This window comes from Mycobacterium sp. pV006 (assembly GCF_041287115.1).
Classification (GTDB): Bacteria; Actinomycetota; Actinomycetes; order Mycobacteriales; family Mycobacteriaceae; genus Mycobacterium.
Genome location: NZ_JBGGKT010000025.1, coordinates 1 through 43,810 on the forward strand (window position 1 = coordinate 1; position 43,810 = coordinate 43,810).

The 43,810-nt window shown below is 68.0% G+C and carries 50 protein-coding genes and 1 pseudogene; 29 read left to right on the forward strand and 22 right to left on the reverse strand.

Annotated elements, in window-relative coordinates; all coding sequences use genetic code 11:
- Window positions 1-80 precede the first annotated feature (80 nt).
- Window positions 81-452: pseudogene (locus ACAG25_RS23535) on the forward strand (chloride channel protein); the annotation flags it as partial.
- A 67-nt stretch (window positions 453-519) separates the two neighbouring features.
- Window positions 520-1,290 carry a superoxide dismutase family protein gene (locus ACAG25_RS23540; RefSeq protein WP_370490898.1) on the forward strand — a complete coding sequence of 257 codons (771 nt, stop codon included), beginning with the start codon at window positions 520-522 and terminating at the stop codon, window positions 1,288-1,290.
- Between the two features lie 7 nt (window positions 1,291-1,297).
- Here the strand turns inward: ACAG25_RS23540 and ACAG25_RS23545 are convergent, their stop codons facing one another.
- The 4 genes from ACAG25_RS23545 to ACAG25_RS23560 all read right to left on the reverse strand — a co-directional run bounded on the left by ACAG25_RS23545 (window position 1,298) and on the right by ACAG25_RS23560 (window position 3,005).
- On the reverse strand, window positions 1,298-1,606 hold the full coding sequence (locus tag ACAG25_RS23545; RefSeq protein WP_370490899.1) for a hypothetical protein: 309 nt from the start codon (window positions 1,604-1,606) through the stop codon (window positions 1,298-1,300).
- A gap of 93 nt (window positions 1,607-1,699) precedes the next feature.
- Window positions 1,700-2,458 (reverse strand): DUF427 domain-containing protein, encoded by a 759-nt coding sequence (locus ACAG25_RS23550; RefSeq protein WP_370490900.1) that lies wholly within the window; start codon window positions 2,456-2,458, stop codon window positions 1,700-1,702.
- 9 nt (window positions 2,459-2,467) lie between these two features.
- Window positions 2,468-2,767, reverse strand: coding sequence for a DUF732 domain-containing protein (locus tag ACAG25_RS23555; protein WP_370490901.1), 300 nt, complete (start codon window positions 2,765-2,767; stop codon window positions 2,468-2,470).
- 85 nt (window positions 2,768-2,852) lie between these two features.
- Window positions 2,853-3,005, reverse strand: coding sequence for a hypothetical protein (locus ACAG25_RS23560; RefSeq protein ID WP_370490902.1), 153 nt, complete (start codon window positions 3,003-3,005; stop codon window positions 2,853-2,855).
- A gap of 194 nt (window positions 3,006-3,199) precedes the next feature.
- On the opposite strand from ACAG25_RS23560, the gene ACAG25_RS23565 reads away from it, so the two are divergent.
- Together ACAG25_RS23565 and cynS are read left to right on the forward strand one after the other, a co-directional pair.
- Complete coding sequence (locus ACAG25_RS23565; RefSeq protein WP_370490903.1) at window positions 3,200-4,057, forward strand: formate/nitrite transporter family protein; 858 nt, start codon at window positions 3,200-3,202, stop codon at window positions 4,055-4,057.
- The gene (gene cynS, locus ACAG25_RS23570) at window positions 4,054-4,503 is read left to right on the forward strand and encodes a cyanase (RefSeq protein WP_370490904.1); all 450 of its coding nucleotides are present in this window, start codon (window positions 4,054-4,056) and stop codon (window positions 4,501-4,503) included. Before ACAG25_RS23565 ends, cynS begins: the two co-directional genes overlap by 4 nt.
- Before the next feature lie 13 nt (window positions 4,504-4,516).
- Here the strand turns inward: cynS and ACAG25_RS23575 are convergent, their stop codons facing one another.
- Complete coding sequence (locus ACAG25_RS23575; RefSeq protein ID WP_370490905.1) at window positions 4,517-5,365, reverse strand: sigma-70 family RNA polymerase sigma factor; 849 nt, start codon at window positions 5,363-5,365, stop codon at window positions 4,517-4,519.
- Between the two features lie 129 nt (window positions 5,366-5,494).
- On the opposite strand from ACAG25_RS23575, the gene ACAG25_RS23580 reads away from it, so the two are divergent.
- Window positions 5,495-5,854, forward strand: a complete 360-nt coding sequence (locus ACAG25_RS23580) for a DoxX family protein (protein ID WP_370490944.1) — start codon at window positions 5,495-5,497, stop codon at window positions 5,852-5,854.
- 3 nt (window positions 5,855-5,857) lie between these two features.
- On the opposite strand, the gene ACAG25_RS23585 is transcribed toward ACAG25_RS23580, so the two are convergent.
- The 3 genes from ACAG25_RS23585 to ACAG25_RS23595 all read right to left on the reverse strand — a co-directional run bounded on the left by ACAG25_RS23585 (window position 5,858) and on the right by ACAG25_RS23595 (window position 8,071).
- The gene (locus ACAG25_RS23585) at window positions 5,858-6,106 is read right to left on the reverse strand and encodes a hypothetical protein (RefSeq protein WP_370490906.1); all 249 of its coding nucleotides are present in this window, start codon (window positions 6,104-6,106) and stop codon (window positions 5,858-5,860) included.
- A gap of 69 nt (window positions 6,107-6,175) precedes the next feature.
- Window positions 6,176-7,507 (reverse strand): MFS transporter, encoded by a 1,332-nt coding sequence (locus ACAG25_RS23590; RefSeq protein WP_370490945.1) that lies wholly within the window; start codon window positions 7,505-7,507, stop codon window positions 6,176-6,178.
- Between the two features lie 213 nt (window positions 7,508-7,720).
- Window positions 7,721-8,071, reverse strand: a complete 351-nt coding sequence (locus ACAG25_RS23595; protein ID WP_370490907.1) for a DUF732 domain-containing protein — start codon at window positions 8,069-8,071, stop codon at window positions 7,721-7,723.
- Window positions 8,072-8,316: 245 nt separating this feature from the next.
- Between ACAG25_RS23595 and ACAG25_RS23600 the strand changes: the two genes are divergently transcribed.
- The 4 genes from ACAG25_RS23600 to ACAG25_RS23615 all read left to right on the forward strand — a co-directional run bounded on the left by ACAG25_RS23600 (window position 8,317) and on the right by ACAG25_RS23615 (window position 10,989).
- Entirely contained in the window at window positions 8,317-8,655 is a 339-nt protein-coding gene (locus ACAG25_RS23600; protein WP_370490946.1) for an STAS domain-containing protein, read from the forward strand.
- Between the two features lie 141 nt (window positions 8,656-8,796).
- A complete protein-coding gene (locus ACAG25_RS23605; protein ID WP_370490908.1) occupies window positions 8,797-9,036 on the forward strand; it encodes a CsbD family protein in 240 nt (79 codons plus the stop codon).
- A gap of 96 nt (window positions 9,037-9,132) precedes the next feature.
- Window positions 9,133-9,468, forward strand: a complete 336-nt coding sequence (locus ACAG25_RS23610; protein WP_370490909.1) for an STAS domain-containing protein — start codon at window positions 9,133-9,135, stop codon at window positions 9,466-9,468.
- 432 nt (window positions 9,469-9,900) lie between these two features.
- Complete coding sequence (locus ACAG25_RS23615) at window positions 9,901-10,989, forward strand: YncE family protein (RefSeq protein WP_370490910.1); 1,089 nt, start codon at window positions 9,901-9,903, stop codon at window positions 10,987-10,989.
- Window positions 10,990-11,006: 17 nt separating this feature from the next.
- On the opposite strand, the gene ACAG25_RS23620 is transcribed toward ACAG25_RS23615, so the two are convergent.
- The gene (locus ACAG25_RS23620; RefSeq protein WP_370490911.1) at window positions 11,007-12,227 is read right to left on the reverse strand and encodes a lipid-transfer protein; all 1,221 of its coding nucleotides are present in this window, start codon (window positions 12,225-12,227) and stop codon (window positions 11,007-11,009) included.
- Between the two features lie 76 nt (window positions 12,228-12,303).
- Here ACAG25_RS23620 and ACAG25_RS23625 point away from each other — a divergent pair, with 76 nt between their 5' ends.
- Together ACAG25_RS23625 and ACAG25_RS23630 are read left to right on the forward strand one after the other, a co-directional pair.
- Complete coding sequence (locus ACAG25_RS23625; RefSeq protein WP_370490912.1) at window positions 12,304-13,374, forward strand: dihydrodipicolinate reductase; 1,071 nt, start codon at window positions 12,304-12,306, stop codon at window positions 13,372-13,374.
- Window positions 13,375-13,392: 18 nt separating this feature from the next.
- Window positions 13,393-14,259 carry a patatin-like phospholipase family protein gene (locus ACAG25_RS23630; RefSeq protein ID WP_370490913.1) on the forward strand — a complete coding sequence of 289 codons (867 nt, stop codon included), beginning with the start codon at window positions 13,393-13,395 and terminating at the stop codon, window positions 14,257-14,259.
- Here ACAG25_RS23630 and ACAG25_RS23635 read toward each other — a convergent pair.
- Together ACAG25_RS23635 and lpqV are read right to left on the reverse strand one after the other, a co-directional pair.
- The gene (locus ACAG25_RS23635) at window positions 14,248-15,222 is read right to left on the reverse strand and encodes a patatin-like phospholipase family protein (RefSeq protein ID WP_370490914.1); all 975 of its coding nucleotides are present in this window, start codon (window positions 15,220-15,222) and stop codon (window positions 14,248-14,250) included. The two genes, ACAG25_RS23630 and ACAG25_RS23635, sit on opposite strands and share 12 nt — an antisense overlap.
- A 64-nt stretch (window positions 15,223-15,286) precedes the next feature.
- Window positions 15,287-15,694, reverse strand: a complete 408-nt coding sequence (gene lpqV, locus ACAG25_RS23640; RefSeq protein ID WP_370490915.1) for a lipoprotein LpqV — start codon at window positions 15,692-15,694, stop codon at window positions 15,287-15,289.
- 114 nt (window positions 15,695-15,808) lie between these two features.
- On the opposite strand from lpqV, the gene ACAG25_RS23645 reads away from it, so the two are divergent.
- Window positions 15,809-16,318, forward strand: a complete 510-nt coding sequence (locus ACAG25_RS23645) for a cysteine dioxygenase family protein (RefSeq protein ID WP_370490916.1) — start codon at window positions 15,809-15,811, stop codon at window positions 16,316-16,318.
- Window positions 16,319-16,324: 6 nt separating this feature from the next.
- Window positions 16,325-16,693, forward strand: a complete 369-nt coding sequence (locus ACAG25_RS23650; protein WP_370490917.1) for a rhodanese-like domain-containing protein — start codon at window positions 16,325-16,327, stop codon at window positions 16,691-16,693.
- Here the strand turns inward: ACAG25_RS23650 and ACAG25_RS23655 are convergent.
- The 3 genes from ACAG25_RS23655 to ACAG25_RS23665 are packed head-to-tail and all read right to left on the reverse strand — an operon-like array spanning window position 16,690 to window position 20,210.
- Window positions 16,690-18,378 (reverse strand): alpha/beta hydrolase, encoded by a 1,689-nt coding sequence (locus ACAG25_RS23655; RefSeq protein WP_370490918.1) that lies wholly within the window; start codon window positions 18,376-18,378, stop codon window positions 16,690-16,692. The two genes, ACAG25_RS23650 and ACAG25_RS23655, sit on opposite strands and share 4 nt — an antisense overlap.
- Window positions 18,379-18,387: 9 nt before the next feature.
- A complete protein-coding gene (locus ACAG25_RS23660; RefSeq protein ID WP_370490919.1) occupies window positions 18,388-19,167 on the reverse strand; it encodes an enoyl-CoA hydratase in 780 nt (259 codons plus the stop codon).
- Between the two features lie 2 nt (window positions 19,168-19,169).
- Entirely contained in the window at window positions 19,170-20,210 is a 1,041-nt protein-coding gene (locus ACAG25_RS23665; RefSeq protein ID WP_370490920.1) for an enoyl-CoA hydratase/isomerase family protein, read from the reverse strand.
- 174 nt (window positions 20,211-20,384) lie between these two features.
- Between ACAG25_RS23665 and ACAG25_RS23670 the strand changes: the two genes are divergently transcribed.
- Window positions 20,385-21,230, forward strand: a complete 846-nt coding sequence (locus tag ACAG25_RS23670) for a Bax inhibitor-1/YccA family protein (protein WP_370490921.1) — start codon at window positions 20,385-20,387, stop codon at window positions 21,228-21,230.
- A gap of 643 nt (window positions 21,231-21,873) precedes the next feature.
- Here ACAG25_RS23670 and ACAG25_RS23675 read toward each other — a convergent pair.
- Window positions 21,874-23,091, reverse strand: a complete 1,218-nt coding sequence (locus ACAG25_RS23675) for an acetyl-CoA C-acetyltransferase (protein WP_370490922.1) — start codon at window positions 23,089-23,091, stop codon at window positions 21,874-21,876.
- A gap of 56 nt (window positions 23,092-23,147) precedes the next feature.
- Window positions 23,148-24,152, reverse strand: coding sequence for an SGNH/GDSL hydrolase family protein (locus ACAG25_RS23680; RefSeq protein ID WP_370490923.1), 1,005 nt, complete (start codon window positions 24,150-24,152; stop codon window positions 23,148-23,150).
- Window positions 24,153-24,344: 192 nt separating this feature from the next.
- On the opposite strand from ACAG25_RS23680, the gene ACAG25_RS23685 reads away from it, so the two are divergent.
- The 4 genes from ACAG25_RS23685 to ACAG25_RS23700 all read left to right on the forward strand — a co-directional run bounded on the left by ACAG25_RS23685 (window position 24,345) and on the right by ACAG25_RS23700 (window position 28,513).
- Window positions 24,345-25,415 (forward strand): alpha/beta hydrolase, encoded by a 1,071-nt coding sequence (locus ACAG25_RS23685; protein ID WP_370490924.1) that lies wholly within the window; start codon window positions 24,345-24,347, stop codon window positions 25,413-25,415.
- Window positions 25,416-25,444: 29 nt separating this feature from the next.
- Entirely contained in the window at window positions 25,445-26,839 is a 1,395-nt protein-coding gene (locus ACAG25_RS23690) for a cystathionine beta-synthase (protein ID WP_370490925.1), read from the forward strand.
- 113 nt (window positions 26,840-26,952) lie between these two features.
- Window positions 26,953-27,420, forward strand: a complete 468-nt coding sequence (locus tag ACAG25_RS23695) for an RDD family protein (RefSeq protein ID WP_370490926.1) — start codon at window positions 26,953-26,955, stop codon at window positions 27,418-27,420.
- 25 nt (window positions 27,421-27,445) lie between these two features.
- A complete protein-coding gene (locus ACAG25_RS23700) occupies window positions 27,446-28,513 on the forward strand; it encodes a hypothetical protein (RefSeq protein WP_370490927.1) in 1,068 nt (355 codons plus the stop codon).
- An 89-nt stretch (window positions 28,514-28,602) separates the two neighbouring features.
- Here the strand turns inward: ACAG25_RS23700 and ACAG25_RS23705 are convergent, their stop codons facing one another.
- Complete coding sequence (locus tag ACAG25_RS23705; protein ID WP_370490928.1) at window positions 28,603-29,784, reverse strand: acyl-CoA dehydrogenase family protein; 1,182 nt, start codon at window positions 29,782-29,784, stop codon at window positions 28,603-28,605.
- A 33-nt stretch (window positions 29,785-29,817) separates the two neighbouring features.
- Between ACAG25_RS23705 and ACAG25_RS23710 the strand changes: the two genes are divergently transcribed.
- Window positions 29,818-30,999 carry a cystathionine gamma-synthase gene (locus tag ACAG25_RS23710; protein WP_370490929.1) on the forward strand — a complete coding sequence of 394 codons (1,182 nt, stop codon included), beginning with the start codon at window positions 29,818-29,820 and terminating at the stop codon, window positions 30,997-30,999.
- Here ACAG25_RS23710 and ACAG25_RS23715 read toward each other — a convergent pair.
- The 3 genes from ACAG25_RS23715 to ACAG25_RS23725 form a co-directional block, all read right to left on the reverse strand.
- A complete protein-coding gene (locus ACAG25_RS23715) occupies window positions 30,996-31,661 on the reverse strand; it encodes a GPP34 family phosphoprotein (protein WP_370490930.1) in 666 nt (221 codons plus the stop codon). The genes ACAG25_RS23710 and ACAG25_RS23715 overlap by 4 nt on opposite strands.
- The gene (gene greA, locus ACAG25_RS23720; RefSeq protein ID WP_370490931.1) at window positions 31,658-32,152 is read right to left on the reverse strand and encodes a transcription elongation factor GreA; all 495 of its coding nucleotides are present in this window, start codon (window positions 32,150-32,152) and stop codon (window positions 31,658-31,660) included. The genes ACAG25_RS23715 and greA overlap by 4 nt, the downstream gene beginning before the upstream one ends.
- A gap of 220 nt (window positions 32,153-32,372) precedes the next feature.
- Window positions 32,373-32,795, reverse strand: a complete 423-nt coding sequence (locus tag ACAG25_RS23725) for a DUF4307 domain-containing protein (protein ID WP_370490947.1) — start codon at window positions 32,793-32,795, stop codon at window positions 32,373-32,375.
- 120 nt (window positions 32,796-32,915) lie between these two features.
- Between ACAG25_RS23725 and mca the strand changes: the two genes are divergently transcribed.
- From mca to ACAG25_RS23740, 3 genes are read left to right on the forward strand one after another with little or no spacing between them, the layout of a single operon-like run.
- Window positions 32,916-33,788 carry a mycothiol conjugate amidase Mca gene (gene mca, locus ACAG25_RS23730; RefSeq protein WP_370490932.1) on the forward strand — a complete coding sequence of 291 codons (873 nt, stop codon included), beginning with the start codon at window positions 32,916-32,918 and terminating at the stop codon, window positions 33,786-33,788.
- Window positions 33,785-34,099, forward strand: a complete 315-nt coding sequence (locus ACAG25_RS23735) for a hypothetical protein (protein ID WP_370490933.1) — start codon at window positions 33,785-33,787, stop codon at window positions 34,097-34,099. The genes mca and ACAG25_RS23735 overlap by 4 nt, the downstream gene beginning before the upstream one ends.
- A 30-nt stretch (window positions 34,100-34,129) precedes the next feature.
- Window positions 34,130-34,498: a nuclear transport factor 2 family protein gene (locus ACAG25_RS23740; RefSeq protein ID WP_370490934.1), complete on the forward strand. Its 369-nt coding sequence runs from the start codon at window positions 34,130-34,132 to the stop codon at window positions 34,496-34,498.
- Here the strand turns inward: ACAG25_RS23740 and ACAG25_RS23745 are convergent.
- A complete protein-coding gene (locus ACAG25_RS23745) occupies window positions 34,495-35,235 on the reverse strand; it encodes a hemolysin III family protein (protein WP_370490935.1) in 741 nt (246 codons plus the stop codon). The two genes, ACAG25_RS23740 and ACAG25_RS23745, sit on opposite strands and share 4 nt — an antisense overlap.
- A gap of 55 nt (window positions 35,236-35,290) precedes the next feature.
- Between ACAG25_RS23745 and ACAG25_RS23750 the strand changes: the two genes are divergently transcribed.
- From ACAG25_RS23750 to ACAG25_RS23770, 5 genes are all read left to right on the forward strand, one after another.
- Complete coding sequence (locus ACAG25_RS23750) at window positions 35,291-36,085, forward strand: (2Z,6E)-farnesyl diphosphate synthase (protein WP_370490936.1); 795 nt, start codon at window positions 35,291-35,293, stop codon at window positions 36,083-36,085.
- Window positions 36,086-36,087: 2 nt separating this feature from the next.
- Window positions 36,088-37,437 carry a hypothetical protein gene (locus tag ACAG25_RS23755; protein WP_370490937.1) on the forward strand — a complete coding sequence of 450 codons (1,350 nt, stop codon included), beginning with the start codon at window positions 36,088-36,090 and terminating at the stop codon, window positions 37,435-37,437.
- Between the two features lie 122 nt (window positions 37,438-37,559).
- The gene (locus tag ACAG25_RS23760) at window positions 37,560-37,970 is read left to right on the forward strand and encodes a hypothetical protein (protein WP_370490938.1); all 411 of its coding nucleotides are present in this window, start codon (window positions 37,560-37,562) and stop codon (window positions 37,968-37,970) included.
- A gap of 48 nt (window positions 37,971-38,018) precedes the next feature.
- Window positions 38,019-38,432: a hypothetical protein gene (locus ACAG25_RS23765; protein WP_370490939.1), complete on the forward strand. Its 414-nt coding sequence runs from the start codon at window positions 38,019-38,021 to the stop codon at window positions 38,430-38,432.
- Window positions 38,433-38,522: 90 nt separating this feature from the next.
- Complete coding sequence (locus tag ACAG25_RS23770) at window positions 38,523-40,022, forward strand: FAD-dependent oxidoreductase (RefSeq protein WP_370490940.1); 1,500 nt, start codon at window positions 38,523-38,525, stop codon at window positions 40,020-40,022.
- On the opposite strand, the gene coaA is transcribed toward ACAG25_RS23770, so the two are convergent.
- Window positions 39,994-40,932 (reverse strand): type I pantothenate kinase, encoded by a 939-nt coding sequence (gene coaA, locus ACAG25_RS23775; RefSeq protein ID WP_370490941.1) that lies wholly within the window; start codon window positions 40,930-40,932, stop codon window positions 39,994-39,996. The genes ACAG25_RS23770 and coaA overlap by 29 nt on opposite strands.
- Before the next feature lie 30 nt (window positions 40,933-40,962).
- On the opposite strand from coaA, the gene ACAG25_RS23780 reads away from it, so the two are divergent.
- Window positions 40,963-42,171, forward strand: a complete 1,209-nt coding sequence (locus ACAG25_RS23780; protein ID WP_370490942.1) for a DUF885 domain-containing protein — start codon at window positions 40,963-40,965, stop codon at window positions 42,169-42,171.
- 19 nt (window positions 42,172-42,190) lie between these two features.
- Window positions 42,191-43,654, forward strand: a complete 1,464-nt coding sequence (locus tag ACAG25_RS23785; RefSeq protein WP_370490943.1) for a glycine hydroxymethyltransferase — start codon at window positions 42,191-42,193, stop codon at window positions 43,652-43,654.
- Window positions 43,655-43,810: the final 156 nt, after the last annotated feature.

Here is a 43,810-nt window from a genome sequence, read left to right on the forward strand (position 1 = left end):
ATTCAGATCATCCTCGGGAAGGTGCGCCCACTTTCACGCCCCCTCACCGAGGCTCATCCACAGGTTCTGATCATTGCTCCTTCGTCGCCGGTCCGCTGTCGTACGCCGCAGCCGTTCCCGGCGGCCTGTTCGCACCGTTACTGGCCGTGGGCGCGCTGTGGGGCTTGATCTTCGTCGGTGCTTTCGGCGCCGTGTGGCCCGATGACGTCTCAGATCTGGCCATCCCGATGGCCCTGACGGGAATGGCCGCGTTCTTCGCCGCCTCGGTGCGGGCACCGGTCACGGGCATGGTCATCGTGATCGAGATGACGGCGACCACCGCGGTCGCCGTTCCGATCCTGGCTGCGACCGCCGCCGCCGTCCTGGCAGCACATCTGCTGGGGTCACGACCGATCTACGACAGCTTGCGGGCACGCTTGGCTCCGGAAAGCCCGCCCGGACCACCTCGATGATCTCGGGCTCACGCGGCCACCCGAAGAAATCCGTTTCATGATCAGTGAGGGTGGGTACGGGGCGGCCATGAACAAGCATGTCACCGTCGCCATCGCTTCCATCGCCGCTCCCGCCGCCATCCTCGCCGGCTGCGCCAATCAATCGGCGGACGACGAGTCCGCCACGACGACCACCACCACAGGGTCCTCTGAGCAGGCCCTCACCACTCAGCTCACGACCGCCGACGGCACCGCAGTCGCCGACGCCACCATCGACTTCACCGAAGGCTTCGCCACCGTCACCATCGAAACCGTCGACGACAGCACACTGTCCCCGGGATTCCACGGTCTGCATCTGCACCAGTTCGGTCGATGCGAGGGAGCGGACTTCGCGTCAGCCGGCGAGCACTTCCAGGCGCGGGGCAACACCGGAATGCCCGCCAGTGGCGATCTGCCGCCGCTGCTGGTCCGATCTGACAACGGCGGCAAGCTCGTGGCCACCACCGACGCCTTCACCGAAGAGGACCTCACCGGCCCCAATGGCTCGTCGATCATCCTCCACGAAGGCGCTGAACTGCCCGGTGCCACCGAGGGTGCCGACGTGCGACTGGCCTGCGGAGTGTTCAGCCCGGCCACCGCCGCGGCGACCGAAACCACGACCACCACGTCCGTCGTCACCGAGACCGTGCCGCCGGCACCCGCACCCGCGCCGGTGCCCGGGGGAGAGACCACCACCACACCGGCGTCGCCGGCACCGGAGGGTTCGCCGACCCCGACCACGACCACGGTCACCGAAACCACCGCCCCGACGACCACCACGACGACCGCACCTGCGGCGCCAGCCCCACCGGAGGGCTGATCGCCGCTCAGACGGCCGCGGCGAGAAACGCCAACAGCGCGAACACCACCAGGATCAGGCCGGCCAGCACAACGAATGCGCCCATCGCGGCCTTTCGGTCGGCCTGATCGGCGTCCGAGCTGGCCGCGACCCTGACCGACGTTTTCATGGTGGAGAACAGGTCCGACCATGCGATACGGCCCAGACCCCGCCGCGTGGCGGTCGTGTCGCGCAACGGCCGGTCGGGAACCGAACCCGCTCCGTTGCCGTAAAGCACCAGCCCGATCGCGATCACCGCTACGGCCAACACCAGAACCGCCACGCCGAATCCCACCATCTCGCGTCCTCCTGAATCACCCGGATCGTCGGAGAAGTCATACCCGCGGGGGATTCGAAGCGAACGCGCCCAGCGCAGGGTTTCCCGGAGAGGTCAGCTGAAGTGCGTCTGGGGCCGAGACAGCCTGATCCCATCAACGGTGATGTCGACCTTCTCGTTGTAGAAGGCGACGAGTCCGGCGATGGCGCCCACGGCGGGCAACGGCGTCTCGTAGCTCCACGCCAGGTCGGAATGCACCGTGTCCCCGACGCGCACCGACCAGTACCGCGACGTCGTTCCCTTGTAGGGGCACACCGTCTGCGTGTCCGAGTCTTCGAGGTGGGTGAACGAGACATCCGTCCGGTCGATGTAATACCTTGTCGGCAGGCTGGTTTCGAAAAGCAGCACCGGTGCGTGCGTGTCGGCCAGCGTGATTCCCTCGAGTTCGACGACGACGTGACGGTGCGACCGTAGGGCATCGACACGGGCATAGGGATTGCGCGGATGCTTGAAGATCGGCTCGTCCTCCTCGAACCAGTCCAGCGCCTCCCAGTCGAAGCGCACCAGCCCTGCCACGGGCCCGTCCCCGGCGTCGAACACCCGCGCCGCCGAACCGATCGTGCGTCCGCCGGCCCGCACCGTGTACAACCGCGACGCCCCGAACTGGACGCGTTGGGGGTGATCCTCGTCGACCAGACAATCCTGCGCCACGTCGGTCAGCGGGACGTAGTAGTGCGGGTAGTAGGGGATCTCCCACACGTACCGTGCCGCCGTCGAGTCGAACACCAGTTCACCGCCGCAGAATCCGCGTACCCGCCGCGGTGAGGGTTCGACCCGGCCGCGCTCGGTGGCGCTCGGCGGGCAGTCGGTCACGCTCGACGCCTAGGCCGGGCAGTACGACTCGGTCGCCGCCTCGACGAATAGTCCGCTCTGCTCGGCGGTCCAACCGGCGGGCCCGATGATCTCGACTGCCACCTGGTTGGGCGCCTGACCCGCCGACACGTATTCGCAGATCGCGGTCGCGAGGTCGATCGCATCAGCTGTGCTGGCGTACGGAATCCCTCTGGTGTCGATGGCGTCGAGGAACACGTCGTCGGGGTCGTCGGCCACCGCCGGAATCGCCAGCGCAACGGCGACGGCGCCCGCCGCCACGGCCGCACCGAAGAGATGTCGCCCCCGCATGCCAGACCCCTTCCCAGACGTTGCCGGCAACTGTCCAGGGTACGTCGGGAGCCGCGGTTCCACCCGCGTTTTCGCTGGTCTGGGGTCAATTCTCGTCCGGGATCTGATGACGGGTCTGGCTACGCGCCGGTGCGTCGGGATCGTCGTCGGCGTGCTCGAGCTTGCGCTGCAGTTCCTGCTGCTCAGCAGTAGCTTTTGTGGCGTCTTCGGGCGTCGGGGGGATCCTGCTCTGCTCCACGCGGACCTCCATGATCGTTGGGTTGCGACGAGGACGGAGTTGTCCGATCGGCCCCGGCCGAAACCCGCGGATCGCACAACGGGGCCGGACGCACAGTGAGGAAGCGGCAACAAGGTCGCAGCGGTGGCGTCGCGTTCCGGAAATGTCGCCCGGGGAGTCTTCCGGGAGTAATCGACTCCCCGGAAGGTTCAGCCATGTCATATGTGAGTCCGTCGGACTTCGTCCACAAGATGGTCGACGCCGGCGAGGCCAAAGCCACGATGTCGACCCGCGACACCCTGATCCGCGCCTACATGGCCGGGGCCATCTTGGCGATGGCCGCCGCGTTCGCCGTCACCATCACAGTGCAGACGGGCAACGCCCTCCTCGGCGCGGTGTTGTTCCCGGTCGGGTTCTGCCTGCTCTACCTGCTTGGCTTCGACCTGCTGACCGGGGTGTTCACGCTCGTTCCGCTGGCACTGCTGGACAAGCGGCGCGGGGTGACGGTGCGGTCGATGCTGCGCAACTGGGGCTGGGTGTTCATCGGAAACTTCGCCGGCGCGATCACCGTCGCGCTGATGATGGCGATCGTGTTCACCTACGGGTTCAGCATCGACCCCAACGAGGTCGGAGTGCGCCTGGGCGAGATCGGACACAGCCGCACCGTCGGCTACGCCGAACACGGAGCCGCCGGGATGCTGACGCTGTTCATCCGCGGGGTGCTGTGCAATTGGATGGTGTCCACCGGGGTAGTGGCCGCGATGATGTCGACGAGCGTCTCCGGCAAGGTGATCGGGATGTGGATGCCCGTCATGCTGTTCTTCTACATGGGCTTCGAGCACTCGATCGTCAACATGTTCCTCTTCCCGTCCGGGCTCATGCTCGGCGGCGACTTCTCCATCGCCGACTACTTGGTGTGGAACGAGATCCCCACGGTCATCGGTAATCTCGTGGGCGGACTGACGTTCGTCGGTCTGACCCTCTACGCCACCCACGCCCGCACCAGCCCGTCGCGGATGTTGTTGGCCGACGCGCCGCAGCCGGCGCCGCGGCGCGAGGAGGTCAGCGCATGACCCCGATCATGGCCAAGGCCGATGCCGCGGATTTGATCGTCGCTGCGCGCATTCGGAAGAAGCTGACGTGGGCCGAGATCGCCAAAGAGGTCGACGCTCCGTTGGTGTGGTGCGTGGCCGCGCTCCTGGGTCAGCATCCGATGACCGTCGAACAAGCCGAAAAGATCTGCACCCTAATGGATCTCGACGCAACTGTGGCCGAGAGTCTGCAACTGCAACCCGCACGGGGGATCGATCCGACGCTGCTGTCGGACCCCACCATCTACCGATTCCACGAAGCGCTGTCGGTCTATGGGCCGGCGCTCAAGGAGCTCATCCACGAGGAGTTCGGCGACGGGATCATGAGCGCGATCAACTTCAACGTCGATATCACCCGCCGCTCCCATCCCGACGGTGACCGGGTGGTGGTCACCCTGGACGGCAAGTTCCTCGACTACCGGTGGTGACGCACAACGTCGGTCACACGAGTGCGAAACGATCGGTCCGCCGCACGGGCCGGATGGTGATCGCGGTGACGAGGTCCCCGCTGGTCTGGACCTCGATGACCGCCTGCGGGTGACCGCCGGGGGCCACGACGTCGACGATGCGCCCGGCGACCCGCAATGCCGTGCTGGCCGCGATGCGCGCGACGAACAACCGGGTCTCTTCGGCGACCGCGGATGCGCCGCGGACCGTCGGCGCGGTGCCCGCGGGCAGCAGCGCCGGATCGGCATGCCGGACACAGTCGGGGGCCATCAAAGCGATCATGCGTGCCATGTCGCCGCCGCGCGCGGCACGAAGGAACTCCTCGACGATCTCGCGGTGGGCGCGCTCCTCCGGCGGCGCCGTTCGGTGCGGGTCAGCCGCGCCGATGCGGGTGCGTGCCCGGCTAGCGTGCTTCTTCGCCGCCGCCGGTGTGCCGCCGAGGATGCCGGCGATGTCATCGAAGGGAATCCGGAACAGGTCGTGTAGGACGTAGGCCAGTCGCTGGGCGGGCGTCAATGCGCCGAGTACCACCAGCAACGCCCGGGATACATCCTGCCGGTGCAGCACCTCCTCGTCGGCGGCCGTCGCTGCCTCGTCCGGGTGTCCGAGCGTGTCGACGAGGTGCTGGCGGCGCCGACGCTCGCGCAGCTGGTCGAGGCACACCCTGCTGACGACGACGGTCAGCCACGCCGCCGGGTTTTCGACGTCGTCGTCGTGGGCCTTGTGTGCGCGCAGCCACGTCGTCTGTACGGCGTCCTCGGCATCCTGCGCCGACCCCAGAATCCGGTACGCGAGCGACAACAGTCTCGGTCGCGCCTGCTCGAAATCGTGTGTCGAGATCACCGTGTCACCTTCTCCGGTCCCTGAAACGTCGTACCAGTGCAAGGAGTCGACGAGACGAGACGAAAGGACGTGCGACGTGACGAGCATACCGAGACGACCCGGTCGGGGGTGGCGACTGTGCCCGACGTTCTGACGTGGACGCTGGCGGCGCTGACGGTCACCTGCGCCGTGGCCAATATCGCTGTCGCGGTGGCGGATTGGGGGAAGGCATCGTTCGTGATGGCGAACTCGGCGGAGGTGGGCGTGCGAGTCGAGGCCATCCCGTACCTGGCGGCCCTGAAAATGGCTGGTGGGCTGGGCCTTCTGGCCGGCTTCGCGCTCACTCCGTGGCTCGGGTTGGCTGCGGCGGTGGGGCTGGTGTTGTTCTTCGTCGGTGCTGTGACGGTGCACGTGCGCACCGGAGTGCTGCACAACATCGGGTTTCCGGCGGCCTACCTACTGCTCGCGGTGGCCGCCACCGCATACTTCGGCGTGGTGGTCGGGGGCTAGGTGTCAGATCCGGATGACCGACCTGATCCGGATCTGCTCGGTCTCGCACCGGCGGCAGGTCAGCGACCGGATCTTCAGTCGTACGTTCGCGATTCGCAGGGCTCGCTGACACATCGGATAGGGGCACCCGCAGGAGAGTCGAACCCACCATTGTGCGGGGTGGGCCAGGGGGCCGCAGAAATTGCGGCAGCTGCACAGGATTTCGGGCTCGAAGTCGAGTTCTGCCAGCGACGGCTCGAGCAGTGTGGTCACGGCCTCTGAATCTAAAGTGAAGGTCGAGACTTTTGCGGGAGGCGCGCGCGAGAAATCTGTGCGGCCCCCTCAGCGTCGGCCCGAGACGTGCGCGGCGGCGTCCCGGGGCAGTCGCAGAGTCTCCACCACCGTCACGGCCAGCAACAGCCCCAGGGCTGCGAAGGTCCAGGAGTAGGAGGTCAGCGTGGTCAACAGCAGAGCGGCGAACGCGATACCCAGCCCGGACGCGAGTTCCTGGACCGTGGCATTGAGTGTGTTGGCGTGGGTCAGCTCGTCATCGTCGACATCGGCGAAGGCCAGACTGTTGTAGGCGGTGTAACCGATCGAGCGCAGTGCGCCGCTGACGTAGAGCACCGCCGCGATGACGACGATCGGCAGATCGGGCCGCAGAGCGGCGAGCACGCCGAACCACGCCACCGACACCAGACCGTTGACCAGCAGCACCTGCCGGATGCCGAAGCGGCGCATCAGCGGCGTGGTCAGCGGCTTGATCGTGAGATTTCCGACGAACAGTGCGGTCACCATCAGACCGGCCGCCCACGCCGACCACCCGAACTCGAGTTGGAACAGTAGCGGCAGCAGGAACGGCACCGCCGTGATCACCATTCGGTAGAGAGAACCTCCGGCGACGGTGATTCGCAGGGTGCGGACGCGCAGGACGGCCAGGCGAAGAAGCGGGTTGGCGGCGCGACGCAGGTGCCAGATCGCGGCGGTCAGGCAGCCCACCGCCAGCGCCATACCGCCGCCGACCAGCGCCCACGGGGTGCCGTCGACCCGGACGTGGTCCAGCGCGACCAGCGCCGCCGCGATCCCGATTCCCACCAGCGTCAAGCCGCGCCAGTCGAAAGGAGCGACCGGCGTGGCGGCCTGCCCTCGAATCAACTTGAACGCGAACAACAGTCCGACGACACCGATCGGGATGTTGATGATGAAGATCCACCGCCACGACCCCGCCGTGGCGATGGCGCCGCCGAGCGCCGGAGCCAGCACCGGAGCCGTCAACGCGGGCCACGTCAGCAGCGCGATCGCACGCACCAGATCGCTCTTGGCGGTGCTGCGCAGCACCGCCAGCCTCCCGACGGGCACCATCATCGCGCCGCCGACGCCTTGCAGTACGCGCATGGCCACCAGCATCGGCAGCGAGGTGCTCGCCGCGCATCCCACCGACGCCAGCGTGAACACCGCGATCGCCGTGATGAACACCGGTCGCACGCCGAACCGGTTCGCCAACCAGCCACTGGCCGGGATCAGCACCGCGACGGTCAACAGGTAGGCCGAGATGGCGATGTTGACGTCCACCGGTGCGACGCCGAACGACGCGGCGATGGCCGGAATCGCAGGGGCGATGATGGTCGCGTCGAGGATCTCCATGAACATCGCACCGGCGACTAGCAACGCCAACCCCCGCGGGTAGGTGAGAGCTGTCGTTGCGCCGGACACGGACGTTGAACCTAGACCGTTTCGTGCCGGCTTCCGCGGCGGACCGCAGCCCGGAACCCGGTCGGTTCGCTTCGATTGACCGCCCCGAACAGCGGAGGACGTATCGGTCGCTCAGTTGTCACCACAGTGATTTTTAGTGCCCCGGGAGCAACGCACTCCCGGTCGTCCGGTGGGTCAGGCCCCGACGACGGACCGGTACATGGGGCAGTACGCGGCCACGGCGCCACGGACCATGGCAGTGGCCCCGTTCGTGTCGAGTCCCTCGCCTTGGAGGGACTGCACCAGGTCGCTGCGGATGCGGGCGGGGTCGACGCTGTTGGCCGCCCCCTCGGCGACGATGCCGCAGATGCCGTTACCGGCTTCGACCGCCTGTTCCTCGGACCCGAAGTTCACCCCGAGTTGCTCGAGCAGCGCCAGGAACGCGGCATCGGTCTCGGTGGCTACCGCGTTGGATGCGCCGCCGACGGCGAGGGCCGATGCGGTGGCCGCGACGAAGAGCGACGAGACGAGGTGACGCACGCGCATACCGGCCTCCCGGGTCCAGGGTCTGCCGTGGATGCTATTCGGTGCAGCTGTGCGTGCTCGTGAACCGGATCGTTGTCGGCGCGGCGCGAAACACGAGGTTGAGGATCACGATCAGGTAAGCTCGGACACAACGTCGAACATCTGCGTGATTCTCGGGTGTCGGCCGACGGGTTCAGACCGAAGCCTTCCGAACATCAGTTTCGTGGTTATTTGTCGCGGAACCGCACGAGATGAGGCTTCACACTTTGCAGCAATTCACCGCACACGAGGTTGACGGCGTGCAGGTCGTCGCAGCGGTCGGTGCTGTCGACATGCTGACAGCACCGCATCTACAGGAAGTCATCGACGCGGCTGTCGAGGCGAAGCCCGCCGGACTGGTCGTGGACCTGACCGACGTGGACTTTCTCGGTTCGGCCGGCATGCAGGTCCTGATGGTGACCTTCAACCGGGTGGGGGCGGACACCAAGTTCGCCGTCGTCGCCGACGGCCCGGCCACCAGCCGTCCGCTGAAGATCACCGGTATCTCCGACTACATCGAGATCTTCGCTACCCGCGATCTGGCGCTCAAGACCTTCGCCGAGTAAACCTGTACCGCCGCGGCGCAGATAACGGAATGTTTGCGTTTTCGGCTGTTCGGGAACAGAAGGCTCGCGTTACCGCCATGCTGGTTCCCGGACACGGCTTACGGGTCGCCGGGCAGGAGTACTGCGAAAAGGAGCACTTCGATGGGTGACAACAACTCGGGTCCGGAAGAAGCAGTCAAGGGCGTCGTCGAGGGCGTGAAGGGCAGGGCCAAAGAGGTCGTCGGCGTCGTCACCGGCCGCGATGACCTGCAGCGCGAGGGCAAGGCGCAGCAGGACAAGGCCGATGCGCAGCGCGAGGCCGCCCAGAAGGAAGCCGAGGCCGAGAGTGCGCGGGCGGCGGCGAAGGCCAATGAAGAACGTCAACGGGCCGAGCAGTCATAGGCCGATGGGCAGCTCGCTGACGCGATGACTGTCACGTCCATACGCAGCAGGTCAGCCGACTGCCGAAGCTTCTCGATAGCGTCGACAGAGTTGGTGGTGGCCGCTCGCGCCAAGGGACGTGGATCCAGCCGGGAAACCACGGTCTCGGTGGCGGGCGAGGTCGACGCCGGCAACGCCAAGCGTTTCGCCCACAGCGTCCGGGAGGCCGCCGGACAGTGCGCGACACTCGTGCTCGATCTGAGCAAGGTCCACTTCATGGCCTTCGACGGAGCCTCCGCGTTGTATGCGCTCAGCGCGCATCTGGGTCGCGAAGGTGTGAGTTGGTGTGTGGTCGGCAGTCCGTCGGTGCGCCGCGTCCTCCAACTGTGCGACCCGGAAGGATTGATCCCGCTCGCGGCCGTGTCACCGATCCGAGACGCCGAACCGGCCTGACCGAATTGTGACCGGGTCGAGCGTCCACAGCGAATTGTGACCTGAGCGTGGTCGGGGGCGTTCCTGCTGTGGTGTGTATTCGCGAAACAGGCGCGTAACGGTCGCTGTGATCTAGCGCTCACTTTGTCTGGCAAACCTAAGAATTTGTTATCGAAAGGTTTGATCAGCACGGTTGGCGACTCATTGCCGCGTACCCGATCGTCGCAGTTCAAGGCCCCTGGCGCGGTTGCTGAGAACCGGAGCGGGTAATCGGACCAAGAATTTCTTAAGCGATGCCTGAGAAGTGTTGTGCCGCTTGTCGATAACGGGAAACCAGCTGTTCGTGACCTTGAAATTCCGTGGTTAGAGTGGCTTCAAGGTCGCTCCCCTCAGGGGGCCAGGACAGCAGATCTAGGCCGGATGCACTTCATGCCGGCGGAGGTACTACAGCAGATGGCAAACTTTGCGCTGCCCAATGGGCAGAACCGGCGGCACCCCGCCGCTTCCCGATCCACGACAGCCCGCACGGACGCGGGCTGCGACTCGGGCGGAACCTTCGAGCAGCGGCTCCCGGTCGGCTACGGCCCGATCGGTGAGATCGCCACCGGAGGCCGCGTCATGGCCGTCGCGAACAACGCGACCGGCACCGTCTCGATCTTCGACGCCGACACCCTCGCCGGTATCGGCGCGTTGCGCGTCGGCGGCGAACCCACCGCCGTCACCGTCACCGATGACCGCGCCTACGTCAGCATCGCCTCGCAGACACACGACGTCGTCTCGGCGATCGACCCGCACACCTGCGACGTCGTAGCCACCTACCGGCTGCCCTCCGGTGTCACCGCGCTGGCGGCCAGCCCGGACGGCAAGCGGGTGTACGCCGGTCGCACCGACCCCGAGCAGATGGTCGGCTCCACGCTCGACCGCGTCGAACTCTCGGTCATCGACACCACCGCCGAGCAGGTCGGCACCATCGACATCGGCTCCGGCCCGGCAGCCAACATCGACGCAATCCAGGTCGATCCCCGCACGAACCAGATCTACGTCGCCGTCACCGACGACCGCAGCAGTCAACTCGTCATCGTCGACGCCGACACGACGCGGGTGCGCCGTGTGATCCCGGTCGGTCCGCCGATCCGGGACATCGCCTACGGAGGTGACGCGGTCTACGTCCTGACATCCGACCGCGCCGTCGGCGGCGCGCTCTACGTCATCGACCTCAGCACCCACCGCGTCAGCGATTTCGTCGCCCTCGGCGGCGCACCCACCCAGCTGTCGCTCAGCCCGGACGAGGCCCGCGCCTACGTCGTCGACTACGACCGCGTCATCGTGGTGTGCGCACTGAGCCTCGAGATCATCGACAGCCTGCGCACCGACGCGCGCCCCTCCTGCGTCGCCCAGAAACGCGACGGCTCACAGCTGTTCGTCGCCGACTACTCGGGTTCGGTGAACATCTTCGCCGTCGAGTCGACGCTCGAAGAGCTCTATACGCAGATCGTCGCCACCGACGCGATCGCCTTCGGCCTCCAGCCGCTCACGGCCTGAGTGTTCGCCAGAGCTGTCTAGCGCTCGGCACGCTGGTAGGCGGTCACCACCGCCGCACCGCCGAGGCCGATGTTGTGCTGCAACGCCGCGGTCACGCCGTCGACCTGACGCTTGTCGGCGGTGCCGCGCAGCTGCCACGTCAGCTCGCTGCACTGGGCCAGACCCGTCGCGCCCAGCGGATGTCCCTTGGAGATCAGCCCGCCCGAGGGATTGACCACCCAGCGGCCGCCGTAGGTGGTGTCGTTGTCGTCGATCAGCGTGGGCGCCTCGCCCGGGCCGCACAGCCCCAGGGCCTCGTAGAGCAACAGCTCGTTGGCCGAGAAGCAGTCGTGCAGCTCGATGACCTGGAAGTCCTCCGGTCCCAGACCTGACTGCTGGTAAACCTGTTGCGCGGCTTTGACGTTCATGTCGTAGCCGATGATGTTGGCGGCGCTGCCGTCGAACGTCGAGGCGAAATCGGTGGTCATCGCCTGACCGACGATCTCCACGGCCTGCCCGGCGAGCCCGCGCTTGGCGACGAAATCCTCACTGGCCAGCACCACCGCCGCCGATCCGTCCGACGTCGGTGAGCACTGCAGCTTGGTCAACGGGTCGGAGATCATCTTGGCCGCCAGGATGTCGTCGAGGGTGTACTCGTCCTGGAACTGCGCGTACGGGTTGTTCACCGAATGCTTGTGGTTCTTGTAGCCGATCTTCGCGAAATGCTCGGCGGTGGTGCCGTACTTCTTCATGTGCTCGCGCCCCGCGGCGCCGAACATCCACGGCGCCACCGGGAACTGCATCGCGTCGATCTCATTGAGCGCCACGATGTGTCGCTTCATCGGGGACTCGCGGTCGTCGACGCTGCTGGCCAGCGAACCGGGCTGCATCTTCTCGAACCCGAGCGCCAGCACGCAGTCGGCCAAGCCGCCGCGGATGGTCTGCGCACCCAGATACAGCGCCGTCGACCCCGTCGAACAGTTGTTGTTGACGTTGACGATCGGAATGCCCGTCATCCCCAACTCGTAGAGCGCGCGTTGCCCCGACGTCGAGTCGCCGGAGCAGTAACCGACGAAACCCTGCTCGATGTCGGTGTACTCGACGCCGGCATCGGCCAACGCCTTGGTGCCCGACTCACGGGCCATGTCCGGGTAGTCCCAGCCTTCTCTGCGGCCGGGCTTCTCGAACTTGGTCATGCCCACGCCGACGACAAATACACGGCCCATGTTGCTCGTCCCTTCGCTGCTGTACGTCTGCATGGAACCTAGCGTGCCCATTCGGTCCCGCGGTGGCCGACTGCTGAGATAGACCTGAACGCGACAGTGAGGAGACGCAATGGCGCTGCGGGTGGTGCAGTGGGCGACCGGTGGTGTGGGTGTCGCGGCGATTCGCGGGGTGCTCGACCATCCCGCGCTCGAACTCGTCGGATGCTGGGTGCATTCCGAGCGCAAGGCAGGTCTCGATGCCGGGGACATCGCAGGTGTCGGGGCGCTGGGTGTGACGGCCACCAACAGCATCGAGGAGATTTTGGCGCTGGAGGCCGACGCGGTCATCTACACCCCGTTGTTGCCGAACCGCGACGAGGTCACCGCGCTGCTGCGTTCCGGCAAGAACGTCGTGAGCCCCGTCGGATGGTTCTATCCCTCGGAGAAGGAGGCGGCGCCGCTGCGGGCCGCCGCGCTGGACGGGAACGTCACGCTGCACGGCACCGGCATCGCGCCCGGCGGCATCAGCGAGAAGTTCCCGCTTCTGCTGTCGGCCATGTCGACCGGTGTCACCTTCGTCCGGGCCGAGGAGTTCTCCGATCTGCGCACCTACGAGGCGCCCGACGTGCTGCGCCACGTCATGGGTTTCGGGGACACACCCGAGAAAGCGCTGTCGGGCCCGATGCAGAAGCTGCTCGACGGCGGGTTCATCCAGTCGGTGCGCATGATCGTCGACGAAATGGGTTTCGCCGCACAACCTTTGGTGCGTTCGTCGCAAGAGATCGCGGTGGCCTCGGCGCCCATCGCATCGCCGCTGGGCACGATCGAGCCCGGGCAGGTCGCCGCGCGCCGGTTCCACTGGGAGGCCCTGGTCGGTGACGATGTCGTGGTCCGGGTGACGGTCAACTGGCTGATGGGTGAACAAAACCTGGACCCGCCATGGGATTTCGGCCCTGAAGGGCAACGCTATGAGATGGAGGTGCAGGGTAACCCGGACTTCACCGTCGTGGTCAAGGGTTTCCAATCCGAGTTCGGTGACGACGGACCCGAGTCGGGGATCGTGGCCACCGCGGCGCACTGCGTGAACTCCGTGCCGGCCGTGTGCGCCGCGCCGCCGGGGATCAGCACCTACCTCGATCTGCCCTTCCTCAGCGGCAAGGCCGCACCGGGCATGGGCGGGGTCCACCCCTCCTCGGCCTGACATGGCAGCATGCTGTTGATGACCGACACCAAACGTGCTCTGGTGCTGGCCGGTGGAGGGCTGGCCGGTATCGCGTGGGAAACCGGTGTACTGCTCGGCATTCACGACGAAGCCCCTCATGCCGCCGCCGCGCTGCTCGGGAGCGACGTGCTGGTCGGCACGTCGGCGGGTTCGGCGGTCGCCGCGCAGATCAGCAGCGGAGTGCCGCTCGAGGAACTGTTCGCGCGGCAACTGTCCGACGAGGGCGGCGCCCACGAGATCCACCCCGGCGTCGCGATCGAGACGATCACCGGGCTGTTCCTCGATGCCATGCAGACCCCCGGAGCCACCAAAGAGCAGAAGCTGCAGAAGATCGGCGCGGTCGCCGCCGACGCCGACACGGTCACCGAAGACGTGCGCCGCGCCGTCATCGAGCACCGGTTGCCGTCCCACGACTGGCCCAGCCGCACCCTGCGCGTCACCGGAATCGACATCACCACCGGGGAACTCGTGGTCTTCGACAACGAGACCGGCGTCGGACTCGTCGACGCCGTCGCCGCGAGCTGCGCCGTACCCGGTGTGTGGCCACCGGTGACCATCGGCTCCCGCCGGTTCATGGACGGTGGGGTCGGCAGCACGGTCAACATGAGCGCCGCGCAGGACTGTGATACCGCCGTCGCGTTGGTGCCGTCCAGTGCGCAGTCGCCGTCCCCCTGGGGTGTCGGGACCGTCGAGGAGATCCAGGCCTTCCCAGGTGCGACGCTGGCCATCTTCGCCGACGACGAGTCGCTGCAGGCCTACGGCCCCAATCCCCTCGACCCGGCCTGCCGGGCACCCGCGGCGCAGGCCGGGCGGGTGCAAGGCCGCCGGGAGGCGCACCGCGTCGCGGCGTTCCTAGGAACGTGAGACGCGCGTTTCCAGGGTGTCGAGCCCGGTCGCGGCCAGTTCCTGCCCGATTTCGATGACCTCGGCGGCGCGGTGGAAGTCCAGGCTGCGGCACACCGTGCGCGGTACCTCGATCAGCAGGTCGGGAGGGTAACCGGCCAGCGTGTGACGAGCCAGCGCCGCCTGGGCGATGTCGATGACCCGGTTCATCACGTCGAAGCTGCCCAGGCGGGGCACTGACGGAATGTCGCCGGCTTCGACGGTGTCCTCGACGGGTTCGTCATCGCCGGTCATGAACCGGCCCAGTACCGCGCGGCCGGTCTGGGTCTCCAGCAGGGATTTCGCGGCCTTGCTGTCGAGCAACGAAGACCGGGTGCGCCACATGCGGTTCAACCATTCCCCGCTGGGCCGGGTCTCGTGCTCGTCGCGATGGGGGTCGGGATCGTCACCGGAGAGGCTGACCGCCAATGTCGCGTCGGCGACGACGGCGGCGATCGGCGCCATGGGAATCGGGTCGAGGATGCCGCCGTCGGCCAACAACCGGCCATCGAGGACGTGCGGCGTGATCAGGCCGGGGATGGCGATGGACGCCCGGATGGCGTCGTCGACCGGTCCGCGCTGCATCCACACCGATTTCCCGGTGATCAGGTCGGTGGCCACCGACGTGTACGGGACCGGCAGCTCCTCGATGGTGATGTCACCGACGATGTCACGCACGGCTTCGAGGATCTTCTCGGCGCGCAACACCCCGGGTGCCGTCAACGACGGATCGAGCAGCCGCAACACCGCGCGCTGGGTCAAGGCGGTGGCCCACGAGGTGAACTCCGCCAACTTGCCGGCGGCCTCCAAACCGCCGACGAGGGCACCCATCGACGACCCCGCGATGCCGACGATCTCGTGGCCGCGCTCGTGCAGTTCGTTGATCACCCCGATGTGGGCGTAGCCGCGGGCTCCGCCGCTGCCCAGTGCCAGTGCGACCCGCATGTATGCATTCTGGCCGAGTGGCCCCGACGGTGTGCGCGGAGTTAGTTCACCCCGTGATCCGAAGTCATCCGCACAGGTCGTCGGCCGCTGCCTCCACCGCCACGATGACCGCCGACTGCTGGCCCGGCGTCAGCTCGGGCCACGGTTTCTCGAACAGGCCCTTACCCACCGGACCGCCCTGCTGGAGCGTCTTGAGGTACGGCTCGACCTGCGCCGCCGGGTCGCCGCCTCGCTCCTGCATCCACGTTTTGGCTGCTCGGCAGGCCTGGAAATAGTCGTCTTCGGTGGAGTCGGCCGGCGCGGCGACAGCCGTGGTGACGCCGTCGGGCGAGACGCCGGGCGCGCTGGAGGCGGCCGGCGACGACGTCGTGGTCGTCGGCGCCGGCTGTTCCGGTGTCGGTTCCTCGCTCGACCCGCACCCGGCCAGCATCAGCGTGACCACCCCGGCCAGAGCGACGGCGCATCTCCGCATGCCGCCAATCTATGCAACACTGGCGCCCATGAGGAACGAGACCCGGTACCTGGAGTGTTGTCCGGCCTGACCGCCGACCCCCGTACCCGTTCTCGTCACCCCTGGAGACCCCTCATGGTTCTCGCGCCCACCCGGCTGCGTCTGCCCGATCTTCTGCATGTCACCGACCGATTCGCCGACGACGTCCTCGGCGGCGACTATGACCACCTGTTCCCGCCCGGTGGCCTGCCCCGTGCCGACCGCTGGTTCACCCGCCTGCACGGCAACGACGAACTCGACGTCTGGCTGATCAGCTGGGTGCCCGAACGCGCGACCGAACTGCACGACCACGGCGGCTCGCTGGGCGCGCTGACGGTGGTCAGCGGCGCCCTCCGGGAAACCCGTTGGGACGGTGAGGCGTTGCGTGACCGCACGCTGGTCGCCGGTGACCAGGCCGCGTTCCCGCTCGGCTGGGTGCACGACGTCGTGTGGCACCGCGACAGTGTCACGGTGAGCCCGGCGCCGACGTTGAGTGTGCATGCGTACTCACCACCGCTGACTGCGATGTCGTATTACGACGTGACCGCCGAGAATGCGTTGCGGCGTAATCGGACTGAGTTGACGGACGGACCGGAGGGACACTAACTGGTCATGGGTAGCCGAATCGACGCCGTACTGGACGACGCGCGCTCCCGCCTGACCCGGTTGACGGCCGAGCAGGTACCCGCCGCGCTGGACCGGGGCGCGCTGCTGGTCGACATCCGCCCGGCTGCGCAGCGCGCCGCCGAGGGAGAGGTGCGTGAGGCGCTGGTGATCGAGCGCAACGTGCTGGAGTGGCGCTGCGACCCGACCAGCGACGCCCGGATCCCGCAGGCCGCCGGTGACGACGTGGAGTGGGTGATCCTGTGCTCGGAGGGTTACACCTCCAGCCTGGCGGCCGCGGCCCTACAGGACCTGGGTCTGCACCGGGCCACCGATGTCATCGGCGGCTACCACGCACTCAAAAAGGTTCTTGTCTAGGTGTTTTCGTCGCTGTGCAGCATTCCGCGCAGCCGTTCGGTCTTCTCCTGTGTCCACCCCGGCGGCTGCAGGATCTGGGCCCACGCGTCGGCGACGTCGCGGACGTAGACGTGGCCGTGCCCGTCGGGCACGTCGACTGCGACCGCCATGTCGGCCGACACCTGCAGGAACGTCACCACCGGGATCCACTCCATGTCCGGGGACACGTCGATGCCGCGTTTCTCGTGCAGCCAGTCCGGCCGGGAGAACAGCAGATCGGGGTTCCACCACGCGATCGGATCCGAGGCGTGCTGCAGATAGACCACGCGCGGGCTGCCCCACACCGAGTCCGGCCGCTGGAGGTCGTCGGGCTCGGCGACGAATCGCACGTTCGCGCCGTCGTCGTAGATCGGCAACCACTGCGGCGAACCCGGATCGCGGTTGAGCGTCAGGTCGTTCCACACCGTGTTGTTGAACGTCGGGCCGCTGAACAACGCCCCGTCGGTGCGGGCGATCAGGTTGTTCAGCGCCAGGAACGGGGCTTCGCCGCCGAAGGATCCGAGACTTTCGCCGAACACCACCAGCTTCGGCCGTTGCGCCTCGGGCATCTCCCGGATCAGCGCGTCGACGGCTTCGAACAGGGCCTGACCGGCCTGCCGGGCGTTCTCGTTGTCGACCAGGAACGACAACCAGCTCGGCAGGAACGAGTACTGCATCGACACGATCGCGGTGTCGCCGTTGTACATGTACTCCAGCGCGGTGGCCTCGGCCTCGTTGATCCATCCGGTGCCGGTGGTGGTGGCCACGGCCACCACGGCGCGCTGAAGTGCGCCGGTGCGCTGCAGTTCCCGCGCGGCCAGCTCTGCGGTGGCCTTGATGTCGTCGGCGGAGTGCAGACCCGCGTAGGCCCGGATCGGCTCGATCGCCGGTTCGCCGTTGAACTCCGTCAGTTCTGCGACGGTGGGGCCGCCCGAGACGAAGATCCGCCCCTGGTGTCCCAGCGACTCCCACGACGCCAGTGACTCGGGACCACCCGAACGCAGAACCGACTGTGGCGCAGCGAAATCCGGGTCGGTCTCGTCATTGACCGCGGCGAAGGTCTTGTTGATGGTGTCCATCGCAAAGCGCACCACCACGCCGTTGAGCAGCGCCACCGACAACGCGACCACCAGGGCCACCGCGACCACTGTCGAGACCCGCGGCGGCGCAACGCGATTGAGCTGACGGACCAGGAAGCGCACCAGCAGTCGCAGCGCCTGCCCGATCTCGACGAGTACGAACAACGTCACCAGTGCGATGGCACCGGCCAGCGGGTAGTCCCAGAACCCCAACCGCGGCACGCCCATCAGGTCGCGGACGTCGTCCTGCCACCGGTGGAACCAGAAGATGGCCAGCACCATCCCGATGGCGCCGACCACGACGAGGACCAGCCAGGCCCACCGCGGCGCGGGCGGGCTGGAGTCCTTGGAACGCAGGTAGCGCACCAGCCACACCGCGAACACGCCGATGCCGTAACCGATTGCGCCTGCGCCGCCGCTGACGAGACCCTGGAACAGCGGGCCGCGTGGGAGCAGTGACGGGGTGAGCGAGAAGTACAGGAACACCAGACCCATCGCGGTGCCGGTGAACGTGTAATGACGAATCCACCAGGCACTGCGGGGCGCAGCGCTCTTCTCGGTCGTCGGAGCCTCGACGGTGTCGGTCACGCCCGAACTTTAGCGGTGGGAGAAGTTCGCTTCCCGCTTCTCGGCGAAAGCGTTCATGCCCTCGGTCTGGTCGTCGGTGGCGAACGCCGAGTGGAACAGGCGCCGCTCATAGAGCAGCCCTTCGGCCAGCGTCGACTCGAACGACCGGTTGACCGCCTCCTTGGCCATCCGCGACGCCGACAGCGACATCCCCGCGATGGTCCGGGCGACCGCCTTGGCTTCGTCGAGCAGTGCATCGGCGGGCACCACCCGCGAGACGAGGCCGGCCCGTTCGGCTTCCTGAGCGTCCATGTTGCGGCCGGTCAGGATCAGGTCCATGGCCTTGGCCTTGCCGATCGCGCGGGTCAGCCGCTGCGAACCGCCCATGCCCGGCAGCACGCCGAGCTTGATCTCGGGCTGGCCGAACTTCGCGCTGTCGGCGGCGATGAGGATGTCGCACATCATCGCCAGTTCGCAGCCACCGCCCAGGGCGTACCCCGCCACCGCCGCGATGGTGGGGGTGCGGGTGGCGGCGAACTTGCCCCAGAGGGCGAAGAAGTCGGAGGAAAAGACGTCGGCGAACGACAGGTTGGCCATCTCCTTGATGTCCGCCCCGGCGGCGAAGGCTTTCTCGTTACCGGTGATGATGATCGCGCCGACCCCCGGGTCGGCGTCGAGTTCGGCTGCCGCGCTGGTGACTTCGTGCATCACCTGACTGTTGAGCGCGTTGAGCGCCTTGGGCCGGTTCAACGTGATGAGCGCGACGCGGTCTTCGCGGGTGAGCAGGATGGTCTCGTAGCTGTCGGTCATGGTCACTCCTGTTCGAACGTCAGATCGGGCTGTGCCGGCGCGAAGTACGCGTCGACGTCGGCTGTGGTGACGGCATCCAGCGTCGCCGGCGACCACTTCGGGTTGCGGTCCTTGTCGACGAGCTGAGCACGGATGCCCTCGACGAGATCATGCGACTGCAGTGACGCGCAGGAGGTCCGGAATTCCTGCACCAGTACCTCTTCGAGGGTCGCCGCTTCGGCGGCCTGGCGGACCGCCCGCAGGGTCACCGACAGCGCGACGGGGGAGCGGGTCGAGATCAGGTCGGCCGCTTCGGGGGCGGGTCCGCCCTGCGCGCGCAGCGCCGCGACGATGTCGGCGACGGTCTCCTTGCCGTAGCACTCGTCGATCCAGGACCGTTCGGCCATCAGGGGACTGGCCGGCGGCTCCTGCGCATGAGCGGCCAGCGCGGCGTCGACCCCGTCGTCGATGATCGCCCGGGTGAACGCATCGAGGTCGGCGTGCGGAACGAAGTGGTCGGCGAAGCCCATCGCGATCGCGTCGGCGCCGGAGAACGGCGCGCCCGTCAGCGCGGCGTGCAGACCGAGGTGGCCGGGGGAGCGCGCCAGGATGTAGGTGCCGCCGACGTCGGGGATGAAGCCGATGCCGACCTCGGGCATCGCCATCTTGGTGGTGTCGGTGACGACGCGGACACTGCCGTGGGCACTGATGCCGACACCGCCGCCCATCGTGATGCCGTCCATGATCGCCACGTAGGGCTTCGGGTAACGGCCGATGTAGGCGTTGAGCAGGTACTCGTCGTGCCAGAAGCGGCGCGACTCGGCGCCGCCGGCCTTGGCGTCGTGATAGATCGCGACGACGTCGCCGCCGGCGCACAGCCCGCGCTCACCGGCACCGGAGATCATCACCGCGCGCACGGAGTCGTCGTTCTCCCATTGCTTCAGCGCGTCCGCGATCGCGGTGACCATCGGATGGGTCAGCGAATTGATCGCCTTGGGACGGTTGAGCGTGATGCGCCCGATGCCGTTCTCGACCGTTACTAGGACATCCTCGTTTTCGACCACAATTGCAATGTAGATCGTCCGCCGCGCGCAGGCAGGCCCGGGTAAGGTTTCCTGTGAAGCTCCTGGGAATCGATCCCCGACATCGGGAACCGTCCGGGAACCCCGCTCGTTGAGAGGGTGTTCGTCTCCGGCGACCACACGCCACAGGACATAACAGAAGGAAAGGAACCGACGGTGCGCGAAAGCAGCAACCCGGTATTTCGCTCGCTCCCCAAGGGGCAGCAAGGCGGATACGCGCAATTCGGTACCGGAGCCGCCGGCTACGGTGCGCAAGCGGTACACGCCGATCCCTATGTGACCCAGTATCCCGATCAGCAGCAGACCGGCGTCTCGCGTCCGATGACGATCGACGACGTCGTGACGAAAACCGGCGTCACGCTCGCGGTGCTGACCGCCGTCGCAGTCGTGTCCTACTTCATCGCCACGGTGAATCCGGGCCTGGCCATGATGCTGGCAATGGTCGGCGCCATCGGCGGCCTGGTCCTGGTTCTGGTCGCGACGTTCGGTCGCAAGCAGGACAACCCGGCGATCGTCCTCAGCTACGCCGGCCTGGAAGGCCTGTTCCTGGGCGCGATCTCGTATCTGTTCGCCAACGTCGTCTCCAACGGCGGCTACTCGATGATCACGCAGGCGATCGTCGGCACCCTCGGCGTGTTCTTCGGCATGCTCGTCGTCTACAAGACCGGTGCCATCCGCGTCACCCCGAAGTTCACCCGGATGATCGTCGCCGGCATGTTCGGTGTGCTGGCCCTGATGCTGGTCAACTTCCTCGCCGCGATCATCGGCGGCGGCGACGGCCTGGGTCTGCGCAGCGGCGGCATGCTGGCCATCGGCTTCTCGCTGCTGTGCATCGGCCTGGCGGCGTTCAGCTTCCTGATCGACTTCGACGCTGCCGACCAGATGATCCGCGCCGGTGCGCCGGAGAAGGCGGCCTGGGGCGTCGCTCTCGGTCTGACCGTCACCCTGGTCTGGCTGTACGTCGAGATCCTGCGACTGCTCAGCTACTTCAACCAGGATTAGCCTCTACGCGAAAAGGGCGCCCACTGCGGTGGGCGCCCTTTTTCGTGCCTAGGCTGGCGGCTTGCTCGCGCGCTCGCTCGGAAGGGTTGGTCGCGGACAGAATGCGTGCGCCGGCGGCTTGCTCGCGCCGACTGTGCGCTGAGGGCGGTAGATCGGTCGTTTTGCCGCCGTGGGCGCACGCTCGGCGCAGCCGTCCGCCCTGTGCGCACGCTCGGTGATCCGGGGCGCGGGCTATGGGTAGTGGGTCGGCGGCTGGTTTGCGCCGAGTGTGCGGTGAGGGCGAAGAATCGGCGGTTTGGCCGCCCTGTGCGCACGCTCGGCGCGACCGTTCGCCCTGAGCGCACGCTCGGTGATCGGGGGCGCGGGCTATGGGCAGGCGATCGCGGCTTGCTCGCGCCGACTGTGCGGTGAGGGCGGCGAATCGGCCGTTTGGCCGCCGTGGACGCACACTCGGTGCGACCGTTCGCCGCGTGCGCACGCTCGGTGATCGGGGGCGCGGGCTATGGGCAGTGTGTCGGCGGCTTGCTCGCGCCGACTGTGCGGTGAGGGCGAAGAATCGGCCGTTTGGCCGCCGTGGGCGCACGCTCGACGCGACCGTCCGCCTTGTGCGCACGCACGCGGGCGATCGGGCTATGGCAGGCGACTACGAGAGCCGCTCCACCACCATCGCCATACCCTGGCCGCCGCCGACGCACATCGTCTCGATTCCGAACGTCTTGTCGTGCGTGGCAAGGTTGTTCAGCAGCGTGGCGGTGATCCGCGCGCCGGTCATCCCGAACGGGTGGCCCAAAGCGATCGCGCCGCCGGACACGTTGAGCTTGTCTTCGTCCATGCCCAGCTCGCGCGCCGATCCCAGCACCTGGACGGCGAACGCCTCGTTGATCTCGTACAGGTCGATGTCGGAGATGCTCATCTTCGCGTTGGCCAGCGCCTTCTTGACCGCCTCGATCGGGCCCAGGCCCATGATCTCCGGCGAGAGGCCCGAGACGCCCGTCGAGACGATCCGCGCCAGCGGGGTCAGACCCAACTCCTTGGCGCGTACGTCGCTCATGATCACCACGGCGGCAGCACCGTCGTTGAGCGGGCACGCGTTGCCCGCGGTGATCGTGCCGTTGGGGCGGAACACCGGCTTGAGCTGGCTGATCTTCTCGTAGGTGGTTCCCGCGCGCGGGCCGTCGTCCTTCGACACCACGGTGCCGTCTGGCAGGGTCACCGGCACGATCTCACGCTCGAAGAAGCCGTTGTTGATGGCCTCCTCGGCGCGGTTCTGCGAACGCACGCCCCAGCGGTCCTGATCCTCGCGGCTGATACCGGTGAACGCCGCGACGTTCTCGGCGGTCTGGCCCATCGCGATGTAGATGTCGGGCAGCAGGCCGTCTTCACGCGGATCGTGCCATTCGGACGCGCCCTCGGCGGCCTTCGCCGTCCGCGCCTGTGCGTCGGCGAACAGTGGGTTCTTGGTGTCCGGCCAGCCATCGGCGGTGCCCTGACCGAACCGCGACACCGTCTCCACCCCGGCCGAGATGAACGCGTGGCCCTCGCCGGCCTTGATCGCGTGGAACGCCATCCGCGTGCTCTGCAACGACGACGAGCAGTACCGGTTGACGGTGGTGCCGGGCATGAAGTCGTAGCCCAGTTGCACGGCGACCACCCGGGCGATGTTGTTGCCCGCCTCCCCGGCGGGCTGGCCGCAGCCCATGATCAGGTCGTCGATGTCACGGGGATCCAGAGCAGGCACCTTGTCGAGCACTGCCTTGACCATCTGCGCGGCGAGATCGTCGGGACGCATGGACACCAGCGATCCCTTGTTGGCGCGCCCGATCGGCGAGCGGGCGGTGGCGACGATGACGGCTTCGGGCATGACGGCTCCTCCGGTGCGGCGATGCGGACTAGGACGAACCTAGCTGCCGGGCACCCCTACGCGTGCGCGGGTACCGTCCCCACCCCACCCAGCACCGGGGCGGGCACGCCGGTCGACCGGCGCCACAGCCGACTCACGCCGCTCAACCGGCGCAGCAGCGGCCCTTGTCCTGCCGAACGGGAGCGCAGTGCCGCCTCGGGCGGAGTGTCGGAGTTGCACTCGTCCAGGGCGGCGCACAACGCCGGCAGCAGCTGCTTGGCGGCCAGCGAGTAGCCGGCGGCCGACGGGTGGAACATGTCGTCGGAGAACAGCAGTTCGGGGGTCTGGTAGAAGTGCGGCGCGAGCAGGTCGGCGAACGGCACGGGGACACCGCCGGCGGCGCGCACCGCAGCGGCCTGGGCCCGCGCCAGCCGCAGGCCGCGGGCGCGCACCCACGACCGCAGTGGTTGCGGGATCGCCTTGATGACACCGAAGTCCGGGCAGGTACCGACGACGACGACCGCGTCGCTAGCGCGCAACCGGCGCACGGCCTGACCGAGACGCCGTGCCGACGGGCCGATCCCGTTGGGCCGGGTGATGTCGTTGGCGCCGATCATGATGACCGCCGCGTCCGGGGGTCGGCCGGCCACGAACATCGCGTCGATCTGCCCGGAGAGTCCCTTGGAGGTCGCGCCGACGATCGCCTTGGTGCTCAGCCGGATGCGCTTCCCGGATTCCTCGGCCAGGCCGCGCGCCAGGAGCACGCCGGGGACCTCTTCGGCGTCGCCGCAGCCGTAGCCGGTGGCCGTCGAATCGCCGAAGATCATCAGGTGCAGGTCGAACGGCACGCCGCGCTGCCAGCGCTCGACAGGTCCGCCGCCGGGGGAGTACACCCCGTCGGCGCGCGGCGGGATGTCCCAGGCCTTGGGGATCACCTGCCGCGCCTTGTCGGCCTGGCCGGTCAGCAGGTTGCGCGCCCCGACATAGGCCGATCCGGTCGAGGCGAGGGTGGCCGCGACCGCCCAGAAGAACGTCGAGCGGCGCGGTAAGCGACCGCCAGGAGCACGACCTGAGCTGCCCACGCGGCCAGTCTAGAGAGGTTCGACGCCGATCCTCGCGCGTCCTGCACGGTGGGCCGGTCACGGTGCGGTATCAAGTCCGAGTGGTTTGCGTTTAACCCATTGTGATTAGGGTTACATCTGTCAAGCTAAGTTAGAAGACAAGCTGAGTAAATCGGCTTATCTGGCACTACAACGGCGTAGGAAGTGGTGGCGATGACGGCACCGAGCAAGGTCCCCAGCACAGCTCATATCGGCGTTCGTGCAGGTCGGAATCTGAAACCGCGCCGCCTTCCGGTCAGTGACGGCGCGCCCGTCGAAGTTGTCGAAGACGGTCCCAGCATCGCCGGCCGCATGCTCGGACTGGCCGCATCGCTAACCATCAAACCGTTCCTGACGGTCGGCAGCTATGCGCCGAAGCTGCCCTGGCCCTGGGGCGTCGTCGACTTCGCGGCGCGGGTCCTCAAGCCGGCCCCCGGCACGGTGCGCGCCACGATCTCGCTGCCGCACTGCAACGCCCAACTGGTGCGTGCCTCAGGTGTCCTGCCGGCCGACGGCAACCGCAGCGTCATCCTGTACCTGCACGGCGGGGCGTTCCTGACGTGCGGCGTCAACACGCACGGACGCCTGGTCACCGCCCTGTCCGGATGCGCCGACGCACCCGTGCTGGTGGTGAACTACCGGATGATCCCCAAGCACTCCGTGGGGACGGCGCTCGACGACTGCTACGACGGCTACAAGTGGCTGCGCGAGCTCGGGTACGAACCCGACCAGATCGTGCTGGCCGGTGACTCCGCCGGCGGCTACCTGGCCCTTTCGCTGGCCGAGCGTCTGCAGGCCGAAGGCATCGACGGCTACCAGCCGGAGACGCCCGCCGCGGTGGTGACGATGTCGCCGCTCTTCGAGATCGACAACGAGAGCCGCGCCGAGCACCCCAACGCGCGCACCGACGCGATGTTCCCGCCCAAGGCATTCCACGCGCTCGTGGAGCTCATCGAGGCCGCAGCGGCGAAACGGACCGTCAACGGCAAGCCCGAAGAGATCTACGAACCCCTCGACCACATCGAGCCGGGCCTGCCGCGCACCCTGATCCACGTCTCCGGGTCCGAGGTCCTGCTCAGCGACGCCCGCAAGGCGGCGCGGTTGCTCGCCGCCGCCGGCGTCCCCGTCGAGGTCCGCGTCTGGCCGGGCCAGATGCACGTGTTCCAGCTCGGTGCGCCGATGGTGTCCGAGGCCAGCCGCTCGTTGAGGCAGATCGGCGAGTACATCCGAGAGGCCACCTGGTAGTCCCACGCCGCGCCTGGGACGATGGACTCATGCGCATCGCCCGGCACATCAGTGAGCTCATCGGCAACACCCCGTTGGTACAGCTGAACTCGGTGGTCCCACCGGGTGCGGGTCTGGTCGCGGCCAAGGTCGAGTACATGAACCCGGGCGGCAGTTCGAAGGACCGCATCGCGATCAAGATGATCGACGCCGCCGAAGCCAGCGGGGAACTGCGGCCCGGCGGCACCATCGTCGAACCCACCTCCGGGAACACGGGCGTCGGGTTGGCACTGGTTGCCCAGCAGCGTGGCTACAAGTGCATCTTCGTCTGCCCGGACAAGGTCGGCGAGGACAAGCGCAACGTCTTGCGCGCCTACGGAGCCGAGGTCGTGGTGTGCCCGACGGCCGTCCCGCCGGACCACCCGGACAGTTACTACAGCGTGTCCGACCGGCTCACCCGTGAGATCGACGGGGCGTGGAAGCCGGACCAGTACTCCAACCAGATGGGCCCGGCCAGCCATTACGAGAGCACCGGACCGGAGATCTGGGCCGACACCGACGGCAAGATCACGCATTTCGTGGCTGGGGTGGGCACCGGCGGCACCATCACCGGCGCGGGTCGCTACCTCAAAGAAGTCTCCGACGGCCGCGTCAAGGTCGTCGGCGTCGACCCGGAAGGGTCGGTGTACTCGGGCGGCACCGGACGCCCGTACCTGGTCGAAGGCGTTGGGGAGGACTTCTGGCCCACGGCCTATGACCCCTCGGTGCCTGACGAGATCATCGCTGTATCCGACGCCGACTCCTTCGAGATGACCCGACGGCTGGCGCGCGAAGAAGCGCTGCTGGTCGGCGGATCGTGTGGCATGGCGGCGGTGGCGGCGATCCAGGTCGCCGAACGGGAAGGACCCGACGCCGTGGTCGTGGTGCTGTTGCCCGACGGTGGCCGCGGTTACCTGGGCAAGATCTTCAACGACGAATGGATGTCGTCCTACGGCTTCCTGCGCAGCCCACTCGACGCGAAGGCCAAGGAGTCCACCGTCGGCGATCTGCTCCGCGGCAAGTCCGGCGCCCTGCCCGACCTGGTCCACACCCATCCGTCGGAAACCGTGCGTGACGCGATCACGATCCTCAACGAGTACGGCGTCTCCCAGATGCCCGTCGTGGGGGCCGAACCGCCGGTGATGGCCGGCGAAGTGGCCGGCAGCGTGTCCGAACGCGAACTGCTCTCCGCGGTGTTCGAGGGCCGGGCGAAACTGGCCGACGCGGTCGCCGACCACATGAGTCCGCCGCTGCCGCTGGTGGGTGCGGGCGAACTGGTCAGCAGTGCGGCCAAGACCCTGCGCGAGTGTGACGCCGTGATGGTCGTCGAGGAGGGCAAGCCCGTCGGCGTCCTCACCCGGCACGACCTACTGAGTTACCTGTCGTCGGACATCGCGGACAACTGATCGCCGCTTCGGTAAAACCAAGATCAACAACCCGTGTGAAAGCGCTGCAAGAGGCATGCGCTCAGGTAGTGTAAGCACGCTTGTCTCGGGCTGAGATCTCACAGAAGGCGTCCATGACCGACCGACTGCCACCAACGGGTGACCGCTCGTCGGCTGCGGTGGCGGTGCTCCCCAGGACGTCGTATGCCTCGTGGGCCTCCCGGGTGCTGGCTCGGGCGATCGACATGGTTCCCGTCGGCGTCGCGATCGGCATCACCTGGGGTGTGCAGTCCGGCGCGGATGCCGCGCTGGCCACCGCGACGGTGCTGCTGGTCGTGCTCGCCACGCTGGCCTACGGGGTGTGGAACTTCGGGCACCGTCAGGGCATCACCGGTTCCAGTCTGGGCAAGTCGATCGTCCGCATTCGAGTGGTCAGTGAAATCACTTGGGAACCAATAGGTTTCAAGCTGTCATTGTTGCGACAGCTGGCCCACGTGATCGACGCGGCGGTCTGCTACGTCGGCTATCTGTTCCCGCTGTGGGATCCCAAGCGCCAGACGATCGCCGACAAGATAATGACCACGGTCTGCGTACCGCTGTGAAACACCGACGAGATCAGGAGCGACCATGACAGACAACCCGTCAGCGCCGGGCGAGAACCCGGCCGAGGGTGGCTTCCCGCCGCCCGGCAACTACCCGCCGCCGCCTCCTGGGTCTCAGCCGACGCCGCAGGGCGGCTACGCCCCGACGCCGCAGGGCGGCTACGCACCGCCGCCTCCGCCGGGCGGCTACGCCCCGCCGCCGCCGCCGGGCGGCTATCCGCCGCCACCCGGCAGCTATCCGCCGCCCCCCGCCGGTTCCTTCCCGACGCCGCAGGGCGGATACGCACCCCCTCCGCCGCCCGGTGGCTATCCGCCGCCGCCGCAAGGCAATTACCCCCCGTCCGGGGCCTACCCGCCCCCGGCGGCGTACCCGCCCGGCTACCCCGCCGGGCCCGGCTACTCCATCGGGGACGCGTTCGGGTGGGCGTTCAACAAGTTCAGCAAGAACGCGGTTCCCCTGATCCTCGCGACGCTGATCTACGGGGTGGCGATCCTGGCGCTGCAGTCACTGATCAGCTTTGCGACCACTGCGGTCAGCCCGGACTCGAGCAGCTACTCGGCCGACGAGAATGGATTCTTCGTCGCCTACAACGTCACCGGCGGTGCCGGACTGGTCGTCAGCATCATCGGTTGGTTCGTGTCGCTGTTGGTCACCGGTGCGGTGCAGTCGGCCTACATCGGCGGACTCATCGACATCGGCAACGGGCAACCGGTCACACTCGGCTCGTTCCTGCGGCCGCGCAACGTCGCCAACGTCGTCATCGCGGCTGTCATCGTCGGCGCGATCACCAGTGTCGGCCTGTTCCTGTGCATCGTGCCGGGCCTCATCGCCAGCATCATGCTGATGTTCACCACCGTGGCCCTGCTGGACCGCAACCTCGCGCCGCTGGACGCCATCAAGACCAGCTTCAACATCAGCAAGGCCCATTTCGGCAAGGTGGCGCTGACCTGGTTGTCCGTCGCGGCGCTCGGGCTCGTCGGTGCGCTGCTCTGCGGCGTCGGCCTGCTGGTCGCGGTCCCGGTGGCCGGACTGGTCGTGCTCTACGCCTTCCGGCACCTCTCCGGTGGGGCAGTGGCACCGGCCACGCCGTAACGGGACACCCGGCGCCCTGGCGGAGACCCCGGTTGTCGACGGAAAACTTTCGTGAACGGCGTCGACAACCGTGGTCTCGGCCGCGGAGGTCAGCGGAACGCGCTCTCCCCGGTGAGGGCCTCACCGATGACCAACTGGTGCACCTCCGAGGTGCCTTCGTAGGTCAGCACCGACTCCAGGTTGTTGGCGTGGCGCAGCACCGGATATTCCAGGGTGATCCCGTTGGCTCCCAACAGCGTTCGGCACTGTCGGGCGATGTCGAGGGCTTCGCGGACGTTGTTGAGTTTGCCGACGCTGACCTGCTCGGGGCGGATCCGGCCGTCGTCCTTGAGCCGGCCCAGGTGCAGGGCGAGCAGTTGCGCCTTACCCAATTCCACGGCCATGTCGGCGATCTTGGCCTGCGTCAGCTGGTAACCGGCCAGCGGCTTGTCGAACACCTCTCGGCTGCGCACGTAGTCGATCGTCGCCTCCAGGCAGTCGCGGGCCGCGCCCACCGCGCCGAAGATGATGCCGAACCGCGCCTCCGACAGACAGCTCAGCGGGCCCTTCAGCCCTTCGGCGCCGGGTAGGCGGGCGTCCTTGGGCACGCGGACGTCGTCCAGGCTGAACTCGGAGGTGACCGATGCGCGCAGTGACAGCTTGCGCGTCATCTCCCGCGCGGAGAAGCCGGGCGTCGACGTCGGGACCGCGAAACCCAGGACGTGCCCGTCTGGTTCCCGCGCCCAGACGATTGCCACGTCGGCGACCGAGGCATTGGTGATCCACATCTTCGACCCGTTGAGGATCCAGTCGGATCCGTCCCGGCGCGCGGTGGTGCGCATGCCGCCCGGATTGGAGCCGAAGTCGGGTTCGGTCAGGCCGAAGCATCCGATCAGCTCCCCGGCGGCCATCCCGGGTAGCCATTGCTGCCGCTGTTCCTCGCTGCCCCAGCGGTGGATCGCGAACATCGCCAGGGATCCCTGCACCGAGACCAGGCTGCGCAACCCGCTGTCGACGGCTTCCAATTCCTGGCAGACCAACCCGTAGGCCGTGGCCGTCGAACCGCCGCAGCCGTACCCCGTCAGGTGCATGCCCAGCAGGCCGAGCCGGCCGACCTCCGTGGCGATCTCCCGCACCGGGACCTGCCCCGTCTCGAACCACTCGGCGATGTGCGGGCGCAACCGCTGCTCGCCGAATTGCCGCACCATCGCGCGCAGGTCGCGATCCTCGGCGCTCAGCAGGGAGTCGAGGTCGAGCAGGCTTTCGATCGGAGAGATCCCGGCACCGGACATGACCACTGTTCTACACGGCTACCCTGGGCGATCATGGGCGAGCAGCGCAGCGCAGCAGATCACTACCGGACCTACGGATTCGCGACCAAGGCCATCCACGCCGGTTACCGGCCCGATCCGGCCACCGGCGTGGTGAACCCCCCGATCTACGCCAGCTCGACGTTCGCCCAGGACGGTGTGGGCGGCCTGCGGGGCGGCTTCGAGTACGCCCGCACCGGCAACCCGACCCGCGCGGCGCTGGAGGCCGCGCTGGCCGCGGTCGAGCAGGCCGCCTACGGGCGCGCGTTCAGTTCGGGCATGGGTGCCACCGACTGCGCGCTGCGGGCCGTGCTTCGCCCCGGCGATCACCTGGTGATCCCCGACGACGCCTACGGCGGCACCTTCCGGCTCATCGACAAGGTGTTCACCCATTGGGGCCTGACCTACACCGCGGCGTCGCTGTCGGATCTCGACGCGGTGCGCGCGGCGATCACTGACCGCACCAAGCTGATCTGGGTGGAGACGCCGACCAACCCGCTGCTGTCGATCGCCGACATCAGCGGAATCGCCTCGCTGGCCGCGGAATCGAAGGTGAAGGTGTTGGTGGACAACACGTTTGCCTCGCCTGCGTTGCAACAGCCCCTGACGCTGGGCGCCGACATCGTGTTGCATTCGACGACGAAGTACATCGGCGGACATTCCGATGTGGTCGGTGGTGCGCTGCTGACCAACGACGAATCCCTCGACGAGGCGTTCGCGTTCCTGCAGAACGGCGCCGGCGCGGTGCCCGGCCCGTTCGACGCCTACCTGACCATCCGCGGCCTGAAGACCCTGTCGCTGCGCATGCAGCGTCACAGCGAGAACGCCGCGGCGATCGCCGAGTTCCTCGACGGGCATCCGGCGGTGTCGACGGTGCTCTATCCCGGTCTGCCCGGTCACCCCAATCACGATGTCGCCGCGGCGCAGATGAGTGGCTTCGGCGGCATGATCTCAGTCCGCCTGAGCGGCGGTCCGCAGGCGGCGCTGGACTTCTGCTCGCGCACCGAGTTGTTCATCCTGGCGGAGTCGCTGGGTGGGGTGGAGTCGTTGATCGAGTACCCGGGCGCCATGACCCACGCGTCGACGGCCGGATCGCAGCTGGAGGTCCCCGACGACCTGGTTCGGCTGTCGGTGGGCATCGAGGACGTCGCCGACCTGCTCGGCGATGTCGAGCAGGCGCTGAGCTCCCTGGCTTAACCCAGCGTCGCCAGCGCTTGGCGCACGGTCGCGGCGGTGACCGCGAGATTCACCTCCGCCAAGCCCGACGGGGCCTCGTCGACCCAGCTGCCGGCCGAGATCTCCACAGCGCGCGCGTGCACCCAACGCCAGCCGCGGTCGTTGAGACTGAGCAGCGCGCCGAGGCCGTCGACCGCGTGCAGCACGGTGATGACGGCAGCGATGGTCGGTGACGGCGGGCGACGCTCGAACAGCGCACCGGTCAACGCCAGCCGAGCTGCGTCGGGTCGACGCCGATCGGTCAACGGGTAGGCGAAGCCGTTGCGAAACCTCCTGTCCGACAGCGGTGTTCGCCGGATCAGCTGAACGGATTCCAGGTGGCTGATCAGCCTGTCCTCGGTCGGGCGGCCGATCTTCTTGATCGCAGCGCCGGCCTTCAGCGGCCTCCTGCGCAGCAACTGCAACGCCGGCACCGCGGCCGGATGCACCGGTGCGGGCGCGTCCAGCGTCAGCAGCACGCCCTCGGGCGCCGGGTCACCGGCGGTGGCCGGCCGCACGTGGCACGAGTGGGCCAGGTCGAGCAGCGCGGCAGCAGCCAGCACGCGCTCGAGCCGGGGCCGCTCCAGCGCCGGCGTCGCCGAGGCGTTGTCGAGCAGAAGGAGGAACAGCTCCTCGGCGATCAACCGTGGTAGGGCTCAGCGCTGACCAGGGTCACCTTGACGGTGCTGCCGCTGGGCACTGTGTACTCGCGGGTCTCCCCGACCTTGGCCTCCAGCAGCGCGCCGCCCAGCGGCGAGTTCGGCGAGTAGACCTCGAGCTTGCCGTCGCTGACGCCTTCCTGGCGGGTGGCGATCAGGAACGTCTCGGTGTCGTTCTTGTCGTCGTCGTAGTAGACGGTGACCACCGAGCCGGGCAGCGCCACACCGGACTGGGTGGGTGCCTCGCCGACCTTGGCGTTGTTGAGCAGCTCCTGCAACTGGCGGATGCGCGCTTCCTGCTGGCCCTGCTCCTCACGGGCGGCGTGGTAGCCGCCGTTCTCGCGCAGGTCGCCCTCCTCGCGGCGGTCGTTGATCTCGGCGGCGATGACGGGCCGGTTGGCGATCAGCTGGTCCAGTTCGGCCTTCAGCCGGTCATACGCCTCTTCGGTGAGCCAGGTGACCTGAGTGTCGGTCATGTCGTCGCGCTCCTGTCCGTTGTTGCTTCCGCGCTCGTCGTGCGTTGAGAAGGTCCCCGAGGCTCTCAGCTGGGGCTGTACAGGGTATTGCCACGTCGCGGGGCGCGCTGGTCTCGGCGCCCTAATGCAGCAATACACGGCCCCAGCCGGAACCGTGTATCGGGCCATCGTAGCACCGCCGCGCCACGGGGAATCTGCGATTTCGCCGGGGGGCTGTCGTCTACCCGGTCTGATCCAGATAGGCCGGGACGTCGGTGCCGCAGCCGTACACGTCACCGACCGCAGGTGGTTTGCTGGCTTTGACCTGGGCTGTGACCTGGACGGTCGCCTGGTCGGTCGGCGTCACCAGGATCTCCCGGCGTCCGACCTCGTCACCGTCGTAGGAGCGGGCCCGGACGATGCACACCGCGGGACGCGACGGATCCTTGCGGGTCACGTTCATGGTGACCTCCACGGTGGTGTCGTCGAGCACCCGGAAGCCGTTGATCTCGCCGTCGACGTCCTGGGCGCCCAGGCGATCGAACCCTACGGCGGCGATCGCCACACCGGCGACCAGCACCAGAGCCGTCAGTGCCACGGTGATCAGACGGCGGCGCCGAGGACTCGGCGGCGGCCGCCCGTAGCGGTCGGCGGGTCGTTCGATCATTCGTTTTGCATGCCCGTCGGTCGGATAGGTCTACTAGGACTGGAACTATAAGACCCAGTGTGGCGGTTGAACCGTTGCGTGAGTGTCCACGCGGGTGAGCAGCTAAGAGGGAACAGGTTGAGCGAACTGCGGTTGATGGCCGTACACGCGCACCCGGACGACGAGTCCAGCAAGGGCGCGGCCACGATGGCGCGTTACGTCGACGAGGGCGTGCGCGTCATGGTGGTGACGCTCACAGGCGGCGAGCGCGGCGACATCCTCAATCCTGCGATGGACCGGCCCGAGGTGCACGGACGGATGTCGGAGATCCGGCGCGAGGAGATGGCTGAGGCCGCGCGCATCCTGGGTGTGGAGCACCACTGGCTCGGCTTCGTCGACTCCGGACTGCCCGAAGGCGACCCCGTCCCGCCTCTGCCCGAGGGCTGTTTCGCGTTGGAACCGCTCGAGGTGCCCACCGAGGCGCTGGTGCGCGTCGTCCGGGACTTCCGGCCTCACGTCATGACCACCTATGACGAGAACGGCGGCTATCCGCACCCCGACCACATCAAGTGCCACCAGGTGTCGGTGGCCGCGTACGAGGCGGCCGCCGATCACCGTCTCTATCCCGACGCCGGTGCGCCCTGGAGTGTGTCGAAGCTGTACTACAACCACGGTTTCCTGCGGCAGCGCATGCAGATCCTGCAGGACGAGTTCACCAAGCACGGCCAGGAAGGTCCGTTCGGCAAGTGGCTCGAGAAGTGGGATCCGGAGGAGGACCTGCTCGGCAAGCGGGTGACCACCCGCGTGGAGTGCGCCAAGTACTTCGGGATCCGAGACGAGGCGCTGCTGGCGCACGCCACCCAGATCGATCCGAAGAGCTTCTTCTTCAGCACTCCGATGGAGTGGCAGCAACGACTCTGGCCGACCGAGGAATTCGAGTTGGCCCGCTCGCGGGTTCCGGTGCATCTGCCCGAGACCGATCTGTTCGCCGGAATCGAGGGACGCGAATGAACGACGCACTGATGACCACCCTGGACTTCGTCACCACGGTCCTGGCCCAGGACGGGCCGCGCCAGACCGGGCCGGACTTCGGCAAGGCCAGCCCCGTCGGGCTCACGATCATCCTGTTGCTGCTGATCTCGGTGTTCTTCCTGGTGTGGTCGATGAACCGGCACCTGCGCAAGCTCCCGAAATCCTTCGGTGGCGACGACGCCGAGGCCACCACCGGTGACCAGGCGACCGGGGACACCGGCGCCGTCGGGGCGGACCCCGACTTGTCCACCGGCTCGCCCGCCGACGGGGTGAAGAAAGACCCGGAGTGATCCGCGCGGCGGTTGTGTAACCTGCCGCACATGAGCTTCGAGCCCGACGCCCTCCAGAACCTCGTCCAGCGCTACCTCGACACCGTCGCGACCGGTACGGCCGACGACGTCGCCGCGCTCTACGCCGAGGACGCCACGCTGGAAGACCCGGTGGGCGGGGGAGAGGTGCACATCGGGCGCCAGGCCATCGCGGGCTTCTACAAGACCATCGAGGGCGCCGAGATCAAGGCCGAACTCCTGCACTTCCGCGCCGGGGGCCACGAGGCCGCGTTCCTGTTCGCACTCACCGTCGGCGGCGCCATGCGCATCGAGCCGATCGAGACCATGACCTTCAACGCGGACGGACAGATCACGGCGATGAAGGCCTACTGGGGCCCGCAGAACGTCACCCAGCTCTAGAACACGGCGAACCACATCGCGATGTAGTGGCAGATCGCCGCGACCGCGGTGCACGCGTGGAAGAACTCGTGGTGCCCGAAGGTCTGCGGCCACGGATTGGGCCACTTCAGCGCGTAGAGCACACCGCCGATGCTGTAGAGCGCACCGCCGACGATCAGCAGCACCACCGCGGCCAGGCCGGCACCCTCGGCGATCGGGCCGATGAACCACACGGCCACCCAACCCAGCAGGATGTACAGCGGCACGCCCAGCCAGCGGGGCGAGGACGGCCACAGCATCTTCAGCGCCACACCGGCCAGCGCGCCGCCCCACACGATCCAGAACAACGTCATGCCGTTGTTCTCGGGCAGCGCGAGCAGCGCGAACGGGGTGTAGCTGCCGGCGATGAACACGAAGATCATCGAGTGGTCGGCGCGCTTCATCCAGGTGCGCGCCGTCGTCGAGGTCCAGTTCACCCGGTGATAGATGCCGCTGACGGCGAACATCGCCACGATCGTGAACGTGTAGATCAGCGTGGCGATCCCGGCGCGGGTGGACTCCAGCGACCACGACACCGCGACCAGCGCTGCCCCGGCGATCGTCGCGATCACCGCGGAGTAGACGTGGATCCAGCCCCGCAACCGCGGCTTGCCCAGGAACTGCGCGACGCCCCCGGCGACGGCCTCCGGGAAATCTTCAGGTCTCCACGGTTCCCGCGGCGAGTCAGCGGTGTACCACGGTTCGAGGGATGTCGGCATCTCACCTCCGCTGGGTGGCTTTGGGGCTACGGGGGTCACAGTAGTCTGGACGATCGTGGACCTCATTCCGCGGCGACTCAAGGAGCCGATGTATCGGCTCTACGAGACGCGGCTGCGGCTCGAGTTGTCGCCGGCGCGTTCGGAGTTGCCGCGTCACATCGCGGTGCTGTGCGACGGAAACCGCAGGTGGGCACGCGAAGTCGGACACGACGACGTCAGTTTCGGCTACCGGGCGGGTGCCCGCAAGATCGCCGAGATGCTGCGTTGGTGTGACGAGATCGGCATCGAGATGGCCACCGTGTACCTGCTCTCCACCGAGAATCTGCAGCGTCAACCCGAAGAGCTGTCGTCGCTGATCGAGATCATCACCGAGGTCGTCGAGGAGATCTGCGCGCCGGTGAACAGGTGGAGCGTGCGCACGGTCGGCGACCTGGAGCTCATCGGCGAGGAACCGGCGCGGCGGCTGCGCGACGCGGTGTCGTCCACCGCCGACGCCCGCACCGCCTCGTTCCACGTCAACGTCGCGGTGGGCTACGGCGGGCGACAGGAGATCGTCGACGCGGTGCGCGCGCTGCTGAGCAAAGAGATCGCCAACGGGGCCACCGCCGAACAACTCGTGGAAGCCGTTACCGCCGAAGCGATCTCGGAGAACCTCTACACCTCGGGACAGCCCGACCCGGACCTGGTCATCCGGACCTCCGGTGAGCAGCGGCTGTCGGGTTTCCTGTTGTGGCAGAGCGCTTACTCGGAGATGTGGTTCACCGACGCCTACTGGCCGGAGTTCCGCCGCGTCGACTTCCTGCGGGCGGTGCGTGACTACAGCGCCCGGCACCGCCGCTTCGGGCGGTAACCGTGGTCGCGTGGTCCGCGGTGGTGTTCACGCTCAGCTGGTGGCTGGGTCTGTACCTGCTGGCGCGTGAACCGCGCAAGACCGTCCTGGTGCTGGCGTCGATCGGACTGACCGGTTTCGCAGTGGTGGTCGCACTGGACGCGGTGCGGGTGGTGACGTCGTCGGACCTGCTGGGCACCGTCGAGGTCTATCTGATGGTCGTTCCGGGCGTGGCGTGGTTCGCGGTCCTGCTGGAGTTGTCGCGGCCGCAGGACAGCTGGCGCAACCGCACCCGTGACGCCGGGCTGGTCGCCGCGGTAGCGGTGCTGGCGTTGGGCGGCGCCGCACTGGCCGGCGACGTCGACGGGCCGCTGCGGCTCGGCCACTGGATCATGTTCGCGGCGGTGTCGGTTCCGTCGCTGGCCGCGATGATTTACGCGGTGGCGCGCCGCGCCCAGCCGGGTCCGGTGGTCGGTTTCGTCGTCATCGCCACGTTGTTCTTCGCGTTGGGCAACGCCATCCTCGTGATCCCGCTGGGACTGGTGCCCAGCTGGGTCGCGTTGGCCCTGACCGGCTTCGACGTCGCGCTGCTCGGAGTGGCGGTCGCGATCGGCGACGCGTTCGACGAAGGCCATGCCCTGCGCGGCGACATGCTGCGCTCTGCCATCGCGACCGCGGTGGTGGCGGCGCTGTTCGGCGGTCAGGTGCTGATCGCCTCGGCGGTGACCGGCCCGAGCGCGACGCTGACGGTGCTCCTGTTCACCAGCCTGGCCATCGCCATCGCGGTCAACGTGCTGGCCGATCCGCTGGCCGGAGTCCTGGACCGGCTGGCGTTCTCGCGGTCACCGGAGCTGCGCGCCGACCGGGCCGCCCTGCGCGGCACCGAAGCCGCGCTGCCGCGCCGGGCCGACAACCCCCTCGACGACATGGACGACGAGACGTTCGTCCGCGTCACCCGTCGCGCCCTGAGCCATTACGGCGATCTGTCCAAACTGGTGGCCAACCCGCTGACCGCGCTGCCCGTCATCGACGAACGGCTGGCCGCCCGGAACGCGCCGGACCAACCCCTGGAGCGGGCCAACGAACTGCGGGCGCTGCTCGCCGAACGCATCGCCGGGTTGAAGCCGCGCGACGGCGGCGACTTCGGCACCACCGAGCAGTGGCGCCACTACAACTCGTTGTACTTCCCGTACGTCGTCGGCGTGCGCGCCTACGCCCAGAACGCCACCGCGGCCGGACTGGACCCGGTGGCCCGGCAGGCCTGGCACTGGTTGGTCCGCGAGGTGCCGCAGCGCTCGCTGCACAACTGGCAGAACGCGGCCGCCCGCGTCATCGCCACCGATCTGCGCGCCACCGTCTCCGCCGTCCGCTGACGGCTCTGACTCAAGGCTCTGACCTCGGCTTGGCAGTGCCTGGCAGTGGACGGCGTCGATCTGGCAGTGGCTGATGCGCAGGGTCAGGGGTGTCCCACCCGCCTCATCGCCGAGGAGCCGCCATGACCGCCACCGTCCACCACCGACCTTTCTCCGACACGAACGACTCGCTGCTGCGGTTCGCGCTGCGCGCCGACGCCACACTGTGCGCCGGGGTGGGCCTGTTCGTCGCCATGGGTGCCGAGCTCCTCGCCGACGTCGCCGGCGTGACGGCCACCGTCGGCTACCTGGCCGGTGCAGCGCTGGCCGGCTACGGCGTGCTGCTCTACGTCCTGGCGGCGTTGTCCGACATCCGCGCCGTGGGCGTCGGGGTGCTGATCGGCAACGTGTGCTTCGCCGTCGCCGGCGTCGTCGCGGTGGTCTCCCACCGGCTGCCCCTCACCACGCTGGGGGCCGAGTTGCTCGTCGGCTTCGTCCTGGCCACGGCCGGCCTGTCGTGGCTGCAGTTCCGCGGCTTGGGCCGCTTGTCCTGAAATCCGGCCTCCGAAATGTCCCCGTCACCATCACCCGAAGGAGAAATCATGACCGCCACCACCGACTCCGGAGCCCTGCGCGTCGGTACGTCCTCCGATGCCCTGCTGCGGCTGGCCATGCGGGTCGACGCCGTGCTGGTCTTCGTCGCCGGCGTCGCCGTGCTCGCAGCCGCCGGATGGCTGTCCGACCTGACCGGCCTGTCGCGCCCCATCGAGTACGGCTTCGCCGTGTTCTCGGTCGTCTACGGCCTGGTGGTGCTCGGACTGGCCGGTGTGGAGCGGGTCCGCCCCGCCGGGATCGGCACTGTGATCGCCAACGTGCTGTGCACGGTGATCGCGGTGGTCGCCGCGGTGAGCCTGCCGCTGACCGCGATCGGCGTGGCCCTCGTGGTGGCCATCGGTCTCTACACCGCGGTGATGGCCGAGTGGCAGTTCATCGCAGTCCGCCGCATCGCCGCCTGACCGAAAAAATTAGGTAGTCGACTACGGAATACAACCCCGGTGCGGGCGCTCACACTGAGATTCGCCCAGGGGGGTTGGAGGAGGTCGCCCGTGTCCGTCAAAACCCATCACAGCATTCCGACGGACACGTGCGATCTCCTCGTCGTCGGCGCCGGACTTGCGGGACTCAACGCGCTGTTCGCGGCCAGTCGTTACCTGGATCGCGAGCAGAAGGTGATCCTCGTCGACCGTCGCGCGCGGATCGGCGGCATGTGGGTCGACACCTACCCGTATGTGCGGCTGCACCAGCCGCATCCGATGTTCACCGCGGTCAACATCTCCTGGACGCTCGGCCAAGACCCGTCGTATCTGCCCACCAAGGACGAGGTATTGAGCCATTTCGACCACTGCCTCGCCGAGATCTCCAAGCTGGTGACCGTCGAGGAACGCTATGGCTGGACCTTCGAATCCGACGAACCGGTTCCCGGCGGCGCCCGCGTGACCTGCCGGACCCCGCACGGCGACAGCCGGGTCATCGAGGCCCGCCGACTGATCAAGGCCTACGGCACGCGGGTGAATCCGAACCCTCCACTGCCCCTGTCGAGTATGCGGGTGCGGTCGGTGTCACCGGACACCTGCGACGTCCGCACCGGCGAACTCGCCGAGGACAGCGCGCCGGTGTACATCATCGGCGGCGGCAAGACCGCGATGGACACCGCGCACGCGCTCGTCACCACCCATCCCGGACGGGAGATCCACCTGATCGCCGGGTCGGGAACGCTGTTCGCCAGACGCGACAAGTTCTTCCCCACCGGTCGCCGGCGCTGGATCGGCAGCACCCTGCTCAGCAGCATGGCCGTCGACATGTGCCGCCGCTTCGACGGCACCAACGAGCGGGAGGTCGCCGACTGGTTCGGCGCGACCTACGGCATCTGCCTGACACCGCACACCGGTAATTTCCTGCTCGGAGTGCTCTCGCAGGAGGAGAACAGCGCGATCGCCGACGGCCTCGCCGCGGTGGTCATGGACCATCTGGTCGATGTCGTCGACCGCGACGGCGCGCCGCGGATGCTGCTGCGCAGCGGTGAGAGCCTGCCCGTGGCCGAGGACAGCTGGATCGTCAACTGCACCGGCTACCTGGCAACCGGTGACCACCCGTACGAACCCTACGCATCCGCCGACGGAACCATGTTGTCGGTCCAAACGCGTTCGGCCACAATGCATTTGATGTCCTACATGGGCTACTTCATGACGCACCTGATGTACCAGGGCAAACTCGCCGACGTCCCGCTCTACGAGATGGACCTGCAGGACATGATCCGCAGGCACAGAGCCGTGCTGCCCTACGCGATGTTCACACTCGTGCAGTACAACCTCGGACTGATGGCCGACGCCATGCCCGCCAAGGTGTTCCGGGAATGCGGCCTGGACTTCGATCTGTGGTATCCGTGGCCTCGCCGCACCGCGGGGGCGGTGCGGTTCATGCTCACCCATCGACGCGAACGTGCCCATCTGCGCCGGACCCTGGGCACCGTGCGGGAACGCTGCGACGTGCGCTGCGGGCCGCTCGACTTCAGCGACGCTACAACTTACGGAGCCGAAGCCGGTTGATGGAGTGATCGGAGTCCTTGCGCAGCACCAGGGTCGCGCGGGGACGGGTCGGCAGGATGTTCTCGATCAGGTTGGGCCGGTTGATCGAATGCCAGATGTCGCGCGCGGCGAACACCGCCTGCTCGTCGGTCAACGTCGAATAGTGGTGGAAGTGCGACGCGGGGTTGGCGAACGCGCCGGCCCGCATCGACAGAAACCGCGAGATGTACCAGTTCTCGATGTCCTCGATACGCGCGTCGACGTAGACCGAGAAGTCGAACAGATCCGAGACCATCAGCGCCGGACCGGTCTGCAGGACGTTGAGCCCTTCCAGGATGAGAATGTCCGGACGGCGGATCAACTGCTTCTCACCGGGCACGATGTCGTAGAGCAGATGCGAGTAGACCGGGGCGCAGGCGGCGTCGGCGCCCGACTTCACCGCGGTGACGAACCGCATCAACCCGCGCCGGTCGTAGCTCTCCGGGAAGCCTTTGCGGTGCATCAGGTTCCGGCGGGCCAGCTCCTTGTTGGGATACAGGAAACCGTCGGTGGTCACCAGGTCCACGCGCGGATGATGTTCCCAACGGGCCAGCAGGGCTTGCAGTACGCGCGCGGTCGTCGACTTCCCGACGGCCACACTGCCGGCCACGCCGATGATGAACGGCACCGGCCGGTCCGGGTCACCGGCCGAATCGCCGAGGAATTCCGCGGTGGTGGCGAACAACCGCTGGCGCGCCGCGACCTGCAGGTGGATCAACCGCGCCAGCGGCAGATAGACCTCCTCGACCTCCAACAGGTCGATCTTCTCGCCGAGCCCCCGCAGCTTGACCAGTTCGTCCTCGGTCAACTTCAGCGGCGTCGACGACCGGAGCCCCCGCCATTGACTTCGATCGAACTCCACGTAGGGGCTGGGTTCGCTCAGCCGAGCCATGCGCCCAGTCTTGCAGTTAGCTTGGTTGCCATGGACGCCGGTACTGATTCAGCGACCCTGATCCGCGACTACCTCAAGCTCGGGCTGCGCTTCGACCGCATCGAAGACGGTTACGTCGACGCGTTCACCGGGGACCCCGCGCTGCGCCAGGAGGTGGCGAACGAACCGGCGCCCGACCCCGCCGACCTGGCCCGTCAGGCCGAACGGCTGGCCGCCGAACTGCCCGCCGGGTTGGACGAGCTGCGGGCCGCATTCGTCGGCGCGCACCTGCGCGCCCTGGCCTGCGCGGGACGCAAGTTCGCCGGCGAGGACGTCGGCTTCGTCGACGAGGTCGAGGCGTACTTCGACGTCCGCATCGCCAAGGGCGACCCTGAGCGCTACGAGCGGGCCCATGCCCAGCTCGACGAGGCGCTCCCCGGTCCCGGGCCGCTCGCCGACCGGGTCCAGGCCTACCGGGCCGGCGAGGAGATCCCGCCCGCCCGCCTCGAGGAGGCCATCCACGCGTTCTCGTCGGCGCTGCGCGACCGCGTCCGGGCGACGTTCCCGCTGCCCGAACGCGAGACGATCACCTACGAGGTGGTGACCGACAAGCCGTGGTCGGGGTTCAACTACTACCTCGGTGACTACCGGTCCACCGTCGCGGTCAACGCCGACCTCAAACAGCAGATGTCCAACCTGCCGCGGCTGGTCGCCCACGAGTCCTATCCCGGACACCACACCGAGCACTGCCGCAAGGAGGCCGGTCTCGTGGAGGCCAAGGGCCAGGCCGAGCAGACGATCTTCCTGGTCAACACCCCGCAGTGTCTGATGGCCGAGGGGCTGGCCGATCTGGCGCTCTACGCCGCCGTCGGGCCGCAGTGGGGGAGCTGGGCCGCCGAGATCTACGCCGACCTCGGGTTGCGCTTCGACGGCGAGCGCGCCGAGACGGTGTCGGAGGCCACCGCCGCGTTGGCCGACGTCCGCCAGGACGCGGCGCTGATGCTGCACGACGAGCACCGCGACGTCGACGAGGTCGTGGCGTTCCTGAAGCGCTGGCTGCTGGTCAACGACGAACGGGCCCGCCAGATGCTGCGGTTTTTGTCCTCGCCGCTGTGGCGCGCCTACACCAGCACCTACGTCGAGGGCTACCGGCTGCTGCGCGGGTGGCTCGACGCCCGACCCGACGACGTCTCGCTGACCGAGCGGTTCACCACCCTGCTCGATGAGCCGCTGATCCCGTCGTCGCTGCGCGCCGCATAGGTTCGTTAGGCTCCCTGCCATGACTTCTTCGTCGCTGTCAGGTCTGGGTGCCGAATACGCCGGTACGGCCAGCGAGGCCTATCGCGCCGCGCTGCAGGTGATCGAAAGCGTGGAACCGCGCGTCGCCGAGGCCACCCGCAAGGAGCTCGACGACCAGCGGTCGTCGCTGAAGCTGATCGCCAGCGAGAACTACGCCTCCCCGGCCGTGCTGCTGACGATGGGGACCTGGTTCTCCGACAAGTACGCCGAGGGCACCGTCGGGCACCGCTTCTACGCGGCCTGCCAGAACGTCGACACCGTCGAGGCGCTGGCCGCCGAACACGCGCGCGAGCTGTTCGGCGCGCCGTACGCCTACGTCCAGCCGCACTCGGGCATCGACGCCAACCTGGTGGCCTACTGGGCCATCCTGGCCACCCGGGTGGAGGCGCCGGGCCTGGCCGAACTGGGCGCCAAGCACGTCAACGACCTCTCCGAGGCCGACTGGGAGAAGCTGCGGGCCAAGCTGGGCAACCAGCGGCTGCTGGGGATGTCGCTGGACACCGGCGGCCACCTCACCCACGGCTTCCGGCCCAACATCTCCGGCAAGATGTTCCACCAGCGCCAGTACGGCACCGACCCGGCCACCGGGTTCATCGACTACGACGCCGTCGCCGCGGCCGCCCGCGAGTTCAAGCCGCTGGTGCTCGTCGCCGGCTATTCGGCCTACCCGCGGCGGGTCAACTTCGCCAAGATGCGCGAGATCGCCGACGAGGTCGGCGCCACCCTGATGGTCGACATGGCGCACTTCGCCGGCCTGGTGGCGGGCAAGGTGTTCACCGGTGACGAGGACCCCGTGCCGCACGCGCACGTCACCACCACGACCACGCACAAGTCGCTGCGCGGCCCGCGCGGTGGCCTGGTGCTGGCCACCGAGGAGTACGCACCCGCCGTCGACAAGGGCTGCCCGATGGTGCTCGGCGGGCCGCTGTCGCATGTGATGGCCGCCAAGGCCGTCGCACTCGCCGAGGCGCGGCAGCCGGCGTTCCGGGAGTACGCGCAGTCCGTCGCCGACAACGCGCAGGCGCTGGCCGACGGTTTCGTCAAGCGTGACGCGTCGCTGGTCACCGGCGGCACGGACAACCACCTGGTGCTGCTGGACGTGACGTCGTTCGGGCTGACCGGCCGGCAGGCCGAGTCCGCGCTGCTGGACGCCGGCATCGTCACCAACCGCAACGCGATCCCCGCCGACCCCAACGGCGCCTGGTACACCAGCGGCATCCGTCTCGGCACGCCCGCGTTGACCACCCGTGGGTTCGGCGCCGACGACTTCGACCGGGTCTCCGAACTGGTCGTCGAGGTGCTGAAGAACACCCAGCCCGCGGCCGGGCCCAACGGTCCGTCGAAGGCCAAGTACACGCTGGCCGACGGGACCGCCGAGCGCGTGCGCGCCGCGTCGGCCGAGCTGCTCGACGCCAACCCGCTCTACCCGGGCCTCACCCTCTGACGCTGCCCGACCTGACCCCGCCCGCCCCTGACCCCGCCCCTGGCCCCGCCGAAATTGCATTCCACGCGCGTCAAATGCGCCTTGATGTCAAGTGGCTATGACAACGATTAGGCGGCTTGGCTAAGAAGTTGGGTCATGCGTTGGGCGGGTGTGTCC

Bases quoted from the DNA above. Each gene is read 5' to 3' on its own strand.
- ACAG25_RS23685 (WP_370490924.1), top strand. From the start codon at position 24,345: ATGACGGCACCGAGCAAGGTCCCCAGCACAGCTCATATCGGCGTTCGT.
- ACAG25_RS23645 (WP_370490916.1), top strand. From the start codon at position 15,809: ATGGTTCTCGCGCCCACCCGGCTGCGTCTGCCCGATCTTCTGCATGTC.
- ACAG25_RS23625 (WP_370490912.1), top strand. From the start codon at position 12,304: ATGGCGCTGCGGGTGGTGCAGTGGGCGACCGGTGGTGTGGGTGTCGCG.
- ACAG25_RS23635 (WP_370490914.1), bottom strand. From the start codon at position 15,222: ATGCGGGTCGCACTGGCACTGGGCAGCGGCGGAGCCCGCGGCTACGCC.
- ACAG25_RS23735 (WP_370490933.1), top strand. From the start codon at position 33,785: ATGAACGACGCACTGATGACCACCCTGGACTTCGTCACCACGGTCCTG.
- ACAG25_RS23780 (WP_370490942.1), top strand. From the start codon at position 40,963: ATGGACGCCGGTACTGATTCAGCGACCCTGATCCGCGACTACCTCAAG.
- ACAG25_RS23650 (WP_370490917.1), top strand. From the start codon at position 16,325: ATGGGTAGCCGAATCGACGCCGTACTGGACGACGCGCGCTCCCGCCTG.
- ACAG25_RS23695 (WP_370490926.1), top strand. From the start codon at position 26,953: ATGACCGACCGACTGCCACCAACGGGTGACCGCTCGTCGGCTGCGGTG.
- ACAG25_RS23760 (WP_370490938.1), top strand. From the start codon at position 37,560: ATGACCGCCACCGTCCACCACCGACCTTTCTCCGACACGAACGACTCG.
- ACAG25_RS23690 (WP_370490925.1), top strand. From the start codon at position 25,445: ATGCGCATCGCCCGGCACATCAGTGAGCTCATCGGCAACACCCCGTTG.
- lpqV (WP_370490915.1), bottom strand. From the start codon at position 15,694: ATGCGGAGATGCGCCGTCGCTCTGGCCGGGGTGGTCACGCTGATGCTG.
- greA (WP_370490931.1), bottom strand. From the start codon at position 32,152: ATGACCGACACTCAGGTCACCTGGCTCACCGAAGAGGCGTATGACCGG.
- ACAG25_RS23545 (WP_370490899.1), bottom strand. From the start codon at position 1,606: ATGGTGGGATTCGGCGTGGCGGTTCTGGTGTTGGCCGTAGCGGTGATC.
- ACAG25_RS23765 (WP_370490939.1), top strand. From the start codon at position 38,019: ATGACCGCCACCACCGACTCCGGAGCCCTGCGCGTCGGTACGTCCTCC.
- ACAG25_RS23710 (WP_370490929.1), top strand. From the start codon at position 29,818: ATGGGCGAGCAGCGCAGCGCAGCAGATCACTACCGGACCTACGGATTC.
- ACAG25_RS23605 (WP_370490908.1), top strand. From the start codon at position 8,797: ATGGGTGACAACAACTCGGGTCCGGAAGAAGCAGTCAAGGGCGTCGTC.
- ACAG25_RS23595 (WP_370490907.1), bottom strand. From the start codon at position 8,071: ATGCGCGTGCGTCACCTCGTCTCGTCGCTCTTCGTCGCGGCCACCGCA.
- coaA (WP_370490941.1), bottom strand. From the start codon at position 40,932: ATGGCTCGGCTGAGCGAACCCAGCCCCTACGTGGAGTTCGATCGAAGT.
- ACAG25_RS23675 (WP_370490922.1), bottom strand. From the start codon at position 23,091: ATGCCCGAAGCCGTCATCGTCGCCACCGCCCGCTCGCCGATCGGGCGC.
- ACAG25_RS23660 (WP_370490919.1), bottom strand. From the start codon at position 19,167: ATGACCGACAGCTACGAGACCATCCTGCTCACCCGCGAAGACCGCGTC.
- ACAG25_RS23540 (WP_370490898.1), top strand. From the start codon at position 520: ATGAACAAGCATGTCACCGTCGCCATCGCTTCCATCGCCGCTCCCGCC.
- ACAG25_RS23630 (WP_370490913.1), top strand. From the start codon at position 13,393: ATGACCGACACCAAACGTGCTCTGGTGCTGGCCGGTGGAGGGCTGGCC.
- ACAG25_RS23705 (WP_370490928.1), bottom strand. From the start codon at position 29,784: ATGTCCGGTGCCGGGATCTCTCCGATCGAAAGCCTGCTCGACCTCGAC.
- ACAG25_RS23745 (WP_370490935.1), bottom strand. From the start codon at position 35,235: ATGCCGACATCCCTCGAACCGTGGTACACCGCTGACTCGCCGCGGGAA.
- ACAG25_RS23740 (WP_370490934.1), top strand. From the start codon at position 34,130: ATGAGCTTCGAGCCCGACGCCCTCCAGAACCTCGTCCAGCGCTACCTC.
- ACAG25_RS23565 (WP_370490903.1), top strand. From the start codon at position 3,200: ATGTCATATGTGAGTCCGTCGGACTTCGTCCACAAGATGGTCGACGCC.
- ACAG25_RS23785 (WP_370490943.1), top strand. From the start codon at position 42,191: ATGACTTCTTCGTCGCTGTCAGGTCTGGGTGCCGAATACGCCGGTACG.
- ACAG25_RS23615 (WP_370490910.1), top strand. From the start codon at position 9,901: ATGGCAAACTTTGCGCTGCCCAATGGGCAGAACCGGCGGCACCCCGCC.
- ACAG25_RS23700 (WP_370490927.1), top strand. From the start codon at position 27,446: ATGACAGACAACCCGTCAGCGCCGGGCGAGAACCCGGCCGAGGGTGGC.
- cynS (WP_370490904.1), top strand. From the start codon at position 4,054: ATGACCCCGATCATGGCCAAGGCCGATGCCGCGGATTTGATCGTCGCT.
- ACAG25_RS23620 (WP_370490911.1), bottom strand. From the start codon at position 12,227: ATGCAGACGTACAGCAGCGAAGGGACGAGCAACATGGGCCGTGTATTT.
- ACAG25_RS23555 (WP_370490901.1), bottom strand. From the start codon at position 2,767: ATGCGGGGGCGACATCTCTTCGGTGCGGCCGTGGCGGCGGGCGCCGTC.